The sequence below is a fragment of the Paraburkholderia diazotrophica genome, from assembly GCF_900108945.1.
Taxonomy (GTDB): Bacteria; Pseudomonadota; Gammaproteobacteria; order Burkholderiales; family Burkholderiaceae; genus Paraburkholderia; species Paraburkholderia diazotrophica.
Genome location: NZ_FNYE01000005.1, coordinates 285,000 through 342,670, shown reverse-complemented (window position 1 = coordinate 342,670; position 57,671 = coordinate 285,000). Strand labels below are relative to the sequence as shown.

Here is a 57,671-nt window from a genome sequence, read left to right as displayed (position 1 = left end):
CGATCCACGGCAGGCCGCGGAAACACCAGCCCGATACCATCTTGCGATGCCCCTGGCCATCCTTGTCGCCTTCGAAGCCTTCGAGCAGATCCAGCGCCTTCGTAAAGCCGGCCTGCGTCGCTGCAATCGCGGCGAGCTTCGAGCGCGCGGCGCTGCGGCACAGGAGCAGCACGGGCGTATCGGGTGTCGCGACCTGGCGCAGCTGGTCGATGAATTCGACATTCGGCACGCCGCCCGGATAGCGCGTCCATTCGACGTGCGCATACTGGCCGTCGCCGACGACGGGACGGCCGACCCAATCCAGCTCGGCGCGCGTACGGACGTCGACGAGGCGCGCGCGCGGGTCGAGTTGCAGAAGCTCGAACGCTTCGGCAGGCGTGACGGCGCCCGCATACGGAAGCTGGTTTTCGACGCGGCGCTTTTCAGCCTGGCTGTACAACTGTTCGAGCGTACTCATGACAGCAGATCTCCTTGGAGCCAAAAAATCATTCTAGCAAGCACGCGCATGCGGGGCGCACAATTGGGTATATGGATCGATGGCGCGGTGCTGCTTCATTCTGGTGCAAAATGCACTCAATGCACCAAAACGGTCTATTAAGCAGATGCGGATTTTTATAGTGCACATCGATGGTGCAGCGAGGCAGTTTCTGGCCGCGTAATTCCCGCAAACGGTGTGCGCCGATTCCCCGCAAAGGCGCGTGGGCGTTGGCGCAGTAACGAGTCGGCGGATGCTCGACAAAAACGTGGCATGGAAGCTGCTTTAATGGTCCCGATCGGACTGGCCCGACGCCAGAAACGGTCGACCCCGGGATGCCGGTATTCGAGGGGTGGACGCGTCGGGGCTGGTCAGCTAGATTGGGCGGCGGCTCAACCCGCCGAATTCGTTAATCAGGAGATAGGTTATGAGTAAATCCGTGGCCGACGTCATGCAACTCGTCAAGGACGAGGACGTCAAGTTTGTCGACTTCCGTTTCACCGACACGCGCGGCAAGGAGCAACACGTTTCGGTGCCGGTGTCGGCATTCGACGAAGACAAGTTTGAAAGCGGCCATGCATTTGACGGTTCTTCGATTGCCGGCTGGAAGGGCATCGAAGCGTCGGACATGCTGCTCGTGCCGGATGCGAACACCGCCTACATCGACCCGTTCTACGAAGAGTCGACCCTCGTGCTGACCTGCGACGTCGTCGAACCGGCTGACGGCAAGGGCTATGAGCGCGACCCGCGCTCGCTCGCGAAGCGCGCCGAAGCGTACCTGAAGAGCACGGGTCTCGGCGACACGGCCTTCTTCGGTCCGGAACCGGAATTCTTCATTTTCGACTCGGTCCAGTGGAACACGGACCAGTCGGGCTGCTTCGTCAAGATCGGCTCGGAAGAAGCACCGTGGTCGTCGGGCAAGGAATTCGATGGCGGCAACACGGGCCACCGTCCGGGCACGAAGGGCGGCTACTTCCCCGTCGCTCCCGTCGACACGTTCCAGGACATCCGCTCGGAAATGTGCCTGCTGCTCGAGCAGATCGGCATCCCCGTCGAAGTTCACCACCACGAAGTGGCGGGCCAGGGCCAGAACGAAATCGGCACGAAGTTCTCGACGCTGGTGCAGCGCGCTGACTGGACGCAGCAGCTGAAGTACATCGTCCACAACGTCGCGCACACGTACGGCAAGACGGCGACGTTCATGCCGAAGCCTGTCGTCGGCGACAACGGTTCGGGCATGCACGTTCACCAGTCGATCTGGAAGGACGGCCAGAACATGTTCGCAGGCAACGGCTATGCGGGCCTGTCGGAATTCGCGCTGTTCTATATCGGCGGCATCATCAAGCACGCTCGCGCGCTGAACGCGATCACGAACCCGGGTACGAATTCGTACAAGCGTCTCGTGCCGCACTTCGAAGCACCCGTGAAGCTCGCTTACTCCGCACGCAACCGTTCGGCGTCGATCCGTATTCCGCACGTCCCGAATCCGAAGGGCCGCCGTATCGAAACGCGCTTCCCGGACCCGCTCGCGAACCCGTACCTGTGCTTCTCCGCGCTGATGATGGCGGGTCTGGACGGCGTGCAGAACAAGATCCATCCGGGCGAAGCCGCAGACAAGAACCTGTACGACCTGCCGCCGGAAGAGGATGCAAAGATCCCGACCGTGTGTGCCGGCCTCGACCAGGCGCTGGAAGCACTCGACAAGGATCGCGAGTTCCTGACGCGCGGTGGCGTGTTCACGGATGCGATGCTCGACGCTTACATCGAACTGAAGGAAAGCGAACTGCAACGCGTGCGCATGACCACGCACCCGGTCGAATTCGAACTGTACTACTCGCTGTAAGAGGCGCTGCGCCTTGCCTGCGCGTGTGCGGGCAGGCGTAGCCCGACGCTGCGATCGGTCATGAAGGGACGGCGGCGCCGTCCCTTTTTCGTTGGATCAAAGCGATGACTGTTTTATTGCAGATTGATGTTGCCGTATTGAACCGCGTGCGCTGAAGTCCGCTTCACCATCGCTGTCGGCGGGAGTTAGCGCTTGAGCGCCTGCTCCCGCCCCATGCAACGCTATCTACCCGACTGCAAGATGGTACTGAAGAACCTGATCAAGGCCAGAAAAGGGCATGCCGACGCACTGTCGGACGATGTGCAGCTCGTCGAATCCGGTTTGCTGCCGGGCTTCGAGGCGCTGCCCACGGTCGTGCTCGTGCTCGACAAGCGAACGCTGCGGGTCGCATTCGCGAACCCGTCGGCGGAATCGATGCTGGAAATGTCGCGCCGGCAACTGACGCAGATGGCATGGCCCGACATCTTCGCGAACGGCGAGGAACTGACGGCGACCATTGCAGCGATCGCCGCGCACCGTTTTCACGCGACGCATCTCGATGCCGTGCTCGAGCGCCCCGGCCATGAGCCGCTGCATGTCCATGCCGTCGTCGGCTTTCTGGAGAGCGCGCAAGACTACGTGCTGCTGGAACTCTTCGAGAACGAGCGGCATCTGCGCTCGGATCGCGAAGAGCGCATTCACGATCTGACGGCCGTCAACAAGCAGCTGATCCGCAATCTCGCGCATGAGATCAAGAATCCGCTCGGCGGCATTCGCGGCGCGGCGCAACTGCTCGAGTTCGAGCTCGGTGCTCGCGAACGCGACGAGTTGTGCGAGTACACGCAGGTCGTCATCAAGGAATCGGACCGGTTGCAGACGCTCGTCGACCGGCTGCTCGAACCGCATCGTCATCCGCATATCGTCGGGGACGTGAATATTCACGAAGTATGTGAGCGCGTGCGCGCCGTGATTCTCGCGGAGTTTCCGCGCGGCCTCACAATCGAGCGCGACTACGACGTGAGCGTGCCCGATCTGCGCGGCGACAAGGAGCAACTGATCCAGGCGCTGCTGAACATCGTGCGCAATGCGGCTGAAGCCTTGCGCGAACGCATCTCGCAAGGCGATGCGCGCATCGAGTTGCGCACGCGCGTCGCGCGCAAGGTGACCATCGCGAAACGGCTTTGCAAGCTGGCACTGGACTTGCATATCGTCGACAACGGGCCCGGCATTCCCGAAGAGATTCGCGAGCGCATTTTCTATCCGCTCGTATCGGGGCGCGACGATGGCAGCGGTCTTGGCCTGACGCTCGCGCAGACATTCGTGCAACAGCACGAAGGGATGATCGAAGTGGAGAGCCGTCCTGGTCACACCGAGTTTCAGATCCTGCTGCCGCTCAACTGCTGACACGACACGCAATACAAGACTTCTGACGGACCTATATGAAGCCGATCTGGATAGTAGACGACGATCAATCGATCCGCTGGGTGCTCGAAAAAGCACTCGCACGCGAGAACTTCGCGACACGCAGTTTCGCGAATGTCCGCGAAGCCGCGGGCGCGCTGGAACACGATAGCCCGCAGGTGCTCGTCTCCGATATCAGGATGCCAGGCGGCTCCGGGCTCGAACTGCTGCAGACCGTGCGCGACCGCGTGCCGGGGCTGCCCGTCATCATCATGACGGCGTTCTCGGATCTCGACAGCGCCGTCGCCGCATTCCAGGGCGGCGCATTTGAGTACCTCGCGAAGCCGTTCGATGTCGACAAGGCCGTCGAACTGATTCGCCGCGCCGTCGACGAAAGCGTGCGCGGCGAGCATACGTGGGACGACCGCGTCGCCGAAGCGCCGGAGATGCTCGGCCAGGCGCCCGCGATGCAGGACATGTTCCGCGCGATCGGCCGCCTGTCGCATTCTGCGGCGACCGTGCTCATTACGGGCGAATCAGGCACCGGTAAGGAACTTGTCGCGCGCGCGTTGCACCGACATAGCCCACGCGCGAACGGTCCGTTCATCGCGCTCAACACGGCAGCGATTCCGAAAGATCTGCTGGAATCCGAACTGTTTGGCCACGAGCGCGGCGCATTCACGGGCGCGCAGGCGATGCGCCAGGGCCGGTTCGAGCAGGCTGAGAACGGCACGCTCTTTCTCGATGAAATCGGCGATATGCCGTTCGATTTGCAGACGCGTCTGTTGCGCGTGCTGTCGGATGGGCAGTTCTATCGCGTCGGCGGACACAACCCGCTGCGCGCGAACGTGCGCGTGATCGCCGCGACGCATCAGAATCTCGAATCGCGCGTGCGCCAGGGCCTGTTCCGCGAGGACCTGTATCACCGGCTGAATGTGATCCGCTTGCGTCTTCCCGCTTTGCGCGAGCGCAGCGAAGACATCCCGCTGCTGACGCGCCACTTCCTGCAGAAAAGCGCGCGGGATCTCGGCGTCGAGCCGAAGCGCGTATCGGACGAGGCGGTGGCGTACCTTACGTCGCTGCCGTTTCCGGGCAACGTGCGCCAGCTCGAAAACCTCGCGAACTGGCTGACGGTGATGGCGCCCGCGCAGACGATCGAGGTCAAGGACTTGCCGCCCGATCTCGTGTCGACGCAACAGGCGGGCGCGGAACTCGTGTCGTCCGGCGGGCCGGCACCGATCGATGCCGCGTCGGGCACAGGTGTAGCAAACGGCACGGCGCCGCTGCTGGGCACGCCCGCAGTGCAGGGCAGCACGGCGATACCGTCGCCTGTCGCCGCATGGGAGAACGGCCTGCGCACGGAAGTCGCGAAGCTCTTGCGCGAGAATGCCGCCGATGTGATGGACGAGCTGTCGCGCCGTTTCGAGGCGGCCGTGATCCGAGAAGCGCTCGACTTCACGCGTGGACGCAAGGTGGAAGCGGCGGAGCGTCTCGGTATCGGACGCAATACGATCACGCGCAAGATCCAGGAGTTGAACCTCGAATCTTGATTGCTGGCGCTTTTCATTGCGCTCGCGCGATGTACATGAAAGCGGCTCGACGGCGCCACGCGCCATCGAGCCGCTTTTTTATCCGCGATGCAGCTTGAAGTCCACTTCCGCTGGCCGCCCTTCGAGCGATAGCTGCGCCCGCGCCGCCGGCGCGCGGCTCACCACTTTTCCTCGACTCACGACGGCGAGGCGCGCCGCGCGCAAGCGTATCGCTTCGACGGCGTCGCGCGCATCGAGCACGACGAGGTTCGCATCGCACCCCGGCTCGATGCCATAACGCTCAAGCCCGAGAATGCGCGCCGCGTTTGCCGTGACGGCATCGAAACACGCGTGCATCGCATCGATGCCCGTCATCTGCGCGACATGCAGGCCCATATGTGCGACTTCGAGCATGTCGCCGGAACCGAGGCTGTACCACGGGTCCATCACGCAATCGTGACCGAACGCGACATCGATGCCCGCCGCCATCATCTCGGGCACACGCGTCATGCCGCGTCGCTTCGGATACGTATCGGAACGCCCTTGCAGCGTGATGTTGATCAGCGGGTTCGCGATGGCCGCGACGCCCGCCTCGCGCATCAGCAGCAGCAGCTTGCTGACGTAGTAGTTGTCCATCGAATGCATCGACGTCAGATGCGAGCCTGTCACGCGGCCTTGCATGCCGAGACGATGCGTTTGCGCGGCGAGCGTTTCGATATGGCGCGACATCGGGTCGTCCGATTCGTCGCAATGCATGTCGACGCGCAAGCCTTTCCCGGCTGCGAACTCGCATAGCAGGCGCACGGACTCCGCGCCGTCCGCCATCGTGCGCTCGAAATGCGGAATGCCGCCGACCACGTCGACGCCCATCGCAATCGCGCGCTTGAGATTGTCGAACGCGTCCGCGCTGCGCAGCAGTCCGTCTTGCGGAAACGCGACCAGTTGCAGATCCATATAAGGCGCAACGCGGCGCTTCACTTCGAGCAGCGCTTCGACGGCGAGCAGGCGCTCGTCGCACACATCGACGTGCGTGCGGATGGCCAGCAGCCCGCGCGCGACGGCCCAATCGCAATACTGCAACGCGCGAGCGACGAGCGCTTCCTGCGTGAGATGCGGCTTCAGCTCGCCCCATAGCGCGATGCCTTCAAGCAAGGTGCCGGACATGTTCACGCGCGGCAAGCCATACGAGAGCGTCGCGTCCATATGGAAGTGCGCATCGACGAACGGCGGCGTGACGAGCGAACCGTTCGCGTCGATTTCTTCGCGCGCGGTGGCGGCGAGCGTCGGCTCGACAGCGGCGATGCGGCCGCCCTCGATGCCGATGTCGACGAAGACATTCGGTTGCGCCGCGCTGGGCGGCAATACGGCACGACGGATGATCAGGTCCATGGGCGGCTCCTTTGCATGACGTCGATTCTATCGGCGGAACAAGTGCGTGTGGCGTCGATCCGGCATCGTCCCGACGGCATAGGACGAACGACCACGCTGTACCGGCCGGCAGCACGCGATCCGTACCGCTCGCGCGTGCGCCGCCGGCCTATACTCGGCGACGGGACACAACCAACACGCAACCAACACGAACGGGCACGAAGCGATATGAAGACGATAGGCGTGATCGGCGGGATGAGCTGGGAATCGTCGGCCGAGTACTACCGGCTGATGAACCGTCACGCAAAGGCGCGCCTCGGCGGCCATCACAACGCGCGCAGCCTGATGCTGACCGTCGATTTCGCGCCTGTTGAAGCGAATCAGCGCGCGGGCGACTGGCATGCGCTAGGCGTGCAGATGGCCGACGCGGCGCGGCAACTGGAACGCGGTGGCGCCGATCTCGTGCTGCTCGCGACGAATACGATGCACCGCGTGCATGAAGCGATCGAGGCGGCGATCACCGTGCCTTTCCTGCACATCGCCGACCCGACGGGCGAAGCGCTGCGCGCGGCGGGTGTCGAACGTGTTGGCCTGCTCGGCACGCGCTATACGATGGAGCAGACGTTCTATGCTGGGCGCCTGCGCGAGCGCTTCGGGCTCGATACGCTGGTCCCCGATGACGAGGGCCGTGCGAACGTGCATCGGATCATCTACGACGAGCTGTGTCATGGCGTGATCGAGCCACCTTCGCGCGACATCTATCGGAGCGTGATCGAGGACTTGAAAGCGCGCGGCGCGCAGGCCGTCATTCTCGGCTGCACGGAGATCACGCTGCTGATCAAACAGGAAGACTCCGTGCTGCCCGTCTTCGATACGACGGCGCTGCATGCACAAAGGGCCGTCGACTGGGCGATCGAAGCGGACCCGCGGTGAGTCCTTCGGTGAATCCTTCTGTGAGTCCGTGCAGTGAGTCCACACAGTGAGTCGCTGTTACGCGAGCGTCCCCGGCCTCTAGCAGAATCTGATTAAAAAAATTCGCTCAAGTGTTTGACGCGTGCCGCGGGTATCAGTACAATTCGCTTCCTCTGACGCGGGGTGGAGCAGTCTGGCAGCTCGTCGGGCTCATAACCCGAAGGTCACAGGTTCAAATCCTGTCCCCGCAACCAGTTTCATGGCATCGTGTCCTGCTCCACACGGCCTCAGCATCCGAAGCCCGCATCGCCGCAAGCGTTGCGGGCTTTTGCTTTTTTACCTGCGCACGTTGCCGCACGGAGCGGCGCCGCGCGATCGCGGTAAGATGCCATCCAGCACCCGAGAGAACGAGAACGAGCGATGAAATTAGCCACGTGGAACGTGAACTCCCTGAAGGTTCGGCAGCAGCATGTGATCGACTGGCTCGAACTCAGCCAGACCGACGTGCTCTGTCTTCAGGAACTGAAGCTGCCCGACGAAAAATTTCCGCGCGCCGAACTCGAAGCAAAGGGCTACCGCAGCTGGTTCGCGGGACAGAAGACCTATAACGGCGTCGGCATTCTCGTGCGCGATGGCGTGAACGTCGATGAAAGCAACATCGTGCGCAACATTCCCGGCTTCGACGACCCGCAGCAGCGCGTGATCGCCGCGACCATCGATGGCGTGCGCGTGATCTCCGCTTACTTCCCGAACGGCCAGGCGCCCGGCACCGACAAGTTCGCGTACAAGCTGCGCTGGCTCGATGCGCTGCACGTCTGGATCGCGCGCGAACTGGCGCAGTATCCGAAGCTCGCGCTGCTCGGCGATTACAACATCGCGCCCGAAGACCGCGACGTGCATGATCCGAAGGCGTGGGAAGGGCAGAACCTCGTGTCGCCGGAAGAGCGCGCGCAGTTCCAGCGCCTCATCGAACTCGGCCTCGTCGATTCGTTCCGGCTCTTCGAGCAGCCCGAGAAAACCTTCACGTGGTGGGACTACCGGATGCTCGCGTTCCGCCGCAATGCGGGCCTGCGCATCGACCACATTCTGCTGTCGAAACCGCTCGCGGCGAGCTGTACGCACTGCGACGTCGACAAGACGCCGCGCAAGTGGGATCAGCCTTCGGATCACGCGCCCGTCACCGCGCTGACCGAATAAGCGCACACGCGCATGAAAAAAGCGGGTCCGGTCATCCCGAACCCGCTTGTCTTGCAGCAGAACTCGCGAGCGCCCGCGTTAAGGCGCTACGCGCGAACGCGCCTGCTGCGCGTCCGTGCCCGCAGCAACATCAATGCGCCGCCCCCGGCACCGCGCCAGGCGCCATGCCGTTGTGACGCAGCAGCGCGTCGATATTCGGCTCGCGGCCGCGGAATGCCTTGAACGATTCCATCGCGGGACGACTGCCGCCCACTTCGAGAATCTCCTTGCGATACCGCGTGCCCGTCGCCGCATCGAGCACGCTGCCGGTGCCCGACTGCGCCGCTTCTTCGAATGCCGCGTACGCATCGGCGGACAGCACTTCAGCCCACTTGTAGCTGTAGTAGCCCGCCGCGTAGCCGCCCGCGAAGATGTGGCTGAACGTATTCGGCCAGCGCGAGAACGCAGCCTGCGGAATCACATGGAAGCGCTCGTTGATTTCGCGCGCGAGATCGTTCGCGCTCTTTGCACCGGACGTGTCGAAGTCGACGTGCAGCTTCATGTCGAACATCGAGAACACGATCTGACGCAGCGTGCCCAGACCGCTCTGGAAGTTTTTCGCGGCCAGCATCTTGTCGAACAGTTCGCGCGGCAGCGGCTGCGCGGTATCGACGTGCGAGGTCATGTCGCTCAGCACGTCCCACTCCCAGCAGAAGTTCTCCATGAACTGCGACGGCAGTTCGACGGCATCCCATTCGACGCCGTTGATGCCCGACACGCCCAGTTCGTCGACGCGCGTCAGCATGTGATGTAGCCCATGCCCGAACTCGTGAAAGAGGGTGATCACTTCATCGTGCGTGAAGCAGGCGGGCTTGCCGCCGACGGGCGCCGAGAAGTTGCACGTCAGATACGCGACGGGCGTTTGCACCGCGCCGTCGACGGGCTTGCGGCGCGAGCGCGCATCGTCCATCCATGCGCCACCGCGCTTGCCTTCGCGCGCGTACAGGTCGAGATAGAACTGCGCGACGAGGCCGCCGTCCTGATTCTCGACGCGGAAGAAGCGCACGTCCGGATGCCACGTCGCTGCTTCGTCGCGGCGGATCTTCACGCCGAAGAGCGTCTCCGTGACCTTGAACAGGCCCTTGAGCACTGTGTCTTCCGGAAAGTATTGCTTCACTTCGTTTTCGGAAAACGAGTAGCGCTTCTGGCGCAGACGCTCGGCGGCGAATGCGACATCCCACGGCTGCAATTCGCCGAGGCCAAGCTTGCCAGCGGCGAACTCGCGCAGTTCCTGCCAGTCGTGCTCGGCGTGCGGACGCGCGCGCGTCGCGAGGTCTTCGAGGAACGTCATCACCTGCTCGGGCGACTCGGCCATCTTCGGCGCGAGCGACACTTCGGCGAAGTTTTTGTAGCCGAGCATATGCGCTTCTTCTTCGCGCAGCTTCAGGCTTTCGGCGATGTTCGCCGTGTTGTCCCAGTCGGTAGTGCCCTTGCCGTATTGCGGCCCGAGCTCCGATGCGCGCGTGACGTAGGCGCGGTACATCGTCTCGCGCATCGCGCGGTTTTCCGAGTACTGCATCACCGGGAAATACGACGGGAAATGCAGCGTGAACTTCCAGCCGCTCTTGCTCTCGCGCTCGGCCGCTTCGCGGGCGGCTTCGATCACGTCTTCGGGCAGCCCGGCCAGATCGTCCTTGCTTTCGGCGATATACGCGTAGGCATTGGTCGCATCGAGCACGTGATCCGAAAACGCCTTCGACAGCGCGGCCTGACGCTCCTGCAGTTCCGCGAAACGCGGCTTCTGGTCTTCAGGCAGCTCGGCGCCCGACAGGCGGAAGTCACGCAGCGCATTGTTCAGGATCTTCTTGCGCTCGCCCGTCAGCGATTCGAAATCGCTGGCGGCGGCGATCGCCTTGTACTTCTCGTAGAGCGCGAGATTCTGTCCGACGCTCGACCAGAACTCGGTGACGCGCGGCAGGTTCTCGCCATAGACGGCGCGCAGCTCGGGCGTATCGGCGACGGCGTTCAAATGGCCGATCACGCCCCATGCGCGCGACAGCGGTTCCGTCGCGCGTTCGACGGGCTCGACGATGTCGGCCCACGACGCGGGCGTCGACGGCTCGCTTGCGCGGTCGACGGCGGCGTTCGCATCCGCGAGCAGCACGTCGAGCGCGGGCGTCACGTGTTCGGGGCGGATCTCGCCAAAGCGCGGCAGATCGGAGAAATCGAGGAGCGGATTGTCGGATGTCGATTGGGATGTGGACATGTTGCTTCCTGTCTGACGCGTTGAGTGAAGGCCCGGATGACCGTCAGCCGGGCCCGAAACGGAGCGGCGCACATCGCACGGCCCGCGCGCCTGCGGGCCGCCGTCTGGCGTCCTGTCGGGCATATTGGGGCGCCATTCGCCATTTCCAGCGGGGATCGATCGGTTGCAGCACAAATTATCAGAACTGTCGCCCGCGCGCAGAAGCGGCGGGCTCACGCATATTTGTACCAGAACGGAAAAGTGGGCAAGCGAACGGTCGCAACAGCAATTTTCGCGCATCGTTGAACGATCGGTGCGTGCGTCTGGCGTATGGCTCGCCTGAGTGTCGCGTGGAAGTCGCATGTACCTGTCGTTCGCGCCGGTTCACGCCGATTGCGCATCCTTCCATTGCCGCGCGCCGTTGCGTGGCGGCCGCTTCGCAGCAGGTAGCATCCCGATGACTTCGCATTCGAGCAGTCTCTCGCGCGCCCTCGCTCGCGATTCCAACAACTTCGATCTCGTGCGACTGGTCGCCGCGTGCGCCGTCGTTTATTGCCATGCGTACGTGATCCAGACGACGGACGCGACCGACGGCCTCGCGTCCGCGCTGGGGTTCGACGGCGCGGGCAGTCTCGGCGTGTACGCGTTCTTTCTGCTGAGCGGGCTGCTGGTCAGTGCGAGCTTCGACAGGCAGCGCTCGGTCCCGCGCTTCATCGTGTTGCGGCTTGCGCGTCTGCTGCCGGCGCTGGTCGGCGCGTCGCTGGCGGCGATGTTTATCGTCGGGCCGATCTTCACGACGCTCACGCTGCACGACTATTTTTCTTCGGGCATCACGTGGCGCAATCTCGACTATTTCTCGACGCTCGTGATGAAGCGTGGCTGGACGCTGCCGGGCGTGTTCGATCACAACCGCTTCGTACACGATGTGTGCGCGCCGCTATGGACGTTGCCGCTCGAAGTGCGCTGCTATCTGCTCGTGCTGGTCACGGGCATGTTCGGTCTGCTGTCGACGCGCAAGGGCAGCGTGATCGCCGTGCTGCTCGCAGCGGCCGCGTTTTCGCTGCGTGTGAACGTGGCGGAACTGCATGTCGGCTGGCGCGATTTCGCGGAGAAGGCGGGCGGCTATTCGTTCTTCCCCGAGCCGTTCTTCTTTCTCGGCATGCTGCTGTATGGATGGCGCGAGCACGTCAACGTCAACGGCCTGGCCGCGTTCGGTCTGATGTTGGTGTATCTCGTGTTTCGCGATACTGCGGGCGCACAAACGCTGTTCTATCTCGCGTTCGTCTACGGACTGCTGTGGGTGAGCGTGACGCCGTCGCTGCGCCGCTGGGTGCCGCGTCACGACTATTCGTACGCGATCTACCTGTATGGGTTCATGGTGCAGCAGTGCGTGGCGGCCCTCGCGCCGCGCATGCCGCCACTGCTGTCGATACTGGTCAGTGCGCCGTTCATCGTTGCGTGCGCGGCGCTGTCGTCGCGCTGGATTGAGCGGCCCGCGATGAACTGGTGCCGCGCGCGGCTCGCACGCAGCGCGGCCCGCAAACGCGAACGCAACGTAACGGCCGAGAACGCGCCGACGACGGCAGCGGATCTCACCGTCCGCTGGCCGCCTTTCTGATGATGCGTTGATCCGCTGACGGCGCGCGCGGACGGCTATGGCTATCCGCGTGAATCGGCGAAAGAGAGGGCGGTTGTCCCGCGATCAGTTCAGGCCTTGCCCGCCGCGCGCTCGGCGGCTTCGATCGTGTTGACGAGCAGCATCGTGATCGTCATCGGGCCGACGCCGCCCGGCACGGGCGTGATATGGCCGGCCACTTCCTTCACGTTCGCGAAGTCGACGTCGCCGCACAGCTTGCCGAGGTCGTCGCGATTCATGCCGACGTCGATCACGGTTGCGCCAGGCTTCACCATATCGGCCGTCAGCGTGTTGCGCAGGCCCGTCGCGACCACGACGATATCGGCATCGCGGGTGTACGCGGCGATATCGCGCGTCTTGCTGTGGCAGACCGTCACCGTCGCGTTCGCCTGGAGCAGCAGCAGCCCCATCGGCTTGCCGACGATGTTCGAGCGCCCGATCACGACGGCGTTCGCACCTTTCAATTCGATGCCGTAGGCTTCGAACATCTTCATCACGCCATACGGCGTGCACGGGCGAAAGAGCGGCTTGCCCGTCATCAGCGCGCCCGCGTTCGCGACGTGAAAGCCATCGACGTCTTTCTCGGGCGCGATCGCTTCGATCACCTTGTGGCTGTCGATATGCGCGGGCAGCGGCAATTGCACGAGGATGCCGTGAATCTTCGGATCACGGTTGAGCCCGTCGATGCGCGCGAGCAGATCCGCCTCCGTCATGCTCGCGGGATAGCGGTCGTACGACGAGAAGAGTCCGTTGTCCTCGCAGGCCTTCACCTTGTTGCGGACGTAGACCTCGCTGGCGGGATTGTCGCCGACGAGCACGACGGCAAGACCGGGCTGATGTCCGCGGGCGGTGAGGGCGGCGGCGCGTGTGGCGACGTCGGCGCGCAGGGTCTTGGAAAGGGCGATGCCGTCGATCAGTTTGGCTGTCATGGTCGGTCGAGATACGGTGTTCGGAATGCAGGCGGGGCGGGCAGCGCGAGGCGTGTGATCACGTTGCCGCGCATGCTGCGCGCGCGTTCGCGACATGCGCTCTCGCGCGGCCGTCGCGAATCGCACGGATGGCGCTCGGAGGCAGGAACAGGTCGCGTGCCGAAAAGCGCACGACGCGAAAACCGCGCCGCAGCGAAGTTCGACATTATACCGTCGGGGATGGGATCGGTTGGCTTCGCGGATCACCGCACTGGCCGCCGTCGGGGGAAGCGGCAAGTGCGATGCGCGGTCGTCGCGAAGACCTGAATGCGGATTCAGGGCTGCGTCGCTGTCCACGACGAATCGGGATTGAACGACGTGATCGCGGTCGCCGCGCGTGACGTCTGCGCGCCGAGATTCTTCTGGTAGACCTGCCCGTTCTGGTTGACGATGAAACTCATCACGCCCGTCTTGCCGTATTCCGCCGGCCATGCGACGAGGCCGAAGCCTTTCGACAGTGCGCCGTCCTGCACGTAGCTCTGCGCGCCGCCGTCGGCGTTCGCGCCTTGCGACGTGAGGATGCGGTAGTGATAGCCGTTATATGCTTCGCCCGGCGTGACCTGATGCGGCATCGTCGCGGCGAGTGGCCCGAGCGGGCTTTCGGGCTCGCCGGGCGCAGTGGGCCAGTAGAGTCCGTCGCGCTGTCCGGGCGAGCTGATGAACTTTTGCGCGTAGTGCTGCATCTGGCTTCGATAGTCGTGTTGCGCATCGACGTAGGCGAGCGACGTCAGAATCGCCGCGCGCTCGTTGCGGCCGATCCGGCGCGTGAGCATTTCGTCGGTGGCGGCGGGCGTGTCGAATTGCCAGCCGCGCGTGCTCTGCACGATCGGAATCGGCAGCGTCCAGCCGTCCGTGCCGACGGCCAGATGCACGCTCTTGCGGCCGTGGCGCGGCGCCGGATCGTCGACGATCTGATGGCCATTCGCCCATTGCCCGAGGAACGCATAGATGTCGTCCTCGCCGATGTTGGTGGTCGGGATGTAGCGGCTGTAGTTCTTGCCGAGCACTTTCTCCATTGCCGGATGGTCGTTCGTCGCGAGTGCGTCGGCAAACGCGCTGGCGGCCGCGTCAGGCGTCGGATAGACCGCCTGCGCAGCGGCAGGTTGCGCGGCGGCGAACATCGTCACGGCGACGACGGCCGCGAGCGCATTCGATGCGCGCGCAAACGGCGAGACGGTTGAATCGGATGGAGCGCGTGAAAGGGCGGCGCGCGGCGCAATCTGACGCGCGCAAAGCAGCGCGCGCGGTGCGAAGCGGGTCGAAATGCGGATCATGTGTGCCTCCTGTCGATCGTTCGTGATCGTTCGCGACGGGTTGCGATTGCTCGTGACTGTTCGTGATCGTTCGCTCAGCGGCGATGGAACTGGCGTCCGCCGCCACCGCCCGCACCGCCGCCAAAACCGCCTCCGCCCCTGCCTGCGCCGCCGCTGAAGCCGCCGCCCGCATGTCCTGCGCCTGCGTTGAAGCCGCCGCCTGCCTGTCCCGCGCCGCCGGCCCCGAGCCGGCCGCCTCCCGCCTCGCCGCCGCCGAACTGCTGACCGCCTCCGCCCGCGCCGACACGGTTGCTCGCGCCACCGTTGCTCGCGAGCGACTGACGGCTTGCCTGTCCGCGCTGCACATCCTGCCGCGAGGCCGCGCCATCGCCGGCGCCGCGCAATGCGTTGTCGCGGTTCAGGTTCTGCGCGCTGTTGCGGATCTCGCCTGCGTTCGCGCCGCCTTGATGGATGTTCTGCACGCGCTGGCTCGCGTTGCCGCTCAGGTTCTGGCCGGTGCGGTTCTGCAGCGTCTGCTGTGCCTGCGCGCGCGATGCGTCGCGTCCGCGATATTGATCGCGCTGCGCGGCCAGATTGTTGTTGAGGTTGGCATTGTTGCGATTGATGTTCGCGTTGTTGCGGTTGATATTCGCGTTGCGGTTCCAGTTGGAGGTCGCGGTGTTCGAATTGATCCGGTTGTTGACGTTGACGTTGTTGTAACGATTGACGTTGATGTTGACGTCATGGTTGTTCCAGTTGAATCCGCCCCACAGCGAATTGACGACGGCCACGCCAGCGCCGAATGCGAGCCCCGCCGCGAAGCCCGACGCGATCGCGTAACCGGGAGGAGGCGGCACATACACGGGCGGATAGGCGGGATAAGGCCACGCGCCGTAGACGACGGTCGGGTTATACGTCGGCACGTAGACCACTTCCGGATTGGCCGGCTGGATCTGGATCGTGTTCTGTTCGACGATCACCTTCTGCTGCTCGGTCGTCTTCAGATTGCCCGCCGATTGCGCCTGCTTGCGCAGCCGCTGCACGGAGTCCATCACATCGTTCGGCTGCGCGAGAAACGCGTTGCCTAGCTGCGTGACCCAGTCGGGCTTCGAGGCCATCGTCGCGAGCACCTGCGGGAACGCGACGAGCGATTGCACGCTCGGGTCCCACGGTTCCGATGCGACGGCTTTCACGGCATCGTCGCCCTTGTACTGCGTGTTCGACTTCGACCACGCGGCGGCCGCATCGACGTCCTGCGGAAAGGTCGCTGCCATCAGCACTTGCGCGAGCAGCGCATCCGGGTAGAGCGCGATGGGCGCTGTCAGCGAATCGAGTTGCTGGCTCGAGACTTTCGCGGGTGTCTGCGCGACGGCGTCGACGGTTGCGACGATGCCCGCGACGAGCGGCATGCCCGCAAGCGCCGCGCATAGCAGCCATGTGCGGGGCCGGTAGCGTTCGTATCGATTCACGGTGAGAACCTCCTTGCTGCGTTGTGGGCGCGGCAGCTGTCAGTGAATTCCGACATGCCGCGACGCGTGTTGTGGCAATGGAGCGATGAGGAAGCGACGGTGTAAGTCGACTGATAATGGAAGTGAGGTGCGCGCGCAAGCGCGATGTGAACCGGCGACGTGAGCGCTGTATGTTGCGTGCATCGCAGCAGCGCTGATGGCGGAAACAGCGACAGAGTGAGGATGACGTATGAAAACGCGGCATCGTCGCGCGATGCGATTTAGTTTGGATGACTAATGAAAGGCGCGTCACGCGCAAAACGGCGGACGGCGGAGACGCGAACAGGCCCGATAGGTGTGCGTCAGGGGGTAAGGAGGGGAATCGACGAGGGGCGCCGCGAAAGCAGCGCCGCATGATGCCATCAACGATGCTTCGGACGCCCGCGCAACGCGCAAGAGAAACCGCGGGCGGGGGCTCCGGGCTGCGGGGCCGCCATCACGTGATGACGCCCGCGCGGCGCGCTGGCGTTATTGCGCCTGCTGCGGCTTGTTAGACAACGCGAGACGCAGCAGGTCGGCCACCGTGTTCACGTTGAGCTTTTCCATGATGTTCGCGCGGTGCGCCTCGACCGTCTTGATGCTGATGCCGAGATCGTCGGCGATCTGCTTGTTCAGGCGGCCCGCGATGATGCGCTCGAGCACCTGATGCTCGCGCGCCGTGAGCTTGCCGAGGCGCTCGGCGGCGGCGCGCTGCTGCTGGACGCTGGTGCTTTCGCTGCGCGCCTTGTCGAGCATGCGCTCGACGAGCTTGCGCAGTTCGGCTTCGTCGAACGGTTTTTCGATGAAGTCCATCGCGCCTTTCTTCATCGTCGAGACGGCCATCGGCACGTCGCCGTGACCCGTCACGAAGATGATGGGCAGCAGCGTGTTGTCGGCGATCAGGCGCTCCTGCAATTCGAGGCCGCTCATGCCCGACATCCGCACGTCGAGAATCAGGCACGCGATCTGGCCAGGATGCTGATGCGGCTGCCATGCGTCGAGAAACTGCTCCGCGGCGGAGAAGCATTGAACGCGATAGCCGTTCGCCTCCAGCAGCCAGCGCAGCGAATCTCGCACCGCTTCGTCGTCATCGACGACAAACACGGTTTCCTGTGTGGTAACTGGGGTGTTCATAGCTCTCCCGTAACGGTTTGTGGTGTCGGCGCCTCGGACCCGCCGTTGCTCGGGCCGTCAGGCTCTCCAATAGGCAGACTGCAATGGAAAGTGGCGCCCGTGATGTGGCCGTCGGATTCGACGTTGTTCACCACCCACAGGCGTCCGCGATGCGATTCGATGATCGAACGGCAAATATTCAGCCCCATGCCCATGCCATCGGACTTGGTGCTGTAAAACGGTTCGAAGAGACGCTCGGCCGTGGCTTCGTCGACGCCCGGACCCTGGTCGACGACGCTGATGCACACGAAGCCGGAGTCGAGCCGCACGACGACGCGGATCACGGGATCGACGGCATCGGGCCGCGCGTCGTGCATCGCTTCGGCGGCGTTCTTCAGCAGGTTCACGAGCACCTGCTCGATCAGCACCGGGTCGACATAGATGACGGGCAGGCGCGAGCGCATGTCCGTCACGATGCGGATGCGGCGCTTGCGCGCTTCGATCTCGGCGAGACCCACGGCGTCGGCGACGATGTCGGCGACGCGGGTGGCCTGTCGTTTCGGTTCGCTGCGTTTCACGAATTCGCGGATGCGCTTGATGATCATGCCGGCCCGAACCGCCTGCTGCGCGGTCTTTTCGAGCACTGGTAACAGGTTGTCGGGCGTTGTCCGACCAGATTTAACCAGTGCGACGGTCCCAGAGCAATAGTTATTGATGGCCGCGAGAGGCTGGTTCAACTCGTGCGCGAGCGACGACGCCATCTCGCCCATAGTCATCAGGCGGCTCGTGAACTGCAGCTTTTCGTCTTGCTGGCGCGCGAGTTCCTGCGCCTGCTTGCGGGTCGTGATGTCGGTCGCGATCTGCATCTGCGCGAGGTGGCCGTCGACCCACTGGATGTACTGGCGGCGCACCTCGAACCATTTCTGGATGCCTTGCACGTAGACTTCCTGCGCGTCGGCCGTGCTTTCGGTGAGCGCGGCGGCGGGCAGGCCCGCGAACGCGTCGACCATGTCGATCGAGTCCGACGACGCAGCGGAGCTGTCGAAGCTGCCGCCGCCCGCGAGTTCGAGATGGCCGTCGGGACGGATGCCGAACAGATGCCGGTAATAGCGGTTCGCGAACAGCAGTTCGGCTTCGTCGGCGGCGAGCACGGAGACGGCGGCATCGAGACTTTCGAGCACCGTCGTGAAGCGTTCGTGCGCGGCGGCGAGTTCTTCGCGCGCGCGCTTCGGCTCCGTGATGTCCGTCATCGACGACATCCAGCCCGTTTGCCGTCCCGAACTGTCGATCAGCGGCGACACATACAGGCGCGCATGGAACAGCGAGCCGTCCTTGCGGCGCACGCGCAGCTCGAATCCGGAAGAGGGCGCCTTGCCGCGCAGCGTCATGTCGAGCTGCCGCTGCATCTCCGGGTACGAATCGCGCGGCCAGTACGGGAACGGCGCGTTCTTGCCGACGAGATCGCTTTCGTCCCAGCCCGTCATCCGGCAGAACGCGGGGTTCACGTGCGTGATGCGGCCGTGCATGTCGAGCACGCGCATGCCGATCAGCACGGAATTTTCCATCGCACGCCTGAAGAACGCCTCGGCGTACAGCGCCTGTTGCGCCTCGAAGCGCTGGCGCGTGTGCTTCCACAGGCTCCACAGACTCCACAGCACGAAGCACGACAGTCCCGCGACCAGCCACACGAGCGTGTTGTTCGTGAAGTTGGTCATCTGCGGATATGCATAGACGCGCACAGACACGCCTTGTCCGGGCGGATCGAGCGGCAGGTCGTAGTAGGCGTCGCGCGGCAGGCGCGGGCGCGTCGACGTCGTGGCCAGCTCGCGGTTGTTGACGTCGATGATCGAAATCTTGTACTTCGCCGACAATTCGGGCGGGATGTCGCGCTTCAATATCCCTTCGATCGAGAACACGGCGGCGACCGTGCCGAGGAACTCGCGGTCGCGATAGACAGGCGTTTGCAACGTGATATAGCCGTTGCCGACGTCGTCGTACATCAGCGGCGAATAGACCTGGCGGCGCGTGTTGCGCGCTTCGGCGAATGCGGCCTTGACAGCCTCGTCCATCTGCTGGTCATTGGGCTTGGCGAGGCGCTGGCCCAGGCCGGGCAGCGCGTTGTTCGGCCAGCGCGGCTGCTGCGCGCTCGTGTACCAGTTCATGTAGAGGATCTCGGGATGCCCCTGCATGATGTCCGCCGTCGACACCTGGAAAGAATGCGGATCGGCACGACCGGAGACGAGATCGCGCGAGAGCGCCTGCAACTGCTCCTGCGCGCCCGTCATCGACAGGCGGATCTGCTGCTGCGCCCACGCGACATTTCGGTAGAGCGTGTCTTCCTGCTGCTGCTGTTCGCGGCGGTTCAAGCTCCACAAGATCAGGCTCATGACGACCAGGAAAACGAGGATCGACAGGAGCGGCGTCAGCAAATAGGAATTCGACCACCAGGGTCCGTGGTGCCAGCGAGAGGGCGACGAATCCGCCGACGAACCGGCGGAGCGCGCCGAGCGTGCGAAAAGCCGATCGGTCAACATGGGTCGCATTGTAGCGCAGCGGCTGACACGCAATTGCCGCAAAAAAGCGATGAAAGTCGCGCAATTCGGCGCAAACTAGCCGACGTACTCGCTGATGGGCAGTCAAACCAGGGTGCGCCGCAACAATTTTCCGCATTATGAGAAACGCTCTCGTAATCTGAAAATTTCCTTGCGCAGGCGTTGTGGGCCTTATTACAATCGGCCGGAAGCTGCCGCGGTCGAGGTTCGTCCGCGTCGCCTGTTCACAGTGCGTTCCCCATATCCAGGAGACGAGCATGTCCGCTGTACCCGACGAAGTCATGAAGTACGTCGCCAACGCCAAAGACGATGGCGACCCGCAAGAAACCGCCGAATGGCTCGAAGCGCTAGATGGCGTGATTTCTGCTGTCGGTCCCGACCGCGCTCACTACCTCATCGAGAAGCAGATCGAATTTGCCCGCGTGCATGGCGAGCATCTGCCGTTCTCCGCCAACACCCCGTACATCAACACGATCCCCGTCTCGAACCAGGCGAAGATTCCCGGCGACCAGGACATCGAGCACCGCATCCGCTCGTACACGCGCTGGAACGCGATGGCGATGGTGCTGCGCGCCGGCAAGGAAACCAACGTCGGCGGCCACATCGCATCGTTCGCGTCGGCTGCGACGCTGTATGACGTCGGCTTCAACCATTTCTGGCACGCGCCGTCCAACGATCACGGCGGCGACCTCGTGTTCGTCCAGGGCCACTCGTCGCCGGGCGTCTACTCGCGTGCGTTCCTGCTCGGCCGCCTGTCGGACAAGCAGCTCGACAAGTTCCGCCAGGAAGTGGGCGGCGAGGGCATCTCGTCGTATCCGCACCCGTGGCTGATGCCCGACTTCTGGCAGTTCCCGACGGTGTCGATGGGTCTCGGCCCGATCATGGCGATTTACCAGGCGCGCTTCATGAAGTACCTGCAGGCGCGCGGCATCGCGAAGACGGACGGTCGCAAGGTCTGGGCGTTCCTCGGCGACGGTGAAACGGACGAGCCGGAATCGCTCGGTGCAATCGGCATGGCCGGCCGCGAGCGTCTCGACAACCTCGTGTTCGTGATCAACTGCAACCTGCAGCGCCTCGACGGTCCCGTGCGCGGCAACGGCAAGATCATCCAGGAACTGGAAAGCGAATTCCGCGGCGCGGGCTGGAACGTCATCAAGGTGATCTGGGGCAGCCGCTGGGATGCCCTCTTCGCGCGCGACAAATCGGGCGCGCTGATGCGCCGCATGATGGAAGTCGTCGACGGCGAATACCAGACGTACAAGTCGGAGTCGGGCGCGTTTGTCCGCGAGCACTTCTTCAACACGCCGGAACTGAAGGCGCTCGTCGCCGACTGGTCCGACGATGACATCTGGAACCTCAACCGCGGCGGCCACGATCCGCACAAGATCTACGCGGCGTTCCACGCGGCGACGCAGAAGAAGGGCCAGCCGACCGTGATCCTCGCGAAGACGATCAAGGGCTACGGCATGGGCGAAGCCGGCCAGGCGATGAACATCACCCACCAGCAGAAGAAGATGCAGGTGGAGGCGCTCAAGCACTTCCGCGACCAGTTCCGTCTGCCCGTCTCGGACGAGGAGATCGCGCACGTGCCGTACCTCACGTTCGAGGAGGGCTCGAAGGAACTCGAATACATGCGCGCCCGCCGTCAGGAACTGGGCGGCTATCTGCCGGCGCGCCGCCAGAAGGCGGAATCGCTGCCCGTCCCGGCGCTCGACGCATTCGAGCCGCTGCTGAAGGGTACGGGCGAAGGCCGCGAGATTTCGACGACGATGGCGTTCGTCCGCATTCTCAACATCCTGTTGAAGGACAAGGCGATCGGCAAGCGCGTCGTGCCCATCGTGCCGGACGAGTCGCGCACGTTCGGCATGGAGGGTCTGTTCCGCCAGATCGGCATCTGGAATCAGGACGGCCAGAAGTATGTGCCGGAAGACTCCGACCAGCTGATGTTCTACAAGGAATCGGAAACCGGCCAGATCCTGCAGGAAGGCATCAACGAAGCAGGCGGCATGTCGGACTGGATCGCAGCGGCGACGTCGTACTCGACGCACGGCGAGATCATGATCCCGTTCTACATCTTCTACTCGATGTTCGGCTTCCAGCGCATCGGCGATCTGGCCTGGGCCGCGGGCGACATGCGTTCGCGCGGCTTCCTGCTGGGCGGCACGGCAGGCCGTACGACGCTCAACGGCGAAGGCCTGCAGCACGAAGACGGCCACTCGCTGCTGTGGGCGGCATCCGTGCCTAACTGCATCAGCTATGACCCGACGTTCGGCTACGAACTCGCCGTCATCATGCAGGACGGTCTGCGCCGGATGGTGCAGGAGCAGGAAGACGTGTTCTATTACGTCACGGTGATGAACGAAAACTACGAGCACCCGGCGATCCCGCAGGGCGAGAGCGTGGCGAAGGACATCATCAAGGGCATGTACGCGTTCCGCAAGGGCGCGGACAACGCGAAGGCACCGCGCGTGCAGCTGATGGGCGCGGGCACGATCTTCAACGAAGTGATCGCCGCGGCCGACCTGCTGAAGAACGACTGGGGCGTCGAAGCCGACCTGTGGAGCGTGCCGAGCTTCACCGAACTCGCGCGCGAAGGCCACGAAGTACAGCGTCAGAACCTGCTGAACCCGCTGGCCGGGAAGAAGCTGTCGCACGTCGAGACACTGCTGAAGGACGCGAAGGGTCCCGTCGTCGCTTCGACCGACTATGTCCGCGCGCTCGTCGAGCAGATCCGCGCATTCGTCCCGCAACGCTTCGTCGTGCTGGGCACGGACGGCTTCGGCCGCTCGGATACGCGCGAGAAGCTGCGTCACTTCTTCGAAGTCGACCGCTACTGGACCACGGTCGCTGCGCTGAACGCGCTGGCCGACGAGGGTACGATCGAGCGCAAGGTCGTGGCCGACGCGCTGAAGAAGTACAACCTCGATCCGTCCAAACCCAACCCGATGACCGTCTAAGGCATCGCCCCCGCGAGCCCCTGACGCGCACCTCGCCGCCCGAAGCGGGCGGCTGAGGTGCGCGCGGCCCTGGAGACAGAAAACAATGAGCCAAGCGATCGAAGTCAAGGTACCGGACATCGGCGATTACAAGGACATTCCTGTAATCGAGGTGCTGGTGAAGGCGGGTGATACCGTCGAGAAAGAGCAGTCGCTCGTCACGCTGGAATCCGACAAGGCGACGATGGATGTGCCGAGCCCGGCGTCGGGCACGGTGAAGGAAGTGAAGGTCAAGCTTGGCGATACGGTGTCGGAAGGCACGCTGATCGTGCTGCTCGACGGCGAAGGCGGTGCCGCTGCCGCGAAGCCCGCGCAAGGCAACGGAGCGGCCGCGCCCGCGCCTGCTGCGGCGCCGGCTCCGGCGGCTGCTCCCGCTCCCGCTCCCGCTCCCGCTGCTGCATCGACGGCAGGCGGCGTGCAGGAAATCAAGGTGCCGGATATCGGCGACTACAAGGACGTGCCCGTGATCGAAGTCGCCGTGAAGGTCGGCGATCGCGTCGAGAAAGAGCAGTCGCTCGTCACGCTCGAATCGGACAAGGCGACGATGGATGTGCCGAGCCCGGCCGCCGGCGTCGTCAAGGAAGTGAAGGTCAAGGTCGGCGATGCCGTCTCCGAAGGCACGCTGATCGTGCTGCTCGAATCCGAAGGCGGCGCGGCTGCGCCGGCTCCGGCACCCGCTGCCGCGAAGCGCGAAGAAGCGCCGTCGGACGCGCCCGTCGCGCCGTCGCCGGCTCCCGCTCAACCGTCCGCGCTCGCGCAGGCGCCCGTCATTCCGGCAGGCGAAGGCGGCGCGTACCGCGCGAGCCATGCGTCGCCGTCGGTGCGCAAGTTCGCGCGCGAACTGGGCGTCGACGTGTCCCGCGTGCAAGGCACGGGTCCGAAGGGACGCATTACGCAGGACGACGTCACCGCGTTCGTCAAGGGCGTGATGTCGGGCCAGCGCGCGGCGCCCGCCGCGGCTGCAGCGCCGGCTGGCGCGGGCGGCGGCGAGCTCGGCCTGCTGCCGTGGCCGAAGATCGATTTCACGAAGTTCGGCCCGATCGATCCGAAGCCGCTGTCGCGCATCAAGAAGATTTCCGGCGCGAACCTGCATCGCAACTGGGTGATGATTCCGCATGTCACGAACAACGACGAAGCGGACATCACCGACCTCGAAGCGTTGCGCGTGCAACTGAACAATGAACGCGAAAAGGCGGGCGTGAAGTTCACGATGCTTGCGTTCGTGATCAAGGCCGTCGTCGCGGCGCTCAAGAAGTTCCCGGCGTTCAATGCGAGCCTCGTTGGCGACAATCTCGTGTTCAAGCAGTACTACCACGTCGGGTTTGCCGCCGATACGCCGAACGGTCTCGTCGTGCCCGTGATCCGCGATGCGGACAAGAAGGGTCTCGTCGATATCGCGAAGGAAATGGCGGAGCTGTCGAAGCTCGCGCGCGAGGGCAAGCTCAAGCCCGACCAGATGCAAGGCGGCTGCTTCTCGATTTCGTCGCTCGGCGGCATCGGCGGCACGAATTTCACGCCGATCATCAATGCGCCTGAAGTCGCGATTCTGGGCCTGTCACGCGGCGCGATGAAGCCCGTCTGGGACGGCAAGCAGTTCGTGCCGCGTCTGACGCTGCCGCTGTCGCTGTCGTATGACCATCGCGTGATCGACGGCGCGGAAGCCGCGCGCTTCAATGCGTATCTTGGGTCGATTCTTGCCGATTTCCGGCGTGTGATTCTTTGATTGTTGATGTGATGGCCGCTGCCTGAACGTCGCATCGATGCGTTCGTTCAGGCGCGTTCGCTGAACCTGCTTTGCCGCCTCGCCTTGCCGGCGGACGGCATCGGGCCTGCGCTTCGTGTCGCGGGTTCAGCGTTTTCGCGGCCTTCTTTCAACACGGTCAATAAGAGAAGGGGACACTATGAGTCTCGTCGAAGTGAAGGTGCCGGACATCGGCGATTTCAAGGACGTCGATGTCATCGAAGTCAATATCAAGCCGGGTGACACGATCGAAAAAGAGCAGTCGCTGTTGACGCTCGAATCGGATAAGGCGTCGATGGAAGTGCCGAGCGATACGGCCGGCACCGTCAAGGAAGTTCGCATCAAGGCCGGCGACAAGGTTTCGCAGGGCACCGTCATCGCCCTCGTCGAAACGTCCGGCGAAGCCCAAGCCAGCAAGGAACCGGGGAAGGCCGCATCTGCGCCCGCGCCCGCTGCTGCATCGACGGCAGGCGGCGGCGTGCAGGAAATCAAGGTGCCGGATATCGGCGACTACAAGGATGTGCCCGTCATCGAAATCGCCGTGAAGGCCGGCGATCGCGTCGAGAAGGAGCAGTCGCTCATCACGCTCGAATCGGACAAGGCGACGATGGACGTGCCGAGCCCCGCGGCTGGCGTGGTCAAGGAAGTGAAGGTCAAGGTCGGCGATACCGTTTCCGAAGGCACTGTGATCGTGCTGCTCGAAGGCGCGGGCGCGGCTGCGCCTGCACCGAAGGCAGCGGCTCCTGCGCCGGCTGCAGCACCGGCTGCCGCCGGTGCACCGGCGCCGCAAGCGGGCAGCTATTCCGGCTCGGCCGACATCGAGTGCGACATGCTCGTGCTCGGTGCGGGCCCCGGAGGTTACTCGGCCGCCTTCCGCTCGGCCGACCTCGGCATGAAGACGGTGCTCGTCGAACGCTACCCGACGCTCGGCGGCGTGTGTCTGAACGTCGGCTGTATTCCGTCGAAGGCGCTCTTGCACACGGCGCTCGTCATGGACGAAGTGGACGAGCTTGCTGCCCACGGCATCTCGTTCGGCAAGCCGCAGATCGATCTCGACAAGCTGCGCGATTTCAAGTCGGGCGTCGTCAAGAAGCTGACGGGCGGTCTCGCCGGCATGGCGAAGGCGCGCAAGGTCGAAGTCGTCACGGGCGTCGGCACGTTCGTCGATCCGCATCATATGGAAGTGCAGGGCGAAAGCGGCAAGAAGGTCGTCCGGTTCAAGCAGGCGATCATCGCGGCCGGCTCGCAAGCCGTGAAGCTGCCGTTCATTCCGGAAGATCCGCGCGTCGTCGATTCGACGGGCGCGCTCGAACTGCCCCAGATTCCGAAGCGCATGCTCGTGATCGGCGGCGGCATCATCGGGCTGGAAATGGCGACCGTCTATGCGACGCTCGGCGCGCAGATCGACGTCGTCGAAATGCTCGACGGCCTGATGCTCGGCGCGGACCGCGATCTCGTGAAGGTCTGGGAGAAGTTCAACAGCCAGCGTTTCACCAGCGTGATGCTGAAGACGAAGACCACGGCCGCCGAAGCAAAGGCTGACGGCATCTATGTGTCGTTCGAGGGCGAGAAGGCGCCCGCCGAGCCGCAGTGCTACGACCTCGTGCTCGTCGCCGTGGGCCGCAGCCCGAACGGCAAGAAGATCGGTGCGGACAAGGCAGGCGTGGCCGTGACGGATCGCGGCTTCATCGAAGTCGACAAGCAGCAGCGCACCAACGTGCCGCACATCTTCGCGATCGGCGACGTCATCGGCCAGCCGATGCTCGCGCACAAGGCCGTGCATGAAGGCCACGTCGCGGCGGAAGCGGCACACGGGGAGAAGGCGTACTTCGACGCGCTGCAGATTCCGTCGGTGGCCTACACCGATCCGGAAGTCGCTTGGGCGGGCAAGACGGAAGACCAGTGCAAGGCCGAAGGCATCAAGTACGGCAAGGCGGTGTTCCCGTGGGCCGCATCGGGCCGCGCGATTGCCAACGGCCGCGACGAAGGCTTCACGAAGCTGATCTTCGACGAAGAGACGCATCGCGTGATCGGCGGCGGCATCGTCGGCCTGAATGCGGGCGACCTGATTAGCGAGGTGTGTCTAGCGATCGAGATGGGTGCCGACGCAACGGATATCGGCAAGACGATCCATCCGCACCCGACGCTCGGCGAATCGATCGGCATGGCCGCCGAACTGTATGAAGGCGTCTGTACGGATCTGCCGCCGCAGAAGAAGAAGTGAGTGGCGGGCGGCGTGCGTTCGTCACGCCGCATTCGCGATCGGCGCATGTGACAACGGCGCGTCCCTCGAAAGAGGGGCGCGCCGTTTTTCATGGCGTCGCGTCGGCGTCGCGATCGTCGCCGCCTTGCGTTTGCACGGAACGCGCGGCAACGCAGATGGCAAAGCGAACGCTCAGCGAGCGGGCAAAAAAAATCCCGGCCTGAGCCGGGGAAACGATACGCTGTTTAACGTATCGGAGCGTCTGGCCGCCCGGTCGCCGAAGCGTTGACCATGCGGCGCCATTCCGTTCCGCCAGTCACTTCGACAGTGTCTCTCGCGGCTGCGCCTCGACGGATGATGAGCATCCGTCGGGCGCGGGTGAGGCCCGATCCGTTGAAACCGTTTCGTTGATTCTTAGACAGCAGCCTTCTTGGCCGATGCTGCCGTACGCGAAGCCTGAGCAGCAGCTTGCGAAGCGGCCTTCGACGCAGCCGTTGCAGCCGCATTGAAGTTGCTTTCAGCGATTTCGACGGCTTGCTTCGTTGCCTTGTGAACCGTTTCGTACGTCGTGTTAGCAGCCGTGATGGCCGACTTGATCACGGCGACAGCCGTTTCCGAACCAGCCGGTGCGTTCTTTGCGACGTTCTCGACGAGCGCTTGCACCTTCTTGTTCTGCTCTTCGTATTGAGCTTCAGCGACGCGTGCGAATTCAGCTTGCGTAGCCGATGCGATTTCGTACAGGTGACGGCCATACGACAGAACCTTTTCTGCCACCGGCTGCGTCAGGCCCGCTTGCAGCGCGAGCAGTTCTTGCGCGTCCTTTACCGACAGCGCGCGTTGTGCGTTTTCCTGGCTTTCCGCGATCGTCGACTTGACGACTTGCAGATTCAGCTCGACCAGCTTTTCGACGCCTTCGAATGCCTTCGAGGTCAGGCCGAACAGGGTTTCGAGGTTGGCCTTCTGCGCTGCGGCGAATTGCTCAGGGGTCAGCAGAGTCATGTTTACGCTCCTGGATTACCGGCCCGTCTATTGCGGACCGAGTTGGGTTAACTGCAGATCGGGATGGGTTCGCTGGTCCGCAGTGCGTTGTGCGTCGCAGCAATGGTTCCCATTTTAGGACGGCTCTGATGGAAGTCAAGAATTATTTTGTGCAACGCACAACGCATAGAAACCGCTGTTAAAACAGTAGGTTATGTAGCGTTTATGACATTGCGGTGAAGCGTCGGCGCACTAGGGTTTGCACTGATGTGGTGCCGCAGAACACGCGCTCTCCCAAGCTGCGAAAGGCGCCGACAGCCCAGCGGCATATTTTTGGACGAACAGGTAAAATTCTTAGGTAAACCGAAAACTGTCGCGGAACGTTAAAACCCCATTCCGGTCAAATGCGCGATGTGCTGTTTCCCGTAATCGCTTAAAAATCGGGCGGCTCGCGATATCTGCGAAACGCGCATTGCGTGCGCACGGCAACGTTCCGGGACGTTTGCGGGTCGGATCGATTCTCTACCGTACGCGACCGTACTTCCCCTGATCAAGTTTGTGTCGAATATGCCGATATGCTGACCGAGTGAGTCCCGTTCAGTGGCAAGGCAGTGGCGACGTGCCGGTGTGTCATTGGCATTTTCGATGGCACACCCGTGGCTTATTGTCTTTCTTAACAAGGCCTGACAACTTGGTTTAAGGAAGATCGATAAGTGCTTAATATTGCTAATTTTTAACTGTTTTACTACACTGGCGAAAACTCTCCCGCCGCTCCAACCAGAACACCAATGAAAACCGACATGTTTTCGTCACTAAAAGTGATGCACGGCGCGGCGCTCAGCACCGCTCTGTCGGTGGCTGCCTCGGTGGTCATCGCAGCGGCTTTTGCCGCACCCGTCGACGCGTTCGCCGCGTCCGCCACGGCTCCCGCCAAAACCGCGAAAGCTGGCAAGAAGTCGCCCAGAAAGGCGGCTGCCGACAAGGTCTCCAGCCGGTCGTCGAAAGCCGTGAAGGCGGCGGCCGTCGCCAGCGACGAAGAAACCCGTCCCGTTTCGAAGAAGCGCCGCGTCGCGTACACGATGAACGGCCGGCATCACACGGCCGTTCGCCGCGTCGCGTTCGAGCCGCGTCAGCCGTCCGTCGGCACGGCGTTCGGGCTGCACGAAACGCCGGACGCGCTGATGTTGCGCTCGAGCGTCGCTTACGTGGTCGACCAGAATACGTCGGAGACGCTGTTCGACAAGAACTCGCGCGCCGTCGTGCCCATCGCGTCGATTACGAAGCTGATGACGGCGATGGTCGTGCTCGATTCGAAGGCGCCGATGACCGAGCAGATCGAAGTCACGGACGAAGACCGCGACTATGAGAAGAACACGGGCTCGCGTCTGTCCGTCGGCTCGGTGCTCTCGCGTGAAGACATGCTGCACATCGCGCTGATGGCGTCGGAAAACCGCGCCGCAGCCGCGCTGTCGCGCTACTTCCCGGGCGGCCGTCCCGCTTTCATGGCGGCGATGAACGCGAAAGCGAAGGCGCTCGGCATGACCGACACGCACTTCGAGAACCCGACGGGCCTGACGAGCCAGAACGTGGCGAGCGCGCGCGATCTCGTGAAGATGGTCAACGCCGCGTATCAGTACCCGATGATTCGCAGGTTCTCGACGGATCGCAGCTACGAGGTGTACACGGGCAAGCGCACGATCGCGTACAACAGCACGAACGCGCTGGTGCGCAATTCGTCGTGGGACATCGGCCTGCAGAAGACGGGCTTCATCAACGAAGCGGGCGAGTGCCTCGTGATGCAGGCGACGATCCACGATCGCCCGATGATCCTGGTGCTGCTCGATTCGTCGGGCAAGTATTCGCGTTTCGCCGACGCCCAGCGTCTGCGCACGTGGCTCGACAACGGCGGCGAACAGCGCATCACGAGCGCGGACGCCAACGGCGCAGGCACCTGAGCGCAAGCCTCATCCCGACGAAGGACAATGAAAAGCCCCGCTTAGCGGGGCTTTTTAATTGCGTCGGTTCTAACGGCTTGCAGGCGTACTTATGGGTGTGCTCGCAAGCTTATTACGCGGCAAGGCGCAAATCATGCGGATTGCGCCGGCGACGTAGCGGCTTGTTGCTGCTGCGGGTGATAGCCGAGCGATTCGGAAATCACGAGCGCCGTCTTGCTCAACTGTCCGAGCCACGAATCCTGCAACCGGTCGGCGGGCGCGGAGAGCGACAGGCCGGCGACCAGCTTGCCCGTATCGTCGTAGATGCCCGCCGCGATGCAGCGCACGCCCAGTTCCAGCTCCTCGTTGTCGCGCGCGCACGCTTGCTGGCGGACGTACAACAGTTCACGTTCGAGTTTCGCGAGATCGGTGATGCTGTTCTGCGTATGGCCGGACAGGCCCGTGCGCGTCGCATACGCACGCACGCGGGTCGATTCGTCCGCGGCGAGGAAGAGCTTGCCGACGGAGGTCAGATGCAGCGGCGCGCGGCCGCCGATCGCACGCACGACCTGCATCCCCGAGCGCTCGGAGTAGGCGCGTTCGATATAGACGATCTCGTCGCCCTGGCGCACCGACAGGTTCACGGTCTGGCCCGTCAGCCGATGCAACTCGCGCATCGGCATCAGCGCGGCGTCGCGCACCGACAGGCGCGCTTTCACGAGATTGCCGAGTTCCAGCAGCCGCATGCCGAGGCGGTAAGTGCCCGGGTCCGAACGATCCACGAGACGGCATGTCACCATGTCGTTCAGGATGCGGTGGGCAGTGGAGGGGTGAAGATCGGTGCGCTGCGCGAGCTCCTTCAGACTGACAGGATCGCTGTGCGCGGCAAGGGCGTCCAGCAGGCGCATCATGCGCTCGATCACCTGGATCGAGGTTTTGGGGTCCGGGTTCGTATCGCTCATAAGGCTAAACGGTTGACGCGTCAAACAGCGAAAAACCGATTGTATCTCGTATTGTGAAAAAAGCGAACGCCGGTCGAAATTGTCGTCGGCTGGCGGCGTCGTGCAGCGCATTGCGGATTCATTGCGCGCAGGAGCCGTCACGCGTTGGTATTGCGCGCCAAACAGCGGATAATCAGGGACGTTTCCCCGGAGGAGCACTCATGCGAGTCGGTTTTTTCGTCACCTGCCTGATCGATCTGATGCGCCCCGAAATCGGCTTTTCCGCGATCAAGTTGATCGAGCGCGCGGGCTTCGAAGTCTTCGTGCCGCCGGCGCAAACGTGCTGCGGGCAGCCGGCCTACAACTCCGGCGATCGCGGCATTGCGCGCGATCTCGCGGAAAAGACGCTGCGCGAGTTCGAGCAGTACGATTATGTGGTCGTGCCGTCGGGGTCTTGCGGCGGGATGATTCGCACGCACTATGGCGATCTTTTCGCCGACGACCCCGAGCTGATGGGCCGCTTCGCGCGCCTGCGTCCGAAGGTCTATGAACTGACCGATTTTCTCGCCACCGTCGCGAAGATCGAGCTGACGCCGGGCGAGTTCCGGGGACCCGTCACGTATCACGATTCGTGTTCCGGGCTGCGCGAACTGGGCGTCAAGGAGCAGCCGCGAGCGCTGCTCGCGCAGGCGGGCGTCGCCGTGACCGAGATGAAGAACTGCGAGCACTGTTGCGGCTTCGGCGGCACCTTCGCACTGAAGTTTGGCGATATCTCGACGGCGATCGTCGACGAGAAATGCGCCAACATCCAGGCAAGCGGTGCGAATACCGTCGTGCTCGGCGACCTCGGCTGCATGCTGAACATCGAAGGGCGCCTGCGCCGCACGGGCGATGCGACCACGCGCGTGCTGCACATCGCGCAGGTGCTGGCGGGCGACGCGTAAGCCGCGCGATCTGGCCCGGCCACTGCAGTCAACGGCAGTCAGTAGCCAGCAGTCAACATCGATAACCCGATCCCAAGGCCGTCATGCAAGTCCAAACGATGCAGTTCAAGGCGCGCGCGGGCCAGAAACTCGCCGACCAGCGCCTTCAGCAGAATCTGACCAAGCTGTCGACGAAATTCGTGTCGGCGCGTGCGTCGGCGATGACCGCGATCGACTTTCCGGCGACGCGCACCGCGCTCAAGGAGCGCCGCAACCGCGCATTGGAAAACCTCGACGTCTGGCTCGAAACGTTCGAGCGCGAGGCGACGCGGCGCGGCGTCACCGTGCTGTTCGCCGAGACGACGCAGGAAGCCGCGAAGCTCGTCGCCGACATCGCGCGCAAGCACGACGTGAAGAAGGTGATCAAGACGAAGTCGATGGTGTCCGAGGAGATGCGCCTGAACGAGGTGCTCGGACAGATGGGCGTGCAGTCGATCGAGACCGATCTCGGCGAGTACATCCTGCAAATCAACGACAACGAGCCGCCGAGCCACATCATTGCGCCCGTCGTCCACAAGGACAAGGAAGAGATCGCCGATCTGTTCGCGAAGACGCATCAGCGCCCGCGCCTGACCGAAATCCCCGAGATGACGCGTGAAGCGCGCGAGATGCTGCGTCCGCATTTCATGACGGCCGACATGGGCGTGACGGGCGGCAATTTCGTGATCGCGGAAACGGGCTCGGTTGCGCTCGTGACCAATGAAGGCAACGAGGGCATGTGCACGGTGATGCCGCGCGTGCACGTCGCGGTGACGGGCATCGAGAAAGTGCTGCCGACGCTCGAGGATCTCGCGACGGCCATGCGTCTGCTGCCGCGCTCGGCGACGGGGCAGGACATCTCGAACTATTTCTCCGTGCTGACGGGGCCGCGCGCCGTGGACGATCAGGACGGGCCGGAGCATATGTACGTGGTGCTCGTCGATGGCGGGCGCACCGGGCTGATCGGCGGCGACTTTCAGGAGATGCTGCGCTGTATCCGTTGCGGCGCGTGCATGAACCATTGCCCCGTGTATCAGAAGGTCGGCGGCCATACCTACGGCTGGGTCTATCCGGGGCCGATGGGCTCGGTGCTGACGCCGAGCTATGTGGGCATCGAAAAGGCGCTTGATCTGCCGCAGGCCGCGACGCTCTGCGGCGAATGCAATAGCGTGTGTCCCGTCGGCATTCCGCTGTCGGATCTGCTGCGCAAGCTCCGCGAGCGGCAGATGGAGCGTCATCTGCGGCCGTGGCAGGAGCGGTTCGGACTGGCCGTGTGGGGCTATCTCGCGATGCATCCGACGGCTTATGGACTTTTCACGAAGCTCGCCGTGCGAATCCTGGAGCGGATGGGCGGGAGCAGCAAGTCGATCGCGAAACTGCCGCTCGGCGCCGGGTGGACGAACACGCGCGAGATGCCCGCGCCCGTCGGACGCACGTTCCGCGAACTGTATGCCGCGAGCAAGACGCATATCGGATAGGACGCTGTCCTTCTGATGCTTCAAGTAAAGAAGAGGCTGCATCGCTTATGCGATGCAGCCTCTTTCTCTTTGACAGGCGCGAGCGGATCTCTGCCGCTCAAGTCCATCGATTAGTGTGGCCTGCCGCCCTCAGCATTCCATTGCTCGCCTCTGCTGAGGCCGCGGGCCGGAGGTGGTCCGCCGCCGCCACGATTGCCGCCACCTTGAGGTTGTGGTGCGCCGGCTTGTACCGGCGGGCGCATGCCGTGCATGCCGCCCGAGTTGCCGCCCGCGTTCATCGGCGGGTTGTTCGTCTGCGGCGGCGGCCCATGCGGCCCGCCGCCGTTCGGTCCGCGGTGATCGTTCCCATTTCCGCGATCGTGATCGTGGCCATGGTCGCCCCAGCCTCCCCAATGACGGTGATCGTAGTCGCGGCCCGAATAACCGCCGAATCCGAGGAACAGGCTCGATTGCACAGGCGGCTCCGCGTAGCCGTATGCGGGCGCGCCGTAAGGGTCGTAGTAGCCGTCGCTGTAGCCATAGGCGGGCGCGCCGCCATACGGATAGGCGCAGCCACCGAGCGCGGCAGCCGCGCAGACAGCCACGGCAATGGGTGCGAGAGAAGGAATAAGACGTTTCATTTGAGTGTTAGACAGACGAACGAGAGGCACATTGCCCATGCGTTATTTGTAGCGCCAGCTGGGTATTACCTGTGTGTGCTTTTGTAAGGATTTCTTTCGGCTACCGAAAGGCACGGCTGGCGGCGGCTGCAAATTGGTCAGTGGTCCGACTGTTCATCCGACTGCAACGCAGCGTTGTCCTGGGGCGGGTTTTTCCGGATTGCGCCTTCATCTACCATTTCGACTGGGCAAAGTGCGCCTGTGCACCTCGGCCCGCTTTGAGAGAACGACATCATGAAAAAGAAAATATCGGTGTATTGGCCTTGGGCAATCATCGTGCCGCTTGCGGCCGCTGCGTACCTGCATCTGTACAACGACGCGGGTGCGCAATCGTCGCCGTCGCCGCTCGCGGCCGACCGCGTATCGGCGGAACTGGCGCGTGCAGTGTCTTTCGGATACGTCAGCGGCGAAGCGTCGATGCCCGCCGACGCGATGCACCCGGCTGCCCGCATGCCGGCCCAGTCGCTCTGATCGGCAAGGTCGGCACGGCGCCGGCGTGATTTTGCACGGCTTTGTATAATCGCGGCACTGTTTCACCTTTTATGACATATGCGGCTGAGCCGCTCAGCCATCGATGAATACGGTCGCCATCTGTTTCGTGTGCCTTGGGAACATCTGCCGTTCCCCGACTGCGGAAGGCGTCATGCGGCACATGCTGGCTGAGGCGAAGCTGACTGATCGCGTGATCGTCGATTCGGCGGGCACGGGAAACTGGCACATCGGCGAAGCGCCGGACGAGCGCGCGCAGCGCGCGGCCAAAAGCCGCGGTTACGATTTGTCGACATTTCGCGGGCGTCAGATCACTGCCGCCGACTTCGAGCGCTTCGACCTGATCGTCGCGATGGACGACAAAAACGTCGCGGCGCTCAGACAAATCTGTCCGCAGGCGCAGCAGGACAAGATTCGTCTGCTGATGGAATTTGCGACGGATGCGGGTGCGCCGGTCGCGGATGAAGTGGAAAAAGTTGCGCCAGGTTTCGATATGCGCGAGGTCGTCGACCCGTACTTCGGGGGCGGCGAGGGCTTCGAAATCGTGCTGGACCAATGCGAAGCGGCCTGCCGTGGTCTTATCGCGGCACTTCGGCCCAAATTGACCCTGTAACACAAGTTTTCGTTAAGCGAATGACCCAAATCACACTGGGGATACTTGACTAAATCTGTCATGTATTTATACTTGACCAAACTTGTCGAGAATTGCGGTTCCCACCAGATATGAGACTCACCACGAAAGGCCGTTTCGCCGTCACGGCGATGATTGACCTGGCTCTGCGCCAGGAGCAGGGCCCGGTGACGCTTGCGGGTATCAGCCAGCGCCAACACATCTCCTTGTCCTACCTCGAGCAGCTGTTCGGCAAGCTGCGCCGGCACGAGATCGTCGAGTCCGTGCGCGGACCGGGCGGCGGCTATAACCTCGCGCGTCGCGCCGAGGATGTGACGGTGGCGGACATCATCATCGCCGTCGACGAGCCGCTCGATGCGACGCAATGCGGCGGCAAGGGCTCGTGCGAGGGCACGAAGCATCACGACGGCCATTGCATGACGCACGAACTGTGGTCGACGCTCAATCAGAAGATGGTCGAATATCTCGACTCCGTTTCCCTGAAAGACCTGGTCGACCAGCAGCGCTCGCGCGAAGGCGCGACGGCGGTGCTGCGCGACCGGCGCACGGAAGCGCCCGCCGTGGAGCCGCGCGCGGTGCCGAAGGGTCCGAATTCCGTTTTCAATATGGCTGGCTGACCGAGCGCGCAATCAGACGCGCACGCCAGACCCGCAAAGCCAAATGCACTGATGTCCCCCGGAGCGATTGATGAATAACGACATTCCCCACCTGCCCATTTACATGGACTACAGCGCGACGACGCCTGTCGATCCGCGCGTGGTGGACAAGATGATTCCGTATCTGCGCGAGCAGTTCGGCAATCCGGCGTCGCGCAGCCATGCGTATGGCTGGGACGCGGAGCGTGCCGTCGAGGAAGCGCGCGAGAACGTCGCGGCGCTCGTCAATGCCGACCCGCGCGAAATCATCTGGACGTCGGGCGCGACGGAATCCGACAACCTCGCGATCAAGGGCGCTGCGCACTTCTACAAGTCGAAGGGCAAGCACGTGATCACGGTGAAGACCGAGCACAAGGCCGTGCTCGACACCTGCCGGGAACTCGAGCGCGAAGGCTTCGAAGTGACGTATCTGGACGTGAAGGACGACGGCCTGGTCGATCTGGAAGCGTTCAAGGCGGCGCTGCGCCCGGACACGATTCTGGTGTCGGTGATGCACGTGAACAACGAGATCGGCGTCATCCAGGACATCGAGACGATCGGCGAGATCTGCCGCGAGAAGGGCATCATTTTCCACGTCGACGCGGCGCAGGCGACGGGCAAGGTCGAAATCGACCTGCAGAAGCTGAAGGTCGATCTGATGTCGTTCTCGGCGCACAAGACGTATGGCCCGAAGGGCATCGGCGCGCTGTACGTGCGCCGCAAGCCGCGCGTGCGCATCGAAGCGCAGATGCACGGCGGCGGCCACGAGCGCGGCATGCGCTCGGGCACGCTGGCGACGCACCAGATCGTCGGCATGGGTGAAGCGTTCCGTATCGCGCGTGAAGAAATGGCGACGGAAAACGAACGCGTCCGCATGCTGCGCGACAAGCTGCTGCGCGGGCTGCAGGAAATCGAAGAAACGTATGTGAACGGCGACATGGAACAGCGTGTGCCGCACAACCTGAACATCAGCTTCAACTTCGTCGAAGGCGAGTCGTTGATCATGGCTGTGAAGGATGTCGCGGTGTCGTCGGGCTCGGCGTGCACGTCGGCTTCGCTGGAGCCGTCGTATGTGCTGCGCGCGCTTGGCCGCAACGACGAGCTGGCGCACAGCTCGATCCGCTTCACGGTCGGCCGCTTCACGACGGAACAGGACGTCGATTATGTGATCAACCTGCTGAAGAGCAAGATCGCGAAGTTGCGCGATCTGTCGCCGCTGTGGGAAATGCACAAGGACGGCATCGATCTGTCGACGATCCAGTGGGCCGCGCACTGAGCGCGCCCGAATCAGTCGATCACGAACGCAGGTTGAATCGAATCAAGGAGTGACAACATGGCATACAGCGACAAGGTTCTGGACCACTACGAAAACCCGCGCAACGTCGGCTCGTTCGCGAAAGACGACGATGCGGTCGGTACGGGCATGGTCGGCGCACCGGCTTGCGGCGACGTGATGAAGCTGCAGATCCGCGTCGGCGCGGACGGCGTCATCGAAGACGCGAAGTTCAAGACGTACGGCTGCGGTTCGGCCATCGCATCGAGCTCGCTCGTCACGGAATGGGTGAAGGGCAAGACGCTCGACCAGGCGCTCACGATCAAGAACACGCAGATCGCCGAAGAACTGGCGCTGCCGCCCGTGAAGATCCACTGCTCGATCCTCGCGGAAGACGCGATCAAGGCAGCGGTTGCCGACTACAGGCAGCGTCATGGCGAAACGGCTGCCGCAGCAGCGAGCGCCGAGCAGTCGGCGTAAGCGCATTGCGCGTCGCTTGAGCGCGGTAGTGGCGAGGCGTGGCGGCCGATACTTGAAATCGTCGCCCGCCGGAACGATTTGAGATGCAGGCAGGGTCGCGGCACGGGTCGTGAGAACGACGGCGTGCCGCACATTGAGAAACGCTATGGCAATTACGTTGACCGAAAAGGCAGCACAACACGTCCAGAAATATCTGACCCGACGCGGCAAGGGCGTCGGACTGCGGCTTGGTGTGCGCACGACGGGTTGCTCGGGCCTCGCATACAAGCTCGAGTATGTCGATGAGCTCGCGCCCGAAGACCAGGTGTTCGAATGCAATGGCGTGAAGATCGTGGTCGACCCGAAGAGCCTCGCCTATATCGACGGCACCGAGCTCGACTTCGCGCGCGAAGGGTTGAACGAAGGCTTCAGGTTCAACAATCCGAACGTGAAGGACGAGTGCGGCTGCGGCGAATCGTTCCGCGTGTAAGCGCGTGAATTACGCGGAAAAGGCGGCCTGTGCCGCCTTTTTTCAATTTCGCCACGAACATCGCAAGATATCTGCCTGAGTTTCGCCACGCGCTTTCGACGGACAAACCAATCTGATGGCCTCGCTGAACGACAGTCACTTCAAACTCTTCGATCTGCCGGAGCAGTTCTCGCTCGACGCGTCCGCACTGGATCACGCGTATCGCACGGTGCAGGCGCAGGTGCATCCCGACCGCTTCGCCGCGGCGGGCGACGCGCAGAAGCGCATCGCGATGCAATGGGCGACGCGCACGAACGAGGCGTATCAGACGCTGCGCGATCCGCTCAGGCGCGCGCGTTATCTGCTGGCGCTGCGCGGCGTCGACGTCGGCGCGGAGAACAACACGGCGATGGAGCCGGCATTCCTGATGCAGCAGATGGAATGGCGCGAGAGCATCGAAGATGCGTCGGCCGCGAAGAATGTCAACGCGCTCGACGCGCTGCTCGTGGAACTGCGCGACGAAGAGAAGGTGCGCTTCGCGAAACTAGCCGCGTTGCTCGACAGCGGCTCGAACCAGGCGGCAGGCGAAGCGGTACGGCAACTGATGTTCATCGAGCGCGTGGCGTCGGAGATCGGCACGCAGATCGAACGGCTCGACAGCTAGCGCGGCACGTAGAATTGCGCGGCGCGCGAATCCAGCCGTCTGACTTGCGCTGCACGAATGCGCAGCCCGAACGACACGCGAACCTACATGATCAGGACCGGGGCCTAATCGATTTCGATGGACCCCCAACGGACCCCGACGGACCCGAAGAAGATTCCAGATGGCTTTACTGCAAATTTCCGAACCCGGCATGGCGCCCGCGCCGCATCAGCGGCGACTCGCCGTCGGCATCGACCTCGGCACCACCAACTCTCTCGTCGCGGCGGTGCGCAGCGGCGTGCCCGACGTTTTGCCTGACGACGAAGGACACTATCTGCTGCCCTCCGTCGTGCGGTATCTGGAGAAAGGCGGCCGGCGCATCGGGCGCGTGGCGAAAGCGGAAGCCGTTACCGATCCGCGCAACACGATCGTCTCCGTCAAGCGCTTCATGGGTCGCGGCAAGAGCGAAGTCGAGCACGCGGAAAACGCGCCGTACGATTTCGTCGACGCGCCGGGTATGGTACAGATCCGCACTGTCGACGGCGTGAAGAGCCCCGTCGAAGTGTCGGCGGAAATTCTCGCGACGCTGCGCTATCGCGCGGAAGACACGCTCGGCGATGAACTCGTCGGTGCCGTGATCACGGTGCCTGCCTATTTCGATGAGGCGCAGCGCCAGGCGACCAAGGACGCCGCGCGTCTTGCGGGTCTCAACGTGCTGCGCCTCTTGAACGAGCCGACGGCGGCCGCGATCGCCTACGGTCTGGATAACGGCGCGGAAGGGCTTTATGCGGTGTATGACCTCGGCGGCGGCACGTTCGATCTGTCGATCCTGAAGCTGACCAAGGGTGTCTTCGAAGTGCTCGCGGCGGGCGGCGATTCGGCGCTCGGCGGCGACGACTTCGATCACGCGCTGTATCGCCACGTGCTGCAAAAAGCGAACGTCGCGGCGCAGTCGCTGACGCCCGAAGACGTGCGCCAGTTGCTCGACACAGTGCGCGAGGCGAAGGAGGCGCTGTCGTCGGCGCCCAGCGCGGCTGTCCGGGTCACGCTCGCGAGCGGCGCGAAGATGGACGTCACCGTCGACGAAGCAACGTTCGAAACAATCACGCAGGCGCTCGTGCTGCGCACGCTCGGGCCCACGAAAAAGGCGCTGCGCGATGCGAAAGTGACGCCCGCTGACATCAAGGGCGTGGTACTGGTCGGCGGCGCGACGCGCATGCCCGTCATTCGCCGTGCCGTCGAAAACTTCTTCGGCCAGCCGCCGCTGACGAATCTCGATCCCGACCAGGTGGTCGCGCTCGGCGCCGCCATTCAGGCCGATCTGCTCGCGGGCAACCGCGGCGGGGACGGCGACGACTGGCTGCTGCTCGACGTGATTCCGCTGTCGCTGGGCGTCGAAACGATGGGCGGACTCGCCGAAAAAATCATTCCGCGCAACTCGACGATTCCGACCGCGCGCGCGCAGGAATTCACGACCTTCAAGGATGGCCAGACGGCGATGGCGATTCACGTCGTCCAGGGCGAGCGCGAACTCGTGTCCGATTGCCGTTCGCTCGCGCGCTTCGAGCTGCGCGGCATTCCGCCGATGGCGGCGGGCGCAGCGCGCATCCGTGTCACGTATCAGGTGGATGCTGACGGACTGCTGTCCGTGTTCGCGCGCGAGCAGCATTCGGGCGTGGAGGCGTCGGTGGTCGTGAAGCCGTCGTACGGTCTCGCCGATGACGACGTCGCGCGCATGCTCGAAGACAGCTTCCAGACGGCGGAAGTCGATATGCGTGCCCGCGCATTGCGCGAGGCGCAAGTCGAAGCGCAGCGGCTGATCGAAGCGACGGAGGCGGCGCTGGCCGCCGACGGCGAGCTGCTCGACGCCGACGAGCGCGTGACGCTCACCGGGCTCGTCGAGGCGCTGCGAGTGGTCGCGCCGGGCGAAGACGTCGACGCGATCGAAACGGCAACGAAGACGCTCGCCGAAGGCACCGACGAATTCGCCGCGCGCCGGATGGACAAGAGCATTCGCCGCGCACTCGCGGGCCGCAAGCTCGACGAGATCTGACGCGGCTTTTTGTTGACGGCAACGCGGGACGTCGAAACGCGCCTCGCGCAATGACGGCGATGCAGTGAAAACGCGATTCATGTGTCGCCGCAGAATCACGCAGCGCGTGCCAAAAACGGCCGCGCGATCAGTAAAATGGTACGGTGCCTGAAGGGCGGCGTCCGTGCCCCACAGACCAAACGGAATTTGTATGCCTCAAATCGTTGTGCTGCCTCACGTCGAACTGTGTCCGGACGGCGCGGTCATCGACGCCGTGCCGGGCAAGAGCGTCTGCGACAATCTGCTCGACAACGGCATCGAGATCGAGCATGCGTGCGAGAAGTCTTGCGCGTGCACGACGTGTCACGTGATCGTGCGTGAGGGCTTCAACGCGCTGGAGCCGTCGGAAGAAGACGAGGACGATCTGCTCGACAAGGCATGGGGTCTCGAACGCGAGTCGCGGTTGTCGTGCCAGGCAATCATGCCCGACGACGACGATCTCGTCGTCGAGATTCCGCGTTATTCGATCAACCACGCGAAGGAAAATCACTAACAGGAGCATGCAGCCATGAAGTGGACCGATACGCAAGACATCGCGATGGCCTTGACGGACAAGCATCCGGAAATCGACCCGCAACAGGTGCGCTTCACCGATCTTCACCGTTGGGTGATGGAGCTGGACGGCTTCGACGACGATCCGAACCGATCGAGCGAAAAGATCCTCGAAGCGATTCAGGCGGCATGGATCGAAGACGCGGACTATTGAACGCGTTCCGTCCGTTGTTTGACGTATCAGGCGCGGCAAAAGAAAAGGCGACTCACGTGTGAGTCGCCTTTTTTCGTATGGCGCGCGAAGAGGACGGGCAAGCGGCCGCGTCGGATCGTTGCGTCTAGCCGGCGACCAGCGTGCCGTTCTGCACGCGCACGCGCTGGCCTTGCTGGAACGGCGGCGCCTCGTGATAGGTGAAGTAGCGCGTCTTGCCGTTCTCCATGCGCACACGCACCGAATAGCTGGTCGTGCTGCGCAAATGTTTTTCGACCGAGTTGCCGGCAAGTCCGCCGCCGAGCGCGCCGAGAAGCGTCATCGCAGTACGGCCATTGCCGCTGCCGAACTGGTTGCCGACGACGCCGCCGGCCACTGCACCGCCGACAGCGCCGAGGCCCGTGCCATGTCCTTCCTGACGCACGACCGAGATCGCCTCGACTGTGCCGCAAGTCGAACAGTGGGCCGGTTGTGCTGGCTGTTGCGGCGCATATTGCTGCTGCGGCTGCTGCGCGTATTGCGGGCTCGTCGGCGCCGGCGCGCGCGGGGCCTGCTCGGCCTGTTGCGCCTGCTGGGCTTGTTGCTGTGCAGTCTGTTGCTGCGCCGCCTGCTGTTCCGCGGCCTGCTGTTCAGCCGACTGCTGCTGAGCGGCGGCTTGTGGCTGTGGCTGCGCGGGTAGACGGGCCGGTTGCGCGGTATCGACGACAGGTTGCTGTTGCTGCGTGACGGCAGCCGATTGCGTCTGATCGTTGACCGCGCCGTTGCTCGACGCCTTTGGGAACAGTCCCGTTATGGCCGCCGTGGCGGCGAGACTGGCGATGATGACGGCACCTGCCGCCACCGCAATAAGCGGGTGCAGGCGGCGGGGGGAAGTTTGCGGGTTGTTCGGATTGTTCATGGTGATTGGCCTCCGTCCGGACAGAGCTGCCCTTCTCGAGACTGAGGGTGAGGCATAGTAAGTGCGCCAAAAGGCCCAGCCTTTAGTGTCCGACACGCCATTCGCGTCGGGGTTTCAATTTGTAACGTCAGACGAGCACAGCGTTGACGCGCATGAAACGCGAGGGGCGCGCCGGGCGGCCGGATTGGCCTCATCCGTGCGTTTCGGCAGGCTTTGAAGAAGCGGCCGCGCGCTGACATCGCGCAGCTTTTACCGATGGTTACAAACAACCCGTCGGAGGCAGCAAGAAAGGGAAGGGGTGAGGCGAGGGGAGCGCGCACGGCCCGAGACACGGCCGTGCGCGAATGCCGCCATGCGAGGCAGCAGATGAGACAACGTCGCGATCAGTCTTCGCGGCGCAGATGCGGGAACAGGATGACATCGCGGATGCTCGGGCTGTCGGTGAGCAGCATCACCAGACGGTCGATGCCGATGCCGCAGCCACCCGCGGGCGGCATGCCGTATTCGAGCGCGCGGATATAGTCGGCGTCGTAGTACATCGCTTCCTCGTCGCCGGCGTCCTTCTGGTCGACCTGTTTCTTGAAGCGCGCAGCCTGGTCTTCCGGATCGTTCAGCTCCGAGAAGCCGTTGGCGATTTCGCGGCCCGTGATGAACAGCTCGAAACGCTCGGTGATGCCTTCGACGCTATCCGATGCGCGCGCGAGCGGCGACACTTCAACGGGGTAGTCGATGATGAACGTCGGCTCCCACAGCTGCGATTCCGCCGTTTCCTCGAAGAGCGCCAGTTGCAGCGAGCCCGTGCCCGCATTGAGGAATTGCGGCTGCGTCGTGTCGACGCCGAACTTCTTCAGTTCGGTGCGCAGGAATGCGCCGTCCGTCAATTGCGCATCCGTGTATTGCGGCGCGTATTTCTGGATCGCCTGTGTGATCGTCAGCCGATGGAACGGCTTCGACAGATCCAGCTCGCGGCCCTGATACGCGATCGTCGCGGTGCCGAGCGCGTCGACGGCGGCCTGGCGGATCAACTGCTCGGTGAAGTCCATCAGCCACTTGTAGTCGGTGTAAGCGGCGTAGAACTCCATCATCGTGAATTCCGGATTGTGACGCGGCGACACGCCCTCATTACGGAAATTCCGATTGATCTCGAACACGCGCTCGAAGCCGCCGACCACCAGCCGCTTCAGATACAGCTCGGGTGCGATGCGCAGGAACATCTGCATGTCGAGCGCGTTGTGATGCGTGACGAACGGCTTCGCCGCCGCGCCGCCCGGAATCGGGTGCAGCATCGGCGTTTCGACTTCCATGAAGTTCGCGTCGGCCATGAACTTGCGGATCGACGACACGGCCTTCGTGCGCGCGACGAACGTCTTGCGCGCTTCCGGCGTGACGATCAGATCGACGTAGCGCTGGCGATAGCGCATTTCCTGGTCTGCGAGGCCGTGGAACTTGTCCGGCAGCGGGCGCAGCGCCTTCGACAAGAGGCGCAGTTCCGTGCAGCGCACGGACAGCTCGCCCTTGTTCGTGCGGAACAGCACGCCCTTCGCCGCGACGATGTCGCCGAGGTCCCACTTCTTGAAGGCTTCGTACGTCGCTTCGCCGACGTCGGCGGGCGTGATGAAGAACTGGATCTGGCCCGAACCGTCGCGAACCGTCGCGAAGCTCGCCTTGCCCATCACGCGCTTGAGCATCATGCGGCCGGCCAGCGCGACTTGCAGCGCCTGCGCTTCGAGCGCGTCCTTGTCGGTGTCCGCGAATCTGGATTGCAGGTCGGCGGCGTGATGGGTCGGACGGAAGTCGTTCGGATAGGCGACGCCTTGCTCGCGCAGCGCGCGCAGCTTTTCGCGGCGCTCGGCGATGATCTGGTTGTCGTCCAACTCGGCGACGGCGTTCTGCGGGGCCGCATTCGGCTGGGTCGGTTCGGTCATGGTGATGATGGTCGGTGTTCGGTGCCTCGTGCGCGCCTTCACGGCGTGGGCGCACAGGCGGTCAAAAAAATTCGGCGCGGCGGAATGCGCCGCGCCCGTTGCGCTTATTAGATGCCCTGTTTCAGGCTCGCGCTGATGAACGCGTCGAGATCGCCGTCGAGCACGCTCTTCGTGTTGCTGATTTCGACGTTGGTGCGCAGATCCTTGATGCGGCTGTTGTCGAGCACGTAAGAACGGATCTGGTGGCCCCAGCCCACGTCCGATTTGCCCGCTTCGAGCTTGTCCTGTTCCGACTGACGCTTGCGCATTTCGGCTTCGTACAGGCGCGACTTCAGCATCGCCATCGCTTCGGCGCGGTTGCGGTGCTGCGAGCGGTCGTTCTGGCACTGCACGACGATGCCCGACGGGATGTGCGTGATACGCACAGCCGAGTCGGTCTTGTTGATGTGCTGACCGCCTGCGCCCGAGGCGCGGTACGTATCGATGCGCAGATCGGCCGGATTGACTTCGATCTCGAACGACTCGTCGATTTCCGGATACACGAACACCGACGAGAACGACGTATGACGGCCGCCCGACGAGTCGAACGGCGATTTGCGCACCAGGCGGTGAATGCCTGTTTCGGTGCGCAGGAAGCCGTATGCGTATTCGCCTTCGACCTTGATCGTCGCGCTCTTGATGCCCGCGACGTCGCCTTCCGATTCTTCGAGCACTTCGGCCTTGAAGCCCTTTCGTTCGCAGTAGCGCAGGTACTGGCGCAACAGCATCGACGCCCAATCGCACGCTTCCGTGCCGCCCGCGCCTGCCTGAATGTCGATGAACGCGTTGTTCGGGTCGGCCGGATTCGAGAACATCCGGCGGAACTCCATGTCTTCGATGCGCGCCGTCAGCTTCGTGGCGTCTTCTTCGCACGCGACGAGCGTGTCCTCGTCGTTTTCCTCGCGCGCCATGTCGAAGAGATCCTTCGTGTCGCGCAAGTCGTTATCGAGTGAGCCCAGCACCTCGACGACGCCTTCGAGCAGCTTTTTTTCCTTGCCGAGCGCCTGCGCGTGCTGTGCGTCGTTCCAGACGTTCGGGTCTTCGAGTTCCTTGTTGACTTCGATCAGCCGTACTGCCTTGGCATCGTAGTCAAAGATACCCCCGTAGCTCGCCTGCGCGCGTGCGCAGGTCGGCCAGAGAGGCTTCGATCGCGTTGAGACGTTCCGCTTCCATGTCGATCCACTAGTAATAAATATGGGTTTTTGTCTGCGACGCTGTTTGCCTTAGCCCTTGTCGCGGGCATCCGCGAATGCGTTGTCTGCTTTGCCCTTTGCCGGCATCCGCGATGCGCCTCGCGGCGCGGGCGTTGCCCCTGTGCGGGGCGGCACCTACTTTTCTTTGCCGCGGCAAAGAAAAGTAGGCAAAAGAAAGCCGCTCACACCGCCAATCCTTGACGCTTACCCACGGGCTCTCAACGTCCCCACAGTTCGCGCGGCAACGTGCTGCTCCGCCTTCGTTACCAGCGTACTGATCAAACGCCTCACCGCTTCATACACCCGCGTTACCGTCCGCGACATCGAATGTTCCCGCGCCCCTTTGCGGCAAACTGTGTGTAGGCATTCGCGCCATACAGGACACCCTCGCTACGCGATACGGCTCAAGTACGGGCGGTGTCCTGTGCGGCACGACAACCTTATTCACTACCGACATGCGGCGCCGGAACGTTCGATGCCCTTAGTCGTGCGACACGTGCATGAAGCGGGTGAGGCGCACGAGTAGCGCGTTGGCAACGAACATCAGCGAGCACACTGCCGTATGAAACTCGGGGACGTTGAGGGCCCGTGGGTAAAGGTCAAGCACTGGCGGTGTGAGCCCGCTTTCTTTGCTTACTTTCTTTGCGGCGGCAAAGAAAGTGAGTGCCGCCCCGCACAGGGGCAACGCCCGCGCCGCGAGGCGCATCGCGGATGCCCGCGAAGGGCAAGCGAACCGCAACACGGATGCGCATCAAAAACCGCAACAAACAGCGTCGCAACCAAAAACCAAAATTATAACGGATCAAAGCGCGGGGCGGCCGGGCGCCACCGGCCTACAACACCGCGTGCTCGACGATCAACTGCACCCGCGATATGCCATTCCACATATCCGCCGAGAGCCGATAGGCGACCGTCGTCCGCGCAGGCAACGGCTGCGTATGGTTGAACCAGATCGCATTGAAGCGCTGGCGGCCGCGCATCAGCTGCAGCTTAAGATGCTTGTCCTTCACCAGCGCCTGCGACATCACATCGAACTCGCCCGAAAAAACGGGCGCCGGAAAGCCCTGTCCCCAGACGGCTGCATCGAGCATCTCGACGAATTGCGGCGTGAAATATGCATCTTCGAGATCGCCGTCGGTCTCGACCGTGCGCGCGAGCACGTCCTCCGTCAGCCATTCGCGGCCAACCTGCTCGAAGGCCGCGGTAAAACGTGGGACATCCATTGCCGCGATCGTCAGGCCCGCCGCCATCGCGTGGCCGCCGAACTTCAGGATCAGCCCCGGCTCGCGCTTCGAGACGAGATCGAGCGCGTCGCGCAGATGGAAGCCCGGAATCGAGCGGCCCGAGCCTTTGACGGTCGCGCCGCTGTCGTCGGCGGGCGCGAACGTGAACGACGGCCGGTGGAATTTTTCCTTCAACCGTCCCGCGACAATGCCGATCACGCCCTGGTGCCAGGCCGCGTTGAACAGGGTGATCGTCGTCGAGCCGGCGGGATCGACCGTCGACAGATCGTCGAGCGCCTGCTGCTGCATCCCCGCTTCGATTTCGCGCCGCTCGCGGTTCATCACGTCGAGCTGCTGCGCGAGCTCCCATGCGCGTCCGACGTCGTCCGTGGTCAGGCATTCGATGCCCAACGACATATCCGACAACCGTCCCGCCGCATTCAGACGCGGCCCGAGCGCAAAGCCGAGATCGAAGCCCGACGCGCTGCGCGCATCGCGGCCCGCCGCGCGAAAGAGCGCGGCGATGCCCGGCTGCATACGTCCGTTGCGGATGCGCTGCAAGCCTTGCGCGACCAGCACGCGATTGTTGCCGTCGAGCTTCACGACGTCCGCGACCGTGCCGAGCGCGACGAGATCGAGCAAGCCGTCGAGGCGCGGCTCAGGGCAAGCATCGCTGAACGCGCCACGCCGGCGCAGTTCCGCGCGCAGCGCGAGCAGCACATAGAACATCACGCCGACGCCCGCCATGCACTTGCTCGGAAACGTGCAGCCCGGCTGGTTCGGATTGACGATTGCACGGGCGGGCGGCAGTTCGTCGCCGGGCAGGTGATGATCGGTGACGAGCACGTCGATGCCGAGCGCGTTCGCCGCTTCGACGCCGTCGACGCTCGCGATCCCGTTGTCGACGGTGATCAGCAGATCGGGTTTGCCGCCCGGACGTTGCGCCGCCAGCGCGACGATCTCGGGCGTGAGGCCATAGCCGTATTCGAAGCGGTTTGGCACGAGGTAGTCAATCTGCGCGCCGAACATCCGCAAGCCGCGCACCGCGACGGCACAGGCCGTCGCGCCGTCGCAGTCATAGTCGGCGACGACGAGCATGCGGCGCTTGCTTTCGAGCGCATCGGCGAGCAGCGTTGCTGCCGTGTCGCAGCCTTTGAGCGACGCCGGCGGCGTGAGGCGCGCGAGGCCGGTTTCGATTTCATCGGGCAGGCACACGCCGCGCGACGCGTACAGGCGCGCAAGGACGGGATGCAGGCCGTGGCGGATCAGGGCTTCGGCGTCGGCGGGAGAGCAGGCGCGCGTAACGATTCGAGTCATGCGGCAAGACCAGGAAGTGGCGCAGAAAAATGCGCAGAAAAGTACGCAGAAAAACGGTTCATTCGATGAAGAGCGACGCGAAAAGACGACGTCGCCAGAATTTGCGCAGATCGCCGCGCGTGATGGTGAGCGTCACCGAGCCCGTATCGCCGCACAGCGTGAGACCGAGCTCGGCGAGTTGTCCTGCCTGCAGCGCATTCAGCGCGGGCGCGAACCAGTCGCGCTCGAGCGTCGCGAACGCGTCGTTCCAGCGGCCCCAGTCCTGCCCGACGAACGGCGCCGAGAACGGATCGAGTTCGATCAGCGTGGCGGCCGCGCTGTCGTTGGCGCCATTTGCGCGCCAGGCGTCGAAGGAAGCGGGCGGCGCGTCGATCGCCGCCTTTGCCGCGAGCGCGAGACCGCGCGTGGCCGCCGCATCCGACAGCACGCGCGTGAAGCCGCTCTTGACCTGCTGCGCCGCGCCCTGAGCGTGGAACCAGATCGAATTGACGGCGGGCAGGCCGCGCGCCTCGCGCGCCTCGTTCACCGGGTGCTCGAACCAGGCCATCTGCACTTCGTTCTGCAGCTTCATCCATGCGCGCGAGCGCTCGCCCGTGTGCGCTTCGTGCGGCAGCCAGATTTCGATGTTGCGGCCGCTCGCGCGCAGCGGCGACGCGCCCGCCAGCGTGCCGAACGCGTCGCTCGACAGATACCAGCGCGACGGCTGCGGCGCCTCGATCCGGACGCCCAGTTCCTCGATGAGCGGACGCGCGACGCCGAGCAGCGTGCGCGCGTCGTCGTCCGTCAGTTCCAGCGACTCGGGATCGATCAGCACCAGATGGTCGTGCGCGATCCGCACATGCACGGGCTGCACGCAGGCCCACGTCGCGTCGCCCGGGTCGCCGCCGTCGGCGAGCAGCATGTACGGCGCGAGCGGCGCCTCGTCGGCGGCGGCCGTTCCCGCAGGCACTGCGCCGAAGCTGCGTGCGACCCAGCGCTCGTGCGGCAGCGTGCGCTGGAAGTCCTCGCCGATTACGCGCTCGACGAGCGTCGCGCGCGCGACCAGTTTGTCGAGAGCCGGGATGTCGAGGGAATGCAGCGCAGTGGACGCATCGGCCGCGGCGGGCAGCGCGAAGGGCAGGAGGAGGTGCAGTCGGTTGGCGTTCATGATGCTGCGCATTGTATGGCAAACTTCGCCCCGTCGATCCGCGATGGCGGGGAACGGAAACGGCGACTTGTGCGTCGATGCGTACGATTCGCGCAATGAATGCGCGACGGGGCGCGTGGCGTTGGAATCGGGCACGACCCGGCACAATCCGGCACCGTGCACGCATCCGCGCATGCGTCGTATGAGGAAGCGGCCGCGAGCCGCGTTCTGGAACCATCGGCCGTCATTCGCGCCCAATCGACACGGCTTTCACGCTTGCACAGCGGATTTTCCGCACGGCGCACGAAGGCCGTACCCATGCAGAACAGCGCAAGCGCGCTGAAAAGGACTCGCTTGAAACTTCCATACGAATGGCAGATTGGCTGGCGCTATACGCGCGCCGGCAAACGCACCACGGGTAACGGCTTCATCTCGTTCATCGCGCTCGTCTCGATGTCGGGCATTGCGCTCGGCGTGGCCGCGCTGATCGTCGTGCTGTCGGTGATGAACGGCTTCCAGAAGGAGGTGCGCGACCGCATGCTGTCGGTGCTCGCGCACGTCGAAATCTTTTCGCCGACGGGTTCGATGCCGGACTGGCAGCTGACCGCGAAGGAAGCGAAGCTGAACAAGGAGGTGATCGGCGCGGCGCCCTACGTGGAGGCGCAGGCGCTGCTGACGCGCCAGGATGCCGTGAGCGGCGTCGCGCTGCGCGGCGTCGAGCCGTCGCTGGAGCCGGAAGTGTCGGACATCGGCAAGGAGATGAAGGCGGGCAGTCTGAACGCGCTGAAGCCCGGCGAATTCGGCATCGTGCTCGGCGCGGATCTCGCGGCGAACCTCGGCGTGATGGCGGGCGACAAGATCACGCTCGTCGCGCCCGAAGGCTCGATGACGCCGGCGGGCATGCTGCCGCGCCTGAAGCAGTTCAACGTGGTCGGCATCTTCGAGTCCGGTCACTACGAGTACGACAGCACGCTCGCGCTGATCAACATCAAGGATGCTCAGGCGCTGTTCCGTCTTCCCGCGCCGACGGGCGTGCGGCTGCGGCTCAAGGACATGCAGCGCGCGCCGGAAGTCGCGCATCAGCTGGCGCGCACGCTGTCCGGCGATCTCTACATCCGCGACTGGACCCAGCAGAACAAGACGTGGTTCTCGGCCGTGCAGATTGAGAAGCGCATGATGTTCATCATCCTCACGCTGATCATCGCGGTGGCCGCGTTCAACCTGGTTTCGTCGCTGGTGATGACGGTGACGAACAAGCAGGCCGATATCGCGATTCTTCGCACGCTCGGCGCGCAGCCCGGCTCGATCATGAAGATTTTCGTCGTGCAGGGCATGACGATCGGTTTCGTCGGCACGGGCATCGGCGTTGCGCTCGGCTGTCTGATCGCGTGGAGCATTCCGTGGCTCGTGCCGATGATCGAGCACGTGCTCGGCGTGCAGTTCCTGCCGCCGTCCGTGTACTTCATCAGCGAACTGCCGTCCGAGCTCGTCCCCGGCGATGTCGTCAAGATCGGCGTGATCGCGTTCCTGCTGTCGTGTCTCGCGACGCTGTATCCGAGCTGGCGTGGCGCCAAGGTCCGTCCGGCGGAGGCGTTGCGTTATGAATGATCGTCCCAACAAGAATCTGATGGCTACTGACGAGACGGGTCTGCACCCGGGTCTGCATCCTTACGTGCTCGAAGCAACGGGCATTTCGAAAGCGTTCGTCCAGGGCGGCCTTAACGTGCCCGTGTTGAACAACACGGAGCTGTCGGTGCGGCGCGGCGAGAAACTCGCGATCGTCGGCGCTTCCGGCTCGGGAAAAAGCACGCTGCTGCACGTGCTCGGCGGACTCGACGACCCGAGCGCGGGCCACGTCGAAGTGATGGGCAAGCCGTTCACGAAGCTCTCCGAGCGCGAGCGCAACGATCTGCGCAACCGCGCGCTCGGCTTCGTCTATCAGTTTCATCACCTGCTGCCGGAGTTCAGTGCGCTTGACAACGTCGCGATGCCGCTGCGCATTCGCCGCATGACGACGGAGGACGCGCGCGCGCAGGCACTCGGCATGCTTGAGCGCGTGGGGCTTGCGCATCGGGCGAAGCATCGTCCGGGCGAACTGTCGGGTGGCGAGCGCCAGCGCGTCGCGATTGCTCGCGCACTGGTGACGAAGCCCGCCTGCGTGCTCGCCGATGAGCCGACGGGCAATCTCGACGGCGGCACGGCGGACACTGTGTTCAACCTGATGCTGGAGCTGTCGAACACGCTGTCGACCAGCTTCGTGATCGTCACGCACGATCCCGATCTGGCCGCGCGCTGCGACCGGATCTTGCGTCTGCGCGACGGCGTGCTATACGAGGAGCCGACGGTTCCCGTCTGACGTCCGGCGTTTTCCATTCGACACTGCCGACACGATCGGCATGAGGCTGCGCGCATGTGGATCGATACGCACTGTCATCTCGACGCTTCGGAATTCGACGCGGACCGCGACGCCGTCGCGGACGCCGCGCTCGAAGCGGGCGTCAGCCGGATCGTGATTCCAGGCATTGCGCGCAGCAATTTCTCGACGGTGCGCGAACTCGCGCATCGCGTGAAGGGCGGGGCGTATGCGCTCGGCATTCATCCCCTCTTTACGCCGCAGGCGCAGCCGTCCGATCTCGACGCGCTGCGCATGGAAATTGAGGCGAGTCTCGACGATCCGCTGTTCGTCGGGCTGGGCGAAATCGGGCTCGACTACTTCGTTCCCGCACTCGACGACGAGACCCAGCAGTTCTACTACAACGAGCAGCTGAAGCTCGCGCGCGAGTTCGATCTGCCCGTGATCTGCCATGTGCGCAAGTCGCAGGACCAGGTGCTGAAGGGCTTGCGGCGCAATCAGGTGCATCGTGGCATTGCGCATGCGTTCAACGGCAGCTTCCAGCAGGCGCAGGCGTTCATCGATCACGGCATGCACCTCGGTTTCGGCGGCAACGTGACGTTCGAGCGTGCATTGCAGATTCGCCGGCTCGCGGCGCAATTGCCGCTTGACGCGCTCGTCGTCGAGACCGATGCGCCCGATATCCCGCCCGCATGGCTCTACCGGCAGCGCAACACGCCGGACCAGATTCCGGCGATCGGCGCAATCCTCGCCGAGCAGCGCGGCATCGACAAAAACGAGCTTGCGATAGGCACAACGGCTAATGCGCACGCCGCACTGCCGCGGCTCGCGCTTTACTCTGCATAATCACTGTTTGGCTCGTGTCGGGCAGTGTCGCCGGGAATAGTTCGACTTCCTGATGAATGTCTGGTGATGCAGCGCGAGCGTCAGACGCGGAGGTGGCATGCGGGCAGTGTGGTGTGGATTTGCATTGGGCGTCGTGTGGTTGCAGCAGCAGGCGTCGCTGCCGGGATGGTTCGGGTTGCTGGGGCTTTGGGTCTTCATTGGCGCGCTGATCGTTATCGCGTGCACTTGCTTTCGACGCCGCGGCGCGTGGACCATCCGTGCGGGCTGGTGCGCGGTGTTTTGCGCTGCTGGATGCGTCGGTTTTGGCTACGCGTCGTGGCGCGCGCAGACGCGCCTTGCGTTCGAGCTGCCGCATGCGTGGGAAGGGCGCGACATCGTCGTGATCGGATCGATCAAAGGCTTGCCGACGCGCAGTGCGGACGGCGCGCGTTTTCTCTTCTCCATCGAATCGGCGGATGCACCCGTCGAACGCTTTCCCCGCGCGCTGCAACTGTCGTGGATCGCGGACGACATGCCGCCTCCCGCGCTCGAGCCCGGCTCGCGCTGGCGCCTGAACGTGCGGCTCAAGCGTCCGCATGGCAACGCGAACTGGGGCGTGCGCGATAGCGAGGCAGCGCTGTTGGCGCGCGACGTTCGGGCGACGGGTTATGTGAGCGCGCCGTTGCAGGCCGTGCGGCTGCGGGGTATGGCGAACGGCGTGGGTGTCATGATCGATCGCTGGCGATGGGCGATTCGCGAGCGCATTGCCACGGTGTTGGGCGATGCGCCGCACTACGGCATCGTTGTCGCGCTTGCGATTGGCGCACAGGATGCCGTCAGCACCGCCGATTGGCTCTTGATGCGCCGCACGGGGACGAGCCACCTCGTCGCGATATCGGGCTTGCATATCGGCTTTGTCGCGGGACTCGCGGGTTGGCTGATGGGCGCGCTATGGCGCCGCTCGTTTTTCATCGGGCGAAGCTGGCCTCTTCTTACGCCCGCGCAGAAAGTGGCGATCGCGAGCGGCGCGTTGTTTGCAGCGTTTCATGCGGCGCTCGCCGGCTTCAACGTCCCCGCGCAGCGCTCGCTATGGATGGCGTGCGTCGTTGCGCTCGCATACGTCGGCGGAAGGCGCACCGCGCCTTCAGTGGTGCTCGCGTGGGCGCTGGGGCTCGTGCTGCTCGTCGATCCGTGGGCGGTGGTATCGGCGGGATTCTGGCTGTCGTTCTGCGCGGTTGCCGCAATTCTGTTTGCGATCTCGTCACGCATGCGAGTCGTTCGAAACGATTCACCGGACCCGCAGCAGCACGAAGCGCGCACGCGTTCGATCGCGGCGCGGTGCGCGGATACCTTGCGCTCGTGGCTCAGCGCGACAATCGAACGGATACGCAGCGGCGCTCGCGTGCAGTTCGCGGTGACGGTCGCGCTCGCGCCGTTGACCGTATTCTTCTTCTCGCAGATTCCGTTGATCGGCCCCGTCGCGAACGCATTTGCGATTCCCTGGGTCAGCGCCCTCGTGACGCCGGCTGTGATCGCCGGCGTTGCGTTGCCGGCGCCGCTCGATGCGTTCGCGTTTCGCTTCGCGCATCGGTTGCTCGAATGGCTCGCGAGCGCGTTGTACATGCTGTCGGGGCCCGCGTGGACGATCTGGCAATTGCCGCAGCCGGGCATGTGGGCGATGGCGTCGGCGGCCATTGGCATCGCATGGTGTCTTGCGCCTTCCGGCTGGCCGCTGCGCTGGGCCGCGCCGCTCACTTGGCTGCCGCTGCTCGCGCCCGCGTCGTCCGCGCCCGCCGACGGAACCTTCCGCCTGACGGCGCTCGATATCGGCCAGGGCTCATCGATCGTCGTCGAGACGGCGCGTCATACGCTGCTTTTCGATGCCGGGCCCGGTCCCGAATCGACGCATGCCGGCGAGCGCATTGTCGTACCGTATCTGCAGTCCGCGGGTATCTCGGCGCTCGATACGCTGATCATCAGTCACGCCGACTCCGATCACTCCGGGGGCGCGCCCGCCGTGCTCGACGCAATCGCGGTGCGGCAACTGCTCGCCGGGCTCGTCCCCGACAATCCGCTATGGAATCAGGCGCGCCAGGCGGGGGCGCAAACCGTGCGCTGCGCGGCGGGTCAGCACTGGCACTGGGATGGCGTAGACTTCGCGATTCTATGGCCCGATCCGGGACCGTTGCAGGGCAAGCCGAACGCGCATTGCTGCGTGCTGCGCGTAAGCGCACCCGGCGCTCGTCGCGAAAGCGCGCGCGTTCACACGCCCGTCGAAGCAAGAACGCCGATGACAGCCTTGCTGGCCGCGGACATTGAAGCGCCCGTCGAACGCACGCTGCTTGCGCGCGACCGCGCGGCGTTGCGCGCGCAGATTCTGCTCGTGCCGCATCACGGCAGCAGGACTTCGTCTACCGAGCCGTTCCTCGACTCCGTCGAGCCGTCCATCGCGGTATTTCAGGTAGGCTATCGCAACCGGTTTCATCATCCCCAACTGGGCGTCTACGAGCGGTATCGCGCGCGACGCATCGAACTCTCGCGCAGCGACGACGACGGCGCCGCGCGTATCGAGGCAGACGGCGCGACGTTATCGCTGGAGCGCTACCGGCAGACGCATCGCCGGTACTGGATGGATACGATGGCCGGCCCATGACAGCGCGATTGAGAACGAACTAAAACGAACTGAAACGGAGGCCGCAGCGCTTGAAGAACATCATCCATTTCTCGCATGCAAACGGGTTTCCTGCGTCCACCTATCGGACGATCTTCGCGGAACTGGCAGACGACTACGACTTGCGTTTCATCGAGCGGATAGGGCACGACGCGCGCTATCCCGTGACGCGCGACTGGCCGCATCTCGTCGAAGAGTTGCTGGATGACATCGAGCGTTCTTATGAGAATCCTGTGTGGCTGGTCGGACATTCTCTGGGTGGTTACCTGTCGCTGATGGCAGCGCTGAAAAAGCCGCAGTGGGTGCGGGGCGTGGTGATGCTCGACTCGCCCGTGATCGCGGGTTGGCAGAGCAGCATGCTGCGCGTGTCGCAGTGGACGGGGCTCGACGAAAGGCTGTCGCCGGCCGCGGCGACGCGCAATCGGCGCACGCGCTGGGCGAGCCGCGACGAAGCATGGCGGCACTTTCACGCGAAGCCGGCGTTCGCGCGATGGGACGAGCGGGTGCTGTCCGACTACATCGAGTTCGGCATTCCGCAGGTGTCCGCGGACGGCACGCGCGAGCTGGCCTTCGACCGGCAGACGGAATACCTGATCTATCGGACATTGCCGCACACATGCGGAAGCCGCTTGGCGCGAGGCACGTCCGTACCCTTCGGGTTCGTGGCCGGGACGCGCTCGCTGGAGGTGCGGCAGGCCGGTCTGCATGCGACGCGGCGGCTGGTGGGCGAGCATTTCGAGTGGATCGAAGGGAGCCATCTTTTCCCGATGGAGCGGCCGCTAGACACGGCGAGGGCCGTGCAGCGGCTGCTGCGCGAGCTGGATTGAGGGCTGCGGAACATCGCCGAAGCTTGTCGAGCGTTGCTGAAACACCTCGCGGCAGGCTCACGAAAGATGCAAGAAAAAACCAGAAAGCGGACGAAGCGCGAAGTCCCAATCCGCACATCGGGAACGATGCCGCGGATGCGTCAAAAAGCACGTTCGATCGGCGCGAGGGCCCCGGCTCAGACTGGGCTGAAACGGCACGTTCGGGTATAATCCGTTTTTCCCGCGAGCATCCAGCGATGACCAAATATGTTTTCGTCACCGGCGGCGTAGTTTCTTCCCTCGGCAAGGGTATTGCCGCCGCTTCCCTCGCCGCGATCCTCGAATCGCGCGGTCTGAAAGTCACCCTCCTCAAGCTAGATCCCTACATCAACGTCGACCCCGGCACGATGAGCCCGTTTCAGCACGGCGAAGTGTTCGTGACGGAAGACGGCGCTGAGACGGACCTCGACCTCGGCCACTACGAGCGCTTCATCAGCACGAAGATGCGCAAGGCCAATAATTTCACGACGGGCCAGATCTACGAATCGGTGATCCGCAAGGAACGCCGCGGTGACTATCTCGGCAAGACGGTTCAGGTCATCCCTCACATCACGAACGAAATCCAGGCATTCGTCGAGCGCGGCGCGGCATCCGCGACGTGCGGCGAACCGGACGTCGCGATCGTCGAAGTGGGCGGCACGGTCGGCGATATCGAATCGCTGCCGTTCCTCGAAGCCGCGCGTCAGATGAGCCTGCGCCTCGGCCGCAACAGCGCATGCTTCGTGCACCTGACGCTGGTTCCGTTCATCGCCACCGCGGGCGAACTGAAAACCAAGCCCACGCAGCACAGCGTGCAAAAGCTGCGCGAAATCGGTATCTATCCGAACGTGCTGCTGTGCCGCGCCGACCGTCGCATTCCCGACGACGAGCGCGCGAAGATCTCGATGTTCTCGAACGTGCCGGAAGACGCCGTGATCTCGGTGTGGGACGTCGACAGCATCTACAAGATTCCGCAGATGCTGCACGACCAGGGCCTCGACGAGCTGATCTGCGAAGAGCTGAAGCTGACGGCGAAGCCGGCGGATCTGTCGATCTGGTCGGAAATGGTCGAGAAGCTGGAGAACCCGAAGAGCGAAGTGACGATCGGCATGGTCGGCAAGTATGTCGAACTGACGGAGTCGTACAAGTCGCTGATCGAAGCGCTGCGCCATGCGTCGATCCACACGTCGACGAAGGTCAACATCGAATACATCGACTCCGAGGAGCTGGAAGAAAACGGCGTCGACGGCCTCAGGCATCTGGATGCCGTGCTCGTGCCGGGCGGCTTCGGCCGTCGCGGCACCGAAGGCAAGATCAAGGCGATCCGCTATGCGCGCGAGGCGAAGGTGCCGTACCTCGGCATCTGCCTCGGCATGCAGCTCGCCGTGATCGAATTCGCGCGCGATGTCGTGAGCCTGAAGGATGCGAATAGCACGGAATTCGATCCGGCTACGCCGCATCGCGTGGTCGCGCTGATCACCGAGTGGTACGACCGCGAAGGCAAGGTTGAGAAGCGTACGGAAGAATCCGATCTGGGCGGTACGATGCGCCTCGGTTCGCAGCGCTGCCCGATCAAGCCCGGCACGATGGCCGAAGAGATCTACGGCAAGGACGTGAACGAGCGCCACCGTCACCGTTATGAGGTCAATAACCGCTACGTGCCCCAGCTCGAAGGCGGCGGCCTTATCATCAGCGCCCGTACCCCGAGCGAAGATCTGCCGGAAATGATGGAACTGCCGCGTTCGATGCACCCGTGGTTCGTCGGTGTCCAGTTCCACCCTGAATTCACGTCGACGCCGCGCGACGGCCATCCGCTCTTCAAGGCATTCGTCGAAGCGGCGCGCGCGCATCGCGAAGCGGCCGTCGAGGAGAAAGTATGAAACTGGGCGATTTCGAAATCGGCCTCGACAAGCCGTTTTTCCTGATCGCGGGCACCTGTGTCGTCGAATCCGAACAGATGACGATCGACACGGCCGGCAAGCTGAAGGAAATCTGTGCGAAGCTGAAGATTCCGTTCATCTACAAGTCCTCTT

General features: G+C 63.8%; 45 protein-coding genes and 1 tRNA gene (2 of these 46 cut by a window edge). 30 read left to right on the top strand and 16 right to left on the bottom strand.

Annotation, left to right across the window (positions count from 1 at the left end; all coding sequences use genetic code 11):
• On the bottom strand, nt 1-457 hold the 5' portion of the coding sequence (locus BMW76_RS09900; RefSeq protein ID WP_090864936.1) for a rhodanese-like domain-containing protein. Its footprint begins 8 nt before the window's first position; the window shows 457 of its 465 coding nt (coding positions 1-457); it begins with the start codon at nt 455-457; the stop codon falls past the left edge of the window.
• Nucleotides 458-902: 445 nt separating this feature from the next.
• Between BMW76_RS09900 and glnA the strand changes: the two genes are divergently transcribed.
• The 3 genes from glnA (at nt 903) to ntrC (ending at nt 5,248) form a co-directional block, all read left to right on the top strand.
• Entirely contained in the window at nt 903-2,318 is a 1,416-nt protein-coding gene (gene glnA / locus BMW76_RS09895; protein ID WP_087735501.1) for a type I glutamate--ammonia ligase, read from the top strand.
• Between the two features lie 240 nt (nt 2,319-2,558).
• Complete coding sequence (glnL, locus tag BMW76_RS09890) at nt 2,559-3,701, top strand: nitrogen regulation protein NR(II) (protein ID WP_090864975.1); 1,143 nt, start codon at nt 2,559-2,561, stop codon at nt 3,699-3,701.
• Between the two features lie 35 nt (nt 3,702-3,736).
• Nucleotides 3,737-5,248, top strand: coding sequence for a nitrogen regulation protein NR(I) (gene ntrC / locus BMW76_RS09885; protein WP_090864935.1), 1,512 nt, complete (start codon nt 3,737-3,739; stop codon nt 5,246-5,248).
• A 78-nt stretch (nt 5,249-5,326) separates the two neighbouring features.
• Here the strand turns inward: ntrC and BMW76_RS09880 are convergent, their stop codons facing one another.
• Nucleotides 5,327-6,616, bottom strand: a complete 1,290-nt coding sequence (locus BMW76_RS09880) for an amidohydrolase family protein (RefSeq protein ID WP_090864934.1) — start codon at nt 6,614-6,616, stop codon at nt 5,327-5,329.
• Between the two features lie 207 nt (nt 6,617-6,823).
• Here BMW76_RS09880 and BMW76_RS09875 point away from each other — a divergent pair, with 207 nt between their 5' ends.
• From BMW76_RS09875 to xth, 3 genes are all read left to right on the top strand, one after another.
• Nucleotides 6,824-7,528 carry an aspartate/glutamate racemase family protein gene (locus tag BMW76_RS09875; protein ID WP_090864933.1) on the top strand — a complete coding sequence of 235 codons (705 nt, stop codon included), beginning with the start codon at nt 6,824-6,826 and terminating at the stop codon, nt 7,526-7,528.
• Nucleotides 7,529-7,684: 156 nt separating this feature from the next.
• Nucleotides 7,685-7,761 (top strand) — tRNA-Met (locus tag BMW76_RS09870).
• Nucleotides 7,762-7,927: 166 nt separating this feature from the next.
• Nucleotides 7,928-8,704 (top strand): exodeoxyribonuclease III, encoded by a 777-nt coding sequence (gene xth / locus BMW76_RS09865; protein ID WP_090864932.1) that lies wholly within the window; start codon nt 7,928-7,930, stop codon nt 8,702-8,704.
• 130 nt (nt 8,705-8,834) lie between these two features.
• Here xth and BMW76_RS09860 read toward each other — a convergent pair whose 3' ends face one another.
• A complete protein-coding gene (locus tag BMW76_RS09860) occupies nt 8,835-10,949 on the bottom strand; it encodes a M3 family metallopeptidase (protein ID WP_090864931.1) in 2,115 nt (704 codons plus the stop codon).
• A gap of 436 nt (nt 10,950-11,385) precedes the next feature.
• Here BMW76_RS09860 and BMW76_RS09855 point away from each other — a divergent pair, with 436 nt between their 5' ends.
• Nucleotides 11,386-12,546 carry an acyltransferase family protein gene (locus BMW76_RS09855; RefSeq protein ID WP_090864974.1) on the top strand — a complete coding sequence of 387 codons (1,161 nt, stop codon included), beginning with the start codon at nt 11,386-11,388 and terminating at the stop codon, nt 12,544-12,546.
• An 89-nt stretch (nt 12,547-12,635) separates the two neighbouring features.
• On the opposite strand, the gene folD is transcribed toward BMW76_RS09855, so the two are convergent.
• From folD to fixL, 5 genes are all read right to left on the bottom strand, one after another.
• A complete protein-coding gene (folD, locus tag BMW76_RS09850) occupies nt 12,636-13,493 on the bottom strand; it encodes a bifunctional methylenetetrahydrofolate dehydrogenase/methenyltetrahydrofolate cyclohydrolase FolD (RefSeq protein WP_090864930.1) in 858 nt (285 codons plus the stop codon).
• Between the two features lie 314 nt (nt 13,494-13,807).
• Nucleotides 13,808-14,806 carry a DUF2950 domain-containing protein gene (locus BMW76_RS09840; protein WP_090864928.1) on the bottom strand — a complete coding sequence of 333 codons (999 nt, stop codon included), beginning with the start codon at nt 14,804-14,806 and terminating at the stop codon, nt 13,808-13,810.
• A gap of 74 nt (nt 14,807-14,880) precedes the next feature.
• Nucleotides 14,881-16,254, bottom strand: a complete 1,374-nt coding sequence (locus BMW76_RS09835) for a DUF3300 domain-containing protein (RefSeq protein ID WP_407668923.1) — start codon at nt 16,252-16,254, stop codon at nt 14,881-14,883.
• Between the two features lie 507 nt (nt 16,255-16,761).
• A complete protein-coding gene (fixJ, locus tag BMW76_RS09830) occupies nt 16,762-17,406 on the bottom strand; it encodes an oxygen response regulator transcription factor FixJ (protein WP_090864927.1) in 645 nt (214 codons plus the stop codon).
• Nucleotides 17,403-19,919 carry an oxygen sensor histidine kinase FixL gene (gene fixL, locus BMW76_RS09825; RefSeq protein ID WP_090864926.1) on the bottom strand — a complete coding sequence of 839 codons (2,517 nt, stop codon included), beginning with the start codon at nt 19,917-19,919 and terminating at the stop codon, nt 17,403-17,405. The genes fixJ and fixL overlap by 4 nt, the downstream gene beginning before the upstream one ends.
• 275 nt (nt 19,920-20,194) lie before the next feature.
• Between fixL and aceE the strand changes: the two genes are divergently transcribed.
• From aceE to lpdA, 3 genes are all read left to right on the top strand, one after another.
• Nucleotides 20,195-22,894, top strand: a complete 2,700-nt coding sequence (gene aceE / locus BMW76_RS09820) for a pyruvate dehydrogenase (acetyl-transferring), homodimeric type (protein WP_090864925.1) — start codon at nt 20,195-20,197, stop codon at nt 22,892-22,894.
• Nucleotides 22,895-22,979: 85 nt separating this feature from the next.
• A complete protein-coding gene (gene aceF, locus BMW76_RS09815) occupies nt 22,980-24,656 on the top strand; it encodes a dihydrolipoyllysine-residue acetyltransferase (protein ID WP_090864924.1) in 1,677 nt (558 codons plus the stop codon).
• 178 nt (nt 24,657-24,834) lie between these two features.
• Entirely contained in the window at nt 24,835-26,898 is a 2,064-nt protein-coding gene (gene lpdA / locus BMW76_RS09810; RefSeq protein ID WP_090864923.1) for a dihydrolipoyl dehydrogenase, read from the top strand.
• A 393-nt stretch (nt 26,899-27,291) separates the two neighbouring features.
• Here lpdA and BMW76_RS09805 read toward each other — a convergent pair whose 3' ends face one another.
• The gene (locus tag BMW76_RS09805; protein ID WP_012400861.1) at nt 27,292-27,876 is read right to left on the bottom strand and encodes a phasin family protein; all 585 of its coding nucleotides are present in this window, start codon (nt 27,874-27,876) and stop codon (nt 27,292-27,294) included.
• Nucleotides 27,877-28,643: 767 nt separating this feature from the next.
• Between BMW76_RS09805 and pbpG the strand changes: the two genes are divergently transcribed.
• A complete protein-coding gene (gene pbpG, locus BMW76_RS09800; RefSeq protein ID WP_090864922.1) occupies nt 28,644-29,810 on the top strand; it encodes a D-alanyl-D-alanine endopeptidase in 1,167 nt (388 codons plus the stop codon).
• Between the two features lie 131 nt (nt 29,811-29,941).
• On the opposite strand, the gene BMW76_RS09795 is transcribed toward pbpG, so the two are convergent.
• A complete protein-coding gene (locus BMW76_RS09795) occupies nt 29,942-30,751 on the bottom strand; it encodes an IclR family transcriptional regulator (protein ID WP_090864972.1) in 810 nt (269 codons plus the stop codon).
• 200 nt (nt 30,752-30,951) lie between these two features.
• On the opposite strand from BMW76_RS09795, the gene BMW76_RS09790 reads away from it, so the two are divergent.
• Both BMW76_RS09790 and BMW76_RS09785 read left to right on the top strand, forming a co-directional pair.
• Nucleotides 30,952-31,674 carry a (Fe-S)-binding protein gene (locus tag BMW76_RS09790; RefSeq protein ID WP_090864921.1) on the top strand — a complete coding sequence of 241 codons (723 nt, stop codon included), beginning with the start codon at nt 30,952-30,954 and terminating at the stop codon, nt 31,672-31,674.
• 83 nt (nt 31,675-31,757) lie between these two features.
• Entirely contained in the window at nt 31,758-33,170 is a 1,413-nt protein-coding gene (locus tag BMW76_RS09785; RefSeq protein ID WP_090864920.1) for a lactate utilization protein B, read from the top strand.
• A 110-nt stretch (nt 33,171-33,280) separates the two neighbouring features.
• Here the strand turns inward: BMW76_RS09785 and BMW76_RS09780 are convergent, their stop codons facing one another.
• Entirely contained in the window at nt 33,281-33,790 is a 510-nt protein-coding gene (locus tag BMW76_RS09780; RefSeq protein ID WP_090864919.1) for a hypothetical protein, read from the bottom strand.
• 273 nt (nt 33,791-34,063) lie between these two features.
• Between BMW76_RS09780 and BMW76_RS09775 the strand changes: the two genes are divergently transcribed.
• The 10 genes from BMW76_RS09775 to iscX all read left to right on the top strand — a co-directional run bounded on the left by BMW76_RS09775 (nt 34,064) and on the right by iscX (nt 41,226).
• Nucleotides 34,064-34,300, top strand: a complete 237-nt coding sequence (locus BMW76_RS09775) for a hypothetical protein (protein WP_090864918.1) — start codon at nt 34,064-34,066, stop codon at nt 34,298-34,300.
• Nucleotides 34,301-34,403: 103 nt separating this feature from the next.
• The gene (locus BMW76_RS09770; RefSeq protein ID WP_090864917.1) at nt 34,404-34,931 is read left to right on the top strand and encodes a low molecular weight protein-tyrosine-phosphatase; all 528 of its coding nucleotides are present in this window, start codon (nt 34,404-34,406) and stop codon (nt 34,929-34,931) included.
• 110 nt (nt 34,932-35,041) lie between these two features.
• Nucleotides 35,042-35,566, top strand: coding sequence for a Fe-S cluster assembly transcriptional regulator IscR (iscR, locus tag BMW76_RS09765; RefSeq protein ID WP_012400853.1), 525 nt, complete (start codon nt 35,042-35,044; stop codon nt 35,564-35,566).
• 70 nt (nt 35,567-35,636) lie between these two features.
• Entirely contained in the window at nt 35,637-36,860 is a 1,224-nt protein-coding gene (locus BMW76_RS09760) for an IscS subfamily cysteine desulfurase (RefSeq protein WP_090864916.1), read from the top strand.
• 57 nt (nt 36,861-36,917) lie between these two features.
• Nucleotides 36,918-37,337, top strand: coding sequence for a Fe-S cluster assembly scaffold IscU (gene iscU / locus BMW76_RS09755; RefSeq protein WP_090864915.1), 420 nt, complete (start codon nt 36,918-36,920; stop codon nt 37,335-37,337).
• Between the two features lie 145 nt (nt 37,338-37,482).
• A complete protein-coding gene (gene iscA, locus BMW76_RS09750; RefSeq protein WP_090864914.1) occupies nt 37,483-37,806 on the top strand; it encodes an iron-sulfur cluster assembly protein IscA in 324 nt (107 codons plus the stop codon).
• A 115-nt stretch (nt 37,807-37,921) separates the two neighbouring features.
• Nucleotides 37,922-38,449, top strand: a complete 528-nt coding sequence (gene hscB, locus BMW76_RS09745; RefSeq protein ID WP_090864913.1) for a Fe-S protein assembly co-chaperone HscB — start codon at nt 37,922-37,924, stop codon at nt 38,447-38,449.
• 160 nt (nt 38,450-38,609) lie between these two features.
• Nucleotides 38,610-40,481 (top strand): Fe-S protein assembly chaperone HscA, encoded by a 1,872-nt coding sequence (hscA, locus tag BMW76_RS09740; RefSeq protein WP_090864912.1) that lies wholly within the window; start codon nt 38,610-38,612, stop codon nt 40,479-40,481.
• A gap of 190 nt (nt 40,482-40,671) precedes the next feature.
• Nucleotides 40,672-41,013: an ISC system 2Fe-2S type ferredoxin gene (gene fdx / locus BMW76_RS09735; protein ID WP_090864911.1), complete on the top strand. Its 342-nt coding sequence runs from the start codon at nt 40,672-40,674 to the stop codon at nt 41,011-41,013.
• Nucleotides 41,014-41,028: 15 nt separating this feature from the next.
• Nucleotides 41,029-41,226 carry a Fe-S cluster assembly protein IscX gene (gene iscX, locus BMW76_RS09730; protein WP_087735476.1) on the top strand — a complete coding sequence of 66 codons (198 nt, stop codon included), beginning with the start codon at nt 41,029-41,031 and terminating at the stop codon, nt 41,224-41,226.
• 124 nt (nt 41,227-41,350) lie between these two features.
• Here iscX and BMW76_RS09725 read toward each other — a convergent pair whose 3' ends face one another.
• The 5 genes from BMW76_RS09725 to BMW76_RS09700 all read right to left on the bottom strand — a co-directional run bounded on the left by BMW76_RS09725 (nt 41,351) and on the right by BMW76_RS09700 (nt 48,977).
• Nucleotides 41,351-42,121, bottom strand: a complete 771-nt coding sequence (locus BMW76_RS09725; RefSeq protein WP_090864910.1) for a glycine zipper 2TM domain-containing protein — start codon at nt 42,119-42,121, stop codon at nt 41,351-41,353.
• A gap of 383 nt (nt 42,122-42,504) precedes the next feature.
• Nucleotides 42,505-44,046 carry a lysine--tRNA ligase gene (lysS, locus tag BMW76_RS09720; protein WP_090864909.1) on the bottom strand — a complete coding sequence of 514 codons (1,542 nt, stop codon included), beginning with the start codon at nt 44,044-44,046 and terminating at the stop codon, nt 42,505-42,507.
• 107 nt (nt 44,047-44,153) lie between these two features.
• Nucleotides 44,154-45,258 (bottom strand): peptide chain release factor 2 gene (gene prfB / locus BMW76_RS09715; protein ID WP_143062234.1). Its coding sequence is split into 2 segments (ribosomal slippage): nt 44,154-45,176 and nt 45,178-45,258, totalling 1,104 coding nucleotides; the frame shifts between segments, so codons are not numbered across the junction.
• A gap of 853 nt (nt 45,259-46,111) precedes the next feature.
• The gene (gene recJ, locus BMW76_RS09705; protein ID WP_090864907.1) at nt 46,112-47,818 is read right to left on the bottom strand and encodes a single-stranded-DNA-specific exonuclease RecJ; all 1,707 of its coding nucleotides are present in this window, start codon (nt 47,816-47,818) and stop codon (nt 46,112-46,114) included.
• Nucleotides 47,819-47,876: 58 nt separating this feature from the next.
• Nucleotides 47,877-48,977: a regulator gene (locus BMW76_RS09700; RefSeq protein WP_090864971.1), complete on the bottom strand. Its 1,101-nt coding sequence runs from the start codon at nt 48,975-48,977 to the stop codon at nt 47,877-47,879.
• Between the two features lie 321 nt (nt 48,978-49,298).
• Between BMW76_RS09700 and BMW76_RS09695 the strand changes: the two genes are divergently transcribed.
• The 7 genes from BMW76_RS09695 to kdsA form a co-directional block, all read left to right on the top strand.
• A complete protein-coding gene (locus tag BMW76_RS09695; RefSeq protein WP_090864970.1) occupies nt 49,299-50,552 on the top strand; it encodes a lipoprotein-releasing ABC transporter permease subunit in 1,254 nt (417 codons plus the stop codon).
• A complete protein-coding gene (gene lolD, locus BMW76_RS09690; RefSeq protein WP_090864906.1) occupies nt 50,545-51,300 on the top strand; it encodes a lipoprotein-releasing ABC transporter ATP-binding protein LolD in 756 nt (251 codons plus the stop codon). Before BMW76_RS09695 ends, lolD begins: the two co-directional genes overlap by 8 nt.
• A 54-nt stretch (nt 51,301-51,354) precedes the next feature.
• Nucleotides 51,355-52,143 carry a TatD family hydrolase gene (locus BMW76_RS09685; RefSeq protein WP_090864905.1) on the top strand — a complete coding sequence of 263 codons (789 nt, stop codon included), beginning with the start codon at nt 51,355-51,357 and terminating at the stop codon, nt 52,141-52,143.
• Between the two features lie 97 nt (nt 52,144-52,240).
• Nucleotides 52,241-54,775 (top strand): DNA internalization-related competence protein ComEC/Rec2, encoded by a 2,535-nt coding sequence (locus BMW76_RS09680; protein WP_090864904.1) that lies wholly within the window; start codon nt 52,241-52,243, stop codon nt 54,773-54,775.
• Between the two features lie 50 nt (nt 54,776-54,825).
• A complete protein-coding gene (locus BMW76_RS09675) occupies nt 54,826-55,620 on the top strand; it encodes an alpha/beta fold hydrolase (protein ID WP_090864903.1) in 795 nt (264 codons plus the stop codon).
• A gap of 236 nt (nt 55,621-55,856) precedes the next feature.
• Entirely contained in the window at nt 55,857-57,518 is a 1,662-nt protein-coding gene (locus tag BMW76_RS09670; protein WP_090864902.1) for a CTP synthase, read from the top strand.
• Nucleotides 57,515-57,671: the start of a 3-deoxy-8-phosphooctulonate synthase gene (kdsA, locus tag BMW76_RS09665; RefSeq protein WP_090864901.1), read on the top strand. Its footprint extends 698 nt past the window's final position; the window shows 157 of its 855 coding nt (coding positions 1-157); the start codon lies at nt 57,515-57,517; its stop codon lies off the right edge, out of view. Before BMW76_RS09670 ends, kdsA begins: the two co-directional genes overlap by 4 nt.

Coding starts and splice junctions, on each gene's coding strand:
- BMW76_RS09770 (WP_090864917.1), top strand. CDS start 34,404: ATGAATACGGTCGCCATCTGTTTCGTGTGCCTTGGGAACATCTGCCGT.
- BMW76_RS09860 (WP_090864931.1), bottom strand. CDS start 10,949: ATGTCCACATCCCAATCGACATCCGACAATCCGCTCCTCGATTTCTCC.
- BMW76_RS09795 (WP_090864972.1), bottom strand. CDS start 30,751: ATGAGCGATACGAACCCGGACCCCAAAACCTCGATCCAGGTGATCGAG.
- hscB (WP_090864913.1), top strand. CDS start 37,922: ATGGCCTCGCTGAACGACAGTCACTTCAAACTCTTCGATCTGCCGGAG.
- BMW76_RS09680 (WP_090864904.1), top strand. CDS start 52,241: ATGCGGGCAGTGTGGTGTGGATTTGCATTGGGCGTCGTGTGGTTGCAG.
- fdx (WP_090864911.1), top strand. CDS start 40,672: ATGCCTCAAATCGTTGTGCTGCCTCACGTCGAACTGTGTCCGGACGGC.
- ntrC (WP_090864935.1), top strand. CDS start 3,737: ATGAAGCCGATCTGGATAGTAGACGACGATCAATCGATCCGCTGGGTG.
- BMW76_RS09760 (WP_090864916.1), top strand. CDS start 35,637: ATGAATAACGACATTCCCCACCTGCCCATTTACATGGACTACAGCGCG.
- recJ (WP_090864907.1), bottom strand. CDS start 47,818: ATGACTCGAATCGTTACGCGCGCCTGCTCTCCCGCCGACGCCGAAGCC.
- BMW76_RS09685 (WP_090864905.1), top strand. CDS start 51,355: ATGTGGATCGATACGCACTGTCATCTCGACGCTTCGGAATTCGACGCG.
- BMW76_RS09725 (WP_090864910.1), bottom strand. CDS start 42,121: ATGAACAATCCGAACAACCCGCAAACTTCCCCCCGCCGCCTGCACCCG.
- iscU (WP_090864915.1), top strand. CDS start 36,918: ATGGCATACAGCGACAAGGTTCTGGACCACTACGAAAACCCGCGCAAC.
- folD (WP_090864930.1), bottom strand. CDS start 13,493: ATGACAGCCAAACTGATCGACGGCATCGCCCTTTCCAAGACCCTGCGC.
- iscR (WP_012400853.1), top strand. CDS start 35,042: ATGAGACTCACCACGAAAGGCCGTTTCGCCGTCACGGCGATGATTGAC.
- xth (WP_090864932.1), top strand. CDS start 7,928: ATGAAATTAGCCACGTGGAACGTGAACTCCCTGAAGGTTCGGCAGCAG.
- fixJ (WP_090864927.1), bottom strand. CDS start 17,406: ATGAACACCCCAGTTACCACACAGGAAACCGTGTTTGTCGTCGATGAC.
- lpdA (WP_090864923.1), top strand. CDS start 24,835: ATGAGTCTCGTCGAAGTGAAGGTGCCGGACATCGGCGATTTCAAGGAC.
- fixL (WP_090864926.1), bottom strand. CDS start 19,919: ATGTTGACCGATCGGCTTTTCGCACGCTCGGCGCGCTCCGCCGGTTCG.
- iscA (WP_090864914.1), top strand. CDS start 37,483: ATGGCAATTACGTTGACCGAAAAGGCAGCACAACACGTCCAGAAATAT.
- pbpG (WP_090864922.1), top strand. CDS start 28,644: ATGAAAACCGACATGTTTTCGTCACTAAAAGTGATGCACGGCGCGGCG.
- lolD (WP_090864906.1), top strand. CDS start 50,545: ATGAATGATCGTCCCAACAAGAATCTGATGGCTACTGACGAGACGGGT.
- BMW76_RS09805 (WP_012400861.1), bottom strand. CDS start 27,876: ATGACTCTGCTGACCCCTGAGCAATTCGCCGCAGCGCAGAAGGCCAAC.
- BMW76_RS09880 (WP_090864934.1), bottom strand. CDS start 6,616: ATGGACCTGATCATCCGTCGTGCCGTATTGCCGCCCAGCGCGGCGCAA.
- BMW76_RS09775 (WP_090864918.1), top strand. CDS start 34,064: ATGAAAAAGAAAATATCGGTGTATTGGCCTTGGGCAATCATCGTGCCG.
- BMW76_RS09785 (WP_090864920.1), top strand. CDS start 31,758: ATGCAAGTCCAAACGATGCAGTTCAAGGCGCGCGCGGGCCAGAAACTC.
- hscA (WP_090864912.1), top strand. CDS start 38,610: ATGGCTTTACTGCAAATTTCCGAACCCGGCATGGCGCCCGCGCCGCAT.
- BMW76_RS09875 (WP_090864933.1), top strand. CDS start 6,824: ATGAAGACGATAGGCGTGATCGGCGGGATGAGCTGGGAATCGTCGGCC.
- BMW76_RS09855 (WP_090864974.1), top strand. CDS start 11,386: ATGACTTCGCATTCGAGCAGTCTCTCGCGCGCCCTCGCTCGCGATTCC.
- aceE (WP_090864925.1), top strand. CDS start 20,195: ATGTCCGCTGTACCCGACGAAGTCATGAAGTACGTCGCCAACGCCAAA.
- glnL (WP_090864975.1), top strand. CDS start 2,559: ATGGTACTGAAGAACCTGATCAAGGCCAGAAAAGGGCATGCCGACGCA.
- BMW76_RS09790 (WP_090864921.1), top strand. CDS start 30,952: ATGCGAGTCGGTTTTTTCGTCACCTGCCTGATCGATCTGATGCGCCCC.
- BMW76_RS09700 (WP_090864971.1), bottom strand. CDS start 48,977: ATGCGCAGCATCATGAACGCCAACCGACTGCACCTCCTCCTGCCCTTC.
- glnA (WP_087735501.1), top strand. CDS start 903: ATGAGTAAATCCGTGGCCGACGTCATGCAACTCGTCAAGGACGAGGAC.
- iscX (WP_087735476.1), top strand. CDS start 41,029: ATGAAGTGGACCGATACGCAAGACATCGCGATGGCCTTGACGGACAAG.
- BMW76_RS09780 (WP_090864919.1), bottom strand. CDS start 33,790: ATGAAACGTCTTATTCCTTCTCTCGCACCCATTGCCGTGGCTGTCTGC.
- aceF (WP_090864924.1), top strand. CDS start 22,980: ATGAGCCAAGCGATCGAAGTCAAGGTACCGGACATCGGCGATTACAAG.
- BMW76_RS09840 (WP_090864928.1), bottom strand. CDS start 14,806: ATGATCCGCATTTCGACCCGCTTCGCACCGCGCGCGCTGCTTTGCGCG.
- lysS (WP_090864909.1), bottom strand. CDS start 44,046: ATGACCGAACCGACCCAGCCGAATGCGGCCCCGCAGAACGCCGTCGCC.
- BMW76_RS09670 (WP_090864902.1), top strand. CDS start 55,857: ATGACCAAATATGTTTTCGTCACCGGCGGCGTAGTTTCTTCCCTCGGC.